The organism is Priestia sp. TSO9 (genome assembly GCF_021029645.1).
GTDB classification, from domain to species: domain Bacteria; phylum Bacillota; class Bacilli; order Bacillales; family Bacillaceae_H; genus Priestia; species Priestia megaterium_E.
Genome location: NZ_JAJEKD010000013.1, coordinates 115,126 through 172,796, shown reverse-complemented (window position 1 = coordinate 172,796; position 57,671 = coordinate 115,126). Strand labels below are relative to the sequence as shown.

General features: G+C 35.1%; 59 protein-coding genes and 3 pseudogenes (1 of these 62 running past the window's edge). 23 read left to right on the top strand and 39 right to left on the bottom strand.

Features of this window, described 5'->3' with window-relative positions; genetic code table 11:
* Positions 1–50 precede the first annotated feature (50 nt).
* Positions 51–290 (top strand): hypothetical protein, encoded by a 240-nt coding sequence (locus LJC66_RS09175; RefSeq protein WP_195694773.1) that lies wholly within the window; start codon positions 51–53, stop codon positions 288–290.
* A 452-nt stretch (positions 291–742) separates the two neighbouring features.
* On the opposite strand, the gene dhaK is transcribed toward LJC66_RS09175, so the two are convergent.
* Together dhaK and gldA are read right to left on the bottom strand one after the other, a co-directional pair.
* Entirely contained in the window at positions 743–2,512 is a 1,770-nt protein-coding gene (gene dhaK, locus LJC66_RS09170) for a dihydroxyacetone kinase subunit DhaK (RefSeq protein ID WP_230932378.1), read from the bottom strand.
* 1 nt (position 2,513) lies between these two features.
* Positions 2,514–2,732: pseudogene (gene gldA, locus LJC66_RS09165) on the bottom strand (glycerol dehydrogenase); the annotation flags it as partial.
* Here gldA and LJC66_RS09160 point away from each other — a divergent pair.
* Positions 2,732–2,896, top strand: a pseudogene (locus tag LJC66_RS09160) (helix-turn-helix domain-containing protein); the annotation flags it as partial. The pseudogenes gldA and LJC66_RS09160 sit on opposite strands and share 1 nt — an antisense overlap.
* Before the next feature lie 124 nt (positions 2,897–3,020).
* Here LJC66_RS09160 and LJC66_RS09155 read toward each other — a convergent pair.
* The gene (locus tag LJC66_RS09155; RefSeq protein ID WP_230932377.1) at positions 3,021–3,827 is read right to left on the bottom strand and encodes a carbon-nitrogen family hydrolase; all 807 of its coding nucleotides are present in this window, start codon (positions 3,825–3,827) and stop codon (positions 3,021–3,023) included.
* 11 nt (positions 3,828–3,838) lie between these two features.
* On the bottom strand, positions 3,839–4,498 hold the full coding sequence (locus LJC66_RS09150) for an MBL fold metallo-hydrolase (RefSeq protein ID WP_195694777.1): 660 nt from the start codon (positions 4,496–4,498) through the stop codon (positions 3,839–3,841).
* Positions 4,499–4,600: 102 nt separating this feature from the next.
* On the opposite strand from LJC66_RS09150, the gene LJC66_RS09145 reads away from it, so the two are divergent.
* On the top strand, positions 4,601–4,978 hold the full coding sequence (locus tag LJC66_RS09145) for a winged helix-turn-helix transcriptional regulator (RefSeq protein WP_195694778.1): 378 nt from the start codon (positions 4,601–4,603) through the stop codon (positions 4,976–4,978).
* A gap of 174 nt (positions 4,979–5,152) precedes the next feature.
* Here LJC66_RS09145 and LJC66_RS09140 read toward each other — a convergent pair whose 3' ends face one another.
* Positions 5,153–5,551 (bottom strand): IDEAL domain-containing protein, encoded by a 399-nt coding sequence (locus LJC66_RS09140; RefSeq protein WP_195694779.1) that lies wholly within the window; start codon positions 5,549–5,551, stop codon positions 5,153–5,155.
* 488 nt (positions 5,552–6,039) lie between these two features.
* On the opposite strand from LJC66_RS09140, the gene LJC66_RS09135 reads away from it, so the two are divergent.
* On the top strand, positions 6,040–6,969 hold the full coding sequence (locus tag LJC66_RS09135; RefSeq protein WP_230932376.1) for a DMT family transporter: 930 nt from the start codon (positions 6,040–6,042) through the stop codon (positions 6,967–6,969).
* 51 nt (positions 6,970–7,020) lie between these two features.
* Positions 7,021–7,581 carry a cysteine dioxygenase gene (locus tag LJC66_RS09130; RefSeq protein WP_195694781.1) on the top strand — a complete coding sequence of 187 codons (561 nt, stop codon included), beginning with the start codon at positions 7,021–7,023 and terminating at the stop codon, positions 7,579–7,581.
* 198 nt (positions 7,582–7,779) lie between these two features.
* On the opposite strand, the gene LJC66_RS09125 is transcribed toward LJC66_RS09130, so the two are convergent.
* Together LJC66_RS09125 and LJC66_RS09120 are read right to left on the bottom strand one after the other, a co-directional pair.
* Positions 7,780–8,214, bottom strand: coding sequence for an ArsI/CadI family heavy metal resistance metalloenzyme (locus LJC66_RS09125; protein WP_195694782.1), 435 nt, complete (start codon positions 8,212–8,214; stop codon positions 7,780–7,782).
* Positions 8,215–8,250: 36 nt separating this feature from the next.
* A complete protein-coding gene (locus tag LJC66_RS09120; RefSeq protein ID WP_230932375.1) occupies positions 8,251–8,580 on the bottom strand; it encodes an ArsR/SmtB family transcription factor in 330 nt (109 codons plus the stop codon).
* 404 nt (positions 8,581–8,984) lie between these two features.
* On the opposite strand from LJC66_RS09120, the gene LJC66_RS09115 reads away from it, so the two are divergent.
* The 5 genes from LJC66_RS09115 (at position 8,985) to speG (ending at position 13,589) form a co-directional block, all read left to right on the top strand.
* Positions 8,985–9,332 (top strand): ArsR/SmtB family transcription factor, encoded by a 348-nt coding sequence (locus tag LJC66_RS09115; RefSeq protein ID WP_153254006.1) that lies wholly within the window; start codon positions 8,985–8,987, stop codon positions 9,330–9,332.
* Between the two features lie 18 nt (positions 9,333–9,350).
* The gene (locus tag LJC66_RS09110) at positions 9,351–10,649 is read left to right on the top strand and encodes an arsenic transporter (RefSeq protein WP_230932374.1); all 1,299 of its coding nucleotides are present in this window, start codon (positions 9,351–9,353) and stop codon (positions 10,647–10,649) included.
* A gap of 24 nt (positions 10,650–10,673) precedes the next feature.
* A complete protein-coding gene (gene arsC, locus LJC66_RS09105) occupies positions 10,674–11,096 on the top strand; it encodes an arsenate reductase (thioredoxin) (RefSeq protein WP_230932373.1) in 423 nt (140 codons plus the stop codon).
* 443 nt (positions 11,097–11,539) lie between these two features.
* Positions 11,540–12,577, top strand: coding sequence for a recombinase RecA (gene recA / locus LJC66_RS09100; RefSeq protein ID WP_230932372.1), 1,038 nt, complete (start codon positions 11,540–11,542; stop codon positions 12,575–12,577).
* Positions 12,578–13,064: 487 nt separating this feature from the next.
* Positions 13,065–13,589, top strand: coding sequence for a spermidine N1-acetyltransferase (speG, locus tag LJC66_RS09095; RefSeq protein ID WP_013056444.1), 525 nt, complete (start codon positions 13,065–13,067; stop codon positions 13,587–13,589).
* Between the two features lie 611 nt (positions 13,590–14,200).
* Here speG and LJC66_RS09090 read toward each other — a convergent pair.
* The 4 genes from LJC66_RS09090 to LJC66_RS09075 all read right to left on the bottom strand — a co-directional run bounded on the left by LJC66_RS09090 (position 14,201) and on the right by LJC66_RS09075 (position 17,922).
* Entirely contained in the window at positions 14,201–14,962 is a 762-nt protein-coding gene (locus tag LJC66_RS09090; protein ID WP_230932371.1) for a class I SAM-dependent methyltransferase, read from the bottom strand.
* A gap of 226 nt (positions 14,963–15,188) precedes the next feature.
* Positions 15,189–16,016 (bottom strand): mechanosensitive ion channel family protein, encoded by an 828-nt coding sequence (locus LJC66_RS09085; RefSeq protein ID WP_230932370.1) that lies wholly within the window; start codon positions 16,014–16,016, stop codon positions 15,189–15,191.
* A 220-nt stretch (positions 16,017–16,236) separates the two neighbouring features.
* The gene (locus LJC66_RS09080) at positions 16,237–17,265 is read right to left on the bottom strand and encodes a serine hydrolase domain-containing protein (RefSeq protein ID WP_230932369.1); all 1,029 of its coding nucleotides are present in this window, start codon (positions 17,263–17,265) and stop codon (positions 16,237–16,239) included.
* Positions 17,266–17,352: 87 nt separating this feature from the next.
* Positions 17,353–17,922, bottom strand: coding sequence for a MarR family winged helix-turn-helix transcriptional regulator (locus LJC66_RS09075; protein WP_230932368.1), 570 nt, complete (start codon positions 17,920–17,922; stop codon positions 17,353–17,355).
* A 260-nt stretch (positions 17,923–18,182) separates the two neighbouring features.
* Here LJC66_RS09075 and lgt point away from each other — a divergent pair, with 260 nt between their 5' ends.
* The 3 genes and pseudogenes from lgt (at position 18,183) to LJC66_RS09060 (ending at position 21,721) form a co-directional block, all read left to right on the top strand.
* Positions 18,183–18,998: a prolipoprotein diacylglyceryl transferase gene (gene lgt, locus LJC66_RS09070; RefSeq protein ID WP_230932367.1), complete on the top strand. Its 816-nt coding sequence runs from the start codon at positions 18,183–18,185 to the stop codon at positions 18,996–18,998.
* A gap of 245 nt (positions 18,999–19,243) precedes the next feature.
* A pseudogene (locus LJC66_RS09065) lies at positions 19,244–20,289 on the top strand (YeiH family protein).
* A gap of 472 nt (positions 20,290–20,761) precedes the next feature.
* On the top strand, positions 20,762–21,721 hold the full coding sequence (locus LJC66_RS09060) for an aldolase catalytic domain-containing protein (RefSeq protein ID WP_195694793.1): 960 nt from the start codon (positions 20,762–20,764) through the stop codon (positions 21,719–21,721).
* Between the two features lie 146 nt (positions 21,722–21,867).
* On the opposite strand, the gene LJC66_RS09055 is transcribed toward LJC66_RS09060, so the two are convergent.
* From LJC66_RS09055 to gltC, 15 genes are all read right to left on the bottom strand, one after another.
* Positions 21,868–22,203, bottom strand: a complete 336-nt coding sequence (locus tag LJC66_RS09055) for a L,D-transpeptidase (protein ID WP_230932366.1) — start codon at positions 22,201–22,203, stop codon at positions 21,868–21,870.
* 73 nt (positions 22,204–22,276) lie between these two features.
* Positions 22,277–23,539, bottom strand: a complete 1,263-nt coding sequence (locus LJC66_RS09050) for a glycoside hydrolase family 18 protein (RefSeq protein WP_230932365.1) — start codon at positions 23,537–23,539, stop codon at positions 22,277–22,279.
* 498 nt (positions 23,540–24,037) lie between these two features.
* Positions 24,038–25,366, bottom strand: a complete 1,329-nt coding sequence (locus tag LJC66_RS09045; protein ID WP_230932364.1) for an MFS transporter — start codon at positions 25,364–25,366, stop codon at positions 24,038–24,040.
* 112 nt (positions 25,367–25,478) lie between these two features.
* Positions 25,479–26,867 carry an aminotransferase-like domain-containing protein gene (locus LJC66_RS09040; RefSeq protein ID WP_230932363.1) on the bottom strand — a complete coding sequence of 463 codons (1,389 nt, stop codon included), beginning with the start codon at positions 26,865–26,867 and terminating at the stop codon, positions 25,479–25,481.
* Positions 26,868–27,377: 510 nt separating this feature from the next.
* Positions 27,378–27,809 carry an ATP-binding protein gene (locus LJC66_RS09035; protein WP_230932362.1) on the bottom strand — a complete coding sequence of 144 codons (432 nt, stop codon included), beginning with the start codon at positions 27,807–27,809 and terminating at the stop codon, positions 27,378–27,380.
* A gap of 117 nt (positions 27,810–27,926) precedes the next feature.
* A complete protein-coding gene (locus LJC66_RS09030) occupies positions 27,927–28,616 on the bottom strand; it encodes a Na-translocating system protein MpsC family protein (protein WP_230932361.1) in 690 nt (229 codons plus the stop codon).
* Positions 28,617–28,754: 138 nt separating this feature from the next.
* Positions 28,755–28,970 (bottom strand): hypothetical protein, encoded by a 216-nt coding sequence (locus LJC66_RS09025; RefSeq protein WP_195694798.1) that lies wholly within the window; start codon positions 28,968–28,970, stop codon positions 28,755–28,757.
* A 177-nt stretch (positions 28,971–29,147) separates the two neighbouring features.
* Entirely contained in the window at positions 29,148–29,843 is a 696-nt protein-coding gene (locus LJC66_RS09020) for a Na-translocating system protein MpsC family protein (protein WP_043981826.1), read from the bottom strand.
* Between the two features lie 614 nt (positions 29,844–30,457).
* A complete protein-coding gene (locus LJC66_RS09015; protein ID WP_230932360.1) occupies positions 30,458–31,765 on the bottom strand; it encodes an MATE family efflux transporter in 1,308 nt (435 codons plus the stop codon).
* A 101-nt stretch (positions 31,766–31,866) separates the two neighbouring features.
* Positions 31,867–32,688, bottom strand: a complete 822-nt coding sequence (nikE, locus tag LJC66_RS09010; RefSeq protein WP_230932359.1) for a nickel import ATP-binding protein NikE — start codon at positions 32,686–32,688, stop codon at positions 31,867–31,869.
* A gap of 32 nt (positions 32,689–32,720) precedes the next feature.
* The gene (gene nikD, locus LJC66_RS09005; RefSeq protein WP_195694801.1) at positions 32,721–33,548 is read right to left on the bottom strand and encodes a nickel import ATP-binding protein NikD; all 828 of its coding nucleotides are present in this window, start codon (positions 33,546–33,548) and stop codon (positions 32,721–32,723) included.
* A gap of 16 nt (positions 33,549–33,564) precedes the next feature.
* Positions 33,565–34,398, bottom strand: coding sequence for a nickel ABC transporter permease subunit NikC (nikC, locus tag LJC66_RS09000; protein ID WP_230932358.1), 834 nt, complete (start codon positions 34,396–34,398; stop codon positions 33,565–33,567).
* On the bottom strand, positions 34,395–35,339 hold the full coding sequence (gene nikB / locus LJC66_RS08995; RefSeq protein ID WP_230932357.1) for a nickel ABC transporter permease subunit NikB: 945 nt from the start codon (positions 35,337–35,339) through the stop codon (positions 34,395–34,397). Before nikB ends, nikC begins: the two co-directional genes overlap by 4 nt.
* Before the next feature lie 16 nt (positions 35,340–35,355).
* The gene (gene nikA, locus LJC66_RS08990) at positions 35,356–36,981 is read right to left on the bottom strand and encodes a nickel ABC transporter substrate-binding protein (RefSeq protein WP_195694803.1); all 1,626 of its coding nucleotides are present in this window, start codon (positions 36,979–36,981) and stop codon (positions 35,356–35,358) included.
* A gap of 272 nt (positions 36,982–37,253) precedes the next feature.
* On the bottom strand, positions 37,254–38,159 hold the full coding sequence (gltC, locus tag LJC66_RS08985) for a glutamate biosynthesis transcriptional regulator GltC (protein WP_195694804.1): 906 nt from the start codon (positions 38,157–38,159) through the stop codon (positions 37,254–37,256).
* A 169-nt stretch (positions 38,160–38,328) separates the two neighbouring features.
* Here gltC and gdhA point away from each other — a divergent pair, with 169 nt between their 5' ends.
* The 3 genes from gdhA to LJC66_RS08970 all read left to right on the top strand — a co-directional run bounded on the left by gdhA (position 38,329) and on the right by LJC66_RS08970 (position 41,087).
* Positions 38,329–39,711: an NADP-specific glutamate dehydrogenase gene (gene gdhA, locus LJC66_RS08980; protein WP_230932356.1), complete on the top strand. Its 1,383-nt coding sequence runs from the start codon at positions 38,329–38,331 to the stop codon at positions 39,709–39,711.
* 56 nt (positions 39,712–39,767) lie between these two features.
* A complete protein-coding gene (locus tag LJC66_RS08975; RefSeq protein WP_043981817.1) occupies positions 39,768–40,049 on the top strand; it encodes a YesK family protein in 282 nt (93 codons plus the stop codon).
* Positions 40,050–40,436: 387 nt separating this feature from the next.
* A complete protein-coding gene (locus LJC66_RS08970) occupies positions 40,437–41,087 on the top strand; it encodes a DUF421 domain-containing protein (RefSeq protein ID WP_195694806.1) in 651 nt (216 codons plus the stop codon).
* A gap of 191 nt (positions 41,088–41,278) precedes the next feature.
* On the opposite strand, the gene LJC66_RS08965 is transcribed toward LJC66_RS08970, so the two are convergent.
* The 3 genes from LJC66_RS08965 to LJC66_RS08960 all read right to left on the bottom strand — a co-directional run bounded on the left by LJC66_RS08965 (position 41,279) and on the right by LJC66_RS08960 (position 43,122).
* Complete coding sequence (locus LJC66_RS08965; protein ID WP_195694807.1) at positions 41,279–41,704, bottom strand: CBS domain-containing protein; 426 nt, start codon at positions 41,702–41,704, stop codon at positions 41,279–41,281.
* Between the two features lie 282 nt (positions 41,705–41,986).
* Positions 41,987–42,115, bottom strand: coding sequence for a hypothetical protein (locus LJC66_RS27705; RefSeq protein WP_269067573.1), 129 nt, complete (start codon positions 42,113–42,115; stop codon positions 41,987–41,989).
* Positions 42,116–42,747: 632 nt separating this feature from the next.
* Entirely contained in the window at positions 42,748–43,122 is a 375-nt protein-coding gene (locus tag LJC66_RS08960) for a cupredoxin domain-containing protein (RefSeq protein ID WP_195694808.1), read from the bottom strand.
* A gap of 315 nt (positions 43,123–43,437) precedes the next feature.
* On the opposite strand from LJC66_RS08960, the gene LJC66_RS08955 reads away from it, so the two are divergent.
* Together LJC66_RS08955 and LJC66_RS08950 are read left to right on the top strand one after the other, a co-directional pair.
* Positions 43,438–44,868, top strand: a complete 1,431-nt coding sequence (locus tag LJC66_RS08955; RefSeq protein ID WP_230932355.1) for a PQQ-dependent sugar dehydrogenase — start codon at positions 43,438–43,440, stop codon at positions 44,866–44,868.
* Positions 44,869–45,202: 334 nt separating this feature from the next.
* The gene (locus tag LJC66_RS08950; RefSeq protein WP_230932354.1) at positions 45,203–45,763 is read left to right on the top strand and encodes a hypothetical protein; all 561 of its coding nucleotides are present in this window, start codon (positions 45,203–45,205) and stop codon (positions 45,761–45,763) included.
* A gap of 60 nt (positions 45,764–45,823) precedes the next feature.
* Here the strand turns inward: LJC66_RS08950 and LJC66_RS08945 are convergent, their stop codons facing one another.
* Entirely contained in the window at positions 45,824–47,419 is a 1,596-nt protein-coding gene (locus tag LJC66_RS08945; protein ID WP_230932353.1) for an acetolactate synthase large subunit, read from the bottom strand.
* A gap of 455 nt (positions 47,420–47,874) precedes the next feature.
* On the opposite strand from LJC66_RS08945, the gene LJC66_RS08940 reads away from it, so the two are divergent.
* Both LJC66_RS08940 and LJC66_RS08935 read left to right on the top strand, forming a co-directional pair.
* Complete coding sequence (locus tag LJC66_RS08940) at positions 47,875–48,519, top strand: glycosyltransferase (RefSeq protein ID WP_230932352.1); 645 nt, start codon at positions 47,875–47,877, stop codon at positions 48,517–48,519.
* Between the two features lie 713 nt (positions 48,520–49,232).
* Complete coding sequence (locus LJC66_RS08935) at positions 49,233–49,433, top strand: cold-shock protein (RefSeq protein ID WP_016766383.1); 201 nt, start codon at positions 49,233–49,235, stop codon at positions 49,431–49,433.
* 84 nt (positions 49,434–49,517) lie between these two features.
* Here the strand turns inward: LJC66_RS08935 and LJC66_RS08930 are convergent, their stop codons facing one another.
* Entirely contained in the window at positions 49,518–49,691 is a 174-nt protein-coding gene (locus LJC66_RS08930; RefSeq protein WP_169305175.1) for a hypothetical protein, read from the bottom strand.
* 37 nt (positions 49,692–49,728) lie between these two features.
* On the bottom strand, positions 49,729–51,129 hold the full coding sequence (cshA, locus tag LJC66_RS08925) for a degradosome RNA helicase CshA (protein WP_230932351.1): 1,401 nt from the start codon (positions 51,127–51,129) through the stop codon (positions 49,729–49,731).
* Positions 51,130–51,413: 284 nt separating this feature from the next.
* Here cshA and LJC66_RS08920 point away from each other — a divergent pair, with 284 nt between their 5' ends.
* Positions 51,414–51,617, top strand: a complete 204-nt coding sequence (locus tag LJC66_RS08920) for a cold-shock protein (RefSeq protein ID WP_195694814.1) — start codon at positions 51,414–51,416, stop codon at positions 51,615–51,617.
* 282 nt (positions 51,618–51,899) lie between these two features.
* Here LJC66_RS08920 and LJC66_RS08915 read toward each other — a convergent pair whose 3' ends face one another.
* Positions 51,900–52,103 (bottom strand): cold-shock protein, encoded by a 204-nt coding sequence (locus LJC66_RS08915; protein ID WP_013056405.1) that lies wholly within the window; start codon positions 52,101–52,103, stop codon positions 51,900–51,902.
* A gap of 400 nt (positions 52,104–52,503) precedes the next feature.
* On the opposite strand from LJC66_RS08915, the gene LJC66_RS08910 reads away from it, so the two are divergent.
* Positions 52,504–52,695 (top strand): hypothetical protein, encoded by a 192-nt coding sequence (locus LJC66_RS08910; RefSeq protein ID WP_028410030.1) that lies wholly within the window; start codon positions 52,504–52,506, stop codon positions 52,693–52,695.
* A gap of 354 nt (positions 52,696–53,049) precedes the next feature.
* Positions 53,050–53,196: a BH0509 family protein gene (locus LJC66_RS08905; protein WP_013056404.1), complete on the top strand. Its 147-nt coding sequence runs from the start codon at positions 53,050–53,052 to the stop codon at positions 53,194–53,196.
* A gap of 81 nt (positions 53,197–53,277) precedes the next feature.
* On the opposite strand, the gene LJC66_RS08900 is transcribed toward LJC66_RS08905, so the two are convergent.
* The 6 genes from LJC66_RS08900 to LJC66_RS08875 all read right to left on the bottom strand — a co-directional run.
* On the bottom strand, positions 53,278–53,796 hold the full coding sequence (locus LJC66_RS08900; protein ID WP_195694815.1) for a hypothetical protein: 519 nt from the start codon (positions 53,794–53,796) through the stop codon (positions 53,278–53,280).
* A 66-nt stretch (positions 53,797–53,862) separates the two neighbouring features.
* Complete coding sequence (locus tag LJC66_RS08895) at positions 53,863–54,489, bottom strand: hypothetical protein (protein ID WP_230932350.1); 627 nt, start codon at positions 54,487–54,489, stop codon at positions 53,863–53,865.
* A gap of 1,464 nt (positions 54,490–55,953) precedes the next feature.
* Positions 55,954–56,109, bottom strand: coding sequence for a DUF5412 family protein (locus LJC66_RS08890; RefSeq protein ID WP_195694929.1), 156 nt, complete (start codon positions 56,107–56,109; stop codon positions 55,954–55,956).
* A 4-nt stretch (positions 56,110–56,113) separates the two neighbouring features.
* On the bottom strand, positions 56,114–56,599 hold the full coding sequence (locus LJC66_RS08885) for a hypothetical protein (protein WP_230932349.1): 486 nt from the start codon (positions 56,597–56,599) through the stop codon (positions 56,114–56,116).
* 165 nt (positions 56,600–56,764) lie between these two features.
* Positions 56,765–57,154: a hypothetical protein gene (locus tag LJC66_RS08880; RefSeq protein ID WP_230932348.1), complete on the bottom strand. Its 390-nt coding sequence runs from the start codon at positions 57,152–57,154 to the stop codon at positions 56,765–56,767.
* A gap of 128 nt (positions 57,155–57,282) precedes the next feature.
* Positions 57,283–57,671 carry the 3' end of a LysR family transcriptional regulator gene (locus LJC66_RS08875; RefSeq protein WP_230932347.1) on the bottom strand. The gene runs 499 nt beyond the window's last position, so 389 of the gene's 888 nt are visible here — the last part of the coding sequence; its start codon lies off the right edge, out of view — the gene reads right to left on this strand; its stop codon occupies positions 57,283–57,285.

Sequence of the window (57,671 nt, the reverse complement as noted above, 5' to 3'; positions counted from 1 at the left end):
ATTTATGTTAGAGTGTACATAGAAACATGTATGAGTTTGGAGGCAAGATCATGAAACGTACAATAGGGATCTTTCTTATTGCTCAGGCTTTATTAACGTACTTAACTATTAAGATGATTTATACTCCGTTTATCGTTAGAACATTAGATAGAGATATTGGAGTTATGACAGTTTCATATAGTCTCCCTTTAACGTACTGGTTAATTTTTATAGCTTCGGGTATCATGCTTATAGTGGGAACGTATTTAGTTTTTTTTATTTCTGCCGATAATACGTTTTATGATAACTAGATAACCATTGAAAAGAATAAATATACTCTGCTTTTCCATACTAATCACTTCCCTTTTTCAGAGTACTAATATCAGCATGTTTAAGTTTTAGAGATTGCTTACAAGTGAATTCAAGATTTTCCGCCAGAACCTTATCAGTATCTTATTATTCGTTCAATTGTGACTCTAGTTCTACAGATTCTATCTTAGATACCCCTAGAATAACAATACCGCGCCAACCCAAGGGTATTGAGATATGTTAAAGGATAGTGGTTATTGTACTTTCTTACCTATGCTTTTAACAGACTAGAGCTAGATATCTGTGCTCTGACTTAACTTCCACTAATTTTATATTAAACTAGTTAGAGCCTATCCTTTTTAAACCATAAAAAATCCTCTTCCAAATATAATGCAACACCCATTTTTAAAGAGTGCTTTTCTTACACTATATTTGAAGAGGATCCTATTAAAGTTTATTTATCTTCTTGCATTACTTGAGCCACTTCAGTAAAGATTACGCCTAAACCATGTGCACCTGCGTCTGGATAACCAAGACTTCTTTCTCCAACCGTACCAGCACGCCCCATACGTGCAACAATCTGTTCAGTTGATTTTGCTCCTTCAACAGCAGCTTCTGCTGCTTTGACAAGAGCATATTTCAAGCTTTCCCCTTCAACAGCACTTGATGTTAACGTATCTGCATAAGGTACTAAAGCATCGATTAAAGTTTTATCTCCCACAACAGCTCCACGTCCAAAAGAACGTTCTCCTGTTGCTTGAATTCCTTTTACAGACGCTTGTATCATTTCAGCAAATTCTGTTAAAGTCAGTTCGGTTTTAGATTCGGCGTTCTTTCCAGCCGCACGAAATGCTGATCCCCAAATAGGGCCTGATGCTCCGCCACAATGCTCCATGATAACGATGGAACAAGCCTCTAAGAAGTTTCCAATATCATTTGATTTATTTTCTAGAATTTCGTGCCATTCAGCTTTCAACTGTTTGAACCCTTTAGCAACACTCATACCAAAGTCTCCGTCACCAGCATGGGAATCTAATTCACAGAACGGTATTTCATTTCTAATAATACATTCGCTCATTTGGTCAACCATAAAAATAATATTATTCAACGTCAGTCGATTTTCCGTTACTACGGAATATTCTTGGTTGGTTTGCACCTCATAAGACACTTTCGGTGCCTCCACCGTACCAATGATTTCATCATAAGTAACAGCTGGTACTTCACCTTTGATTTTTAGCGCAGGAGTATCGCATTCTTCAGATAGGAGACTCTTTAAGTTCTCATCTAATTTCATAATTGAAATAGAAGCACCGGCCATATCGATGGCTGTCATGTAGTTTCCGATAAACGTTCTTGCAATCGTTACGTTTCTACGTGACAATTCACGAATGACAGAATGATTTAATAAATATAGTTCTTGAAGAGGTGTGCTTCCAAATCCATTAATTAGGACAGCCACTTCTCCTTTTCCATTTCCATCTTCTATTCCTACTTCTTTTAATAATGAAGTTACCGTACGCTCTGCAAGTTCGTCCGCTGAAATAATTTTTTCACGACGGATACCAGGTTCTCCATGAATACCAACGCCAAATTCCATCTCATCTTCTGCAATCTCAAAAGTAGGAGTTCCTTTAGCAGGAACTGTACAAGAAGTTAATCCAATACCAATGCTTTTAACATTCGCAATAGCGCTTTCTGCTGCCTCTTTCACTTTTGATAGATCATATCCGCGTTCTGCTGCTGCACCTGCTATTTTATGAACAAGAACAGTACCAGCTACTCCGCGTCTTCCAACTGTATATAAACTGTCCTGTACAGCAATATCATCATCTACTTTTACATAATCCACTTGAATGCCATCTTCTTCTGCAAGATAAGCAGCATTCTTAAAATTCATCATGTCACCACTGTAGTTCTTAATCACTAGTAAAGTTCCCTTATCGCTAGCTGTTTCTTTAATGGCTTGATAAATCTGTATTTGAGAAGGTGAAGCAAATACATCACCACAAACTGCTGCATCTAACATGCCTTTCCCGACATATCCAGCGTGAGCAGGTTCATGTCCGCTTCCGCCCCCACTAATTATACTTACTTTACTTTTATTAATTTGGTCTTTTTTAATGACTTTATATTTTTCAATTAAATTCAGTTCAGGATGTGCTAGAACCATCCCTTTACACATCTCAAGTACAACATCTTCCGGTTTATTAATAATTTTTTTCATTTTATATCAACCTCTTCTTATAATCATTTCCAATTTGATCTGCTGCAAGAATAGCTGCAGCTACTGACTCTGGATTAACAGGGAATGGCATAGAATAGATAGATTCCTCTGGAATACAAGCTTTATTAGCTACTTCCATTAACTCTTCTTGCGTAATTTGTTCCACTCCAATATCAGCGAGACAAACTGGAAGTCCTACTGCTAAACAGAAATCTAACAAAAATAGAGTGGTCCAAACAATTATTAGAAAAAACGGATTTGTCTATTGCACAGATTAGTGATGAATTAGGTTTTAATGACCCTGGATATTACATCAAGACATTTAAAAAATTCGAAAATATAACTCCTAACGTCTATCGGAAATATTATCAAGAAAAGATGTAAAGTTTTCAGTCCTGACGTAAGAAACATATAGCTTTTCCATACTGAAAAAGGGTGCTTTTCAGTATGGAAAAGCAATGAGACCCAGTCATGTGCTGCCTTTACGCTACAAATAATATATAAATCTCTATTTGGCATGCTTATAAACATCCGGTCTCAGGTTTTTAAATATTGGGATGTTTTTTTGTTGTTCTGTAACTTTCTGTAGATGAATTTCTGCTGTTATGATTTCTTCTTGGTCTCTCCCCTCTTCTATAATGTTTCCATTTGGATCGATGACTATTGAATGTCCAGCATATGTGTTGCCGGCATGATTTTTATGATTCACATTCCCCACGCTGTTACATGCAATGACGTATACACCATTTTCTATAGCTCTTGCCTTCAATAGTGTTCTCCAATGGTCTATATTTTTGGTAGTCCATTGTGCAACGTAGAATATGACGTTTGCACCTTGAGAAGCTGGGTAACGTGTAATTTCTGGAAAACGCAAATCGTAGCATATAATTTGACTAGCTTTAATATCGTTAATCTCAAAGACATCTGGGACTTCATCTCCACCTGTTAAATAATGATGTTCATCTAACATCGGCACGAGATGTATCTTATCTTTTTGATAGAGTAGCTCCCCTGTTTTTGATACCGCAAAGGCTGTATTATAAATGTTGTTATGCCTTTTATTCGAAACTGAACCTGCAATGATATTCACCTGATATTTAGTTGCTAAACTTTGGATAAAAGGAAAAGTTCTCTTTAAATCAATATCTGCTTTTTCTGCTACATTTTTTAAATCATAACCAGTATTCCACATTTCTGGTATCACCACAATCTCCGTATCTATATTCAGCTTCTCTTCAAATAAGGACTTAATACGGCTTTCATTTTGCTTAACTTCTCCTTCTACAATCTCCATTTGAAATAATTGTACTTTCATGTTTCTCCCTCTTATTCATATATAAATTTATAGACAGAATATAAATCATTATTATATTTGACATCTTCACCATGTGAAGATGAAATTATAGACGGTTTAATTTCATCTATAATTCGTCCACTATTAATGTTTTCGGTCATATCAACTGTGAACTTTCGAATTGGTGGATGTAAGGATTCAGCATTAGAAAAGAATAAGTCTCCAGTTAGCAGCACATTGTCACTTTTATGATGGTATATCACATGTCCCGGCGTATGGCCAGGTGTTAAATATACATCTAAAGGTAGCGTTTTAATGATGTTATCACTTAAACCTTCAACTTGATGTTTCACACCTGTTGTTTCCTTTTCTGCCTTGTTTGGGTACGGCTTCTCACCGTTAATAAACGGAATTTCAGCTTCGTGAGCATAAATAGGAATATTCAAATTATTCTTTAAATACTTGGCGCCGTTAATGTGATCTAGATGACCGTGTGTCAATAGAATGCTTTTGGGCGCTCCTAAAAATTTCGCCACATTCAGCTGCGTATGTGCATAGTCTTCCATTCCGGTATCAATGAGATAAACATCCTCACCATCCACTACGTACCATGTATTAATCTTAATCGGAATACCGACGACAGTTTCATAAGTGAGCCTATAAATATGCTCAGAGATTTGAATAAATTCCAATTCATACACCTTCTTCTGATTTATTTGATATCATAAGTGTAAACAGAAAAAATAGGAGTAACAAGAAGGCACAAATTTGTTACTACCGATTGAGGTGAGAAAATGTCAGACTTTAAAAGTGATCAATATGGTCCTTGTACGTTAACTGTAAAGCAAGCCTGTCCAATTGAATTAGCAATGCATATTATGGGCGGTAAATGGAAAGGCATTATTTTATCTTTGTTATCAAAGTCACCTATGTATTATAATGCAATGCGCCGTGAAATACCGGGTATTACTCAGCGCATTCTTACACTCCAGCTTAGGGATATGGAAAAAGACGGATTAATAAAAAGAGAAGAAACCAATGATAACCCTAAAAGAGTCTTATATTATTTAACAGAACTTGGAGAAAGTTTTCTCCCAATACTTAAATCTTTAGAACAATGGGGGAATGCTTATATAAGCAAGCAGGAAGAAGGAATAAAAGAGTCTCAATAATTAAGGAGAATCCCTCACTTTATTCCTTTAATATTTAACATACAATCAAACCTATTGTTCATATTCTACCATAACCAAGTTTTGGCATAGGAATAAGTTCTGACTATAAGCAAGAAAATATATATCAAGTGAATACTATAATAAATGAACATTAGAGGTCTCTATTCAAGTTGCTTAAAAAATCTGCCCCTCAGCGTTGGGAATTTTATTTTTTACCCGTTGTGCATGTTGTAATTTAGTAGAAAGAGAAAGAAACGCTTCTTTATTCTGTGCATCAAGTGCTTCGTTTATTTTGAAGTTCAAATAATTAATCTTTAGGTCCAAATCTGAAATAGAGCAAATACTGCCCTTAGTATGTAATTCGTGAATATCGTCTACATAGATAAAGAACTGAAATTCGTTATTAATATCGATTAAACAATGCCATCCTAAGCAATCGACGTACTTGCGGTTGTTTGTAATTGTCCAAACGTCTCCTTCACGGAAGTTAATCATATGCTGGTGCTGCTGTTCTGGACAGCAGCATCCTACTTCATGACAAAATGGTTCCATTATGACAAAGTGTTTATCCATACCACATTCTCCTCTATTTCCTTCTATTTTTTAAAAATTCCTTTTTATTATAAATACAAATACCACTATAATTGATACTGATAATCATTATCATTTTATATGATATTTATGATCGATGTCAATTGTGTTTTAGGCACTCTCACCTGTTCTTGTACAAAAGAATTATGACTTACAATTAATACATATGAATAGAAAATACTGTGCACCTTTTAAAAGTCTGAAAGTTCCTTATGAAAGTTGGCATGATTACTTTTGGTAACGAACTCTTCAGGATTTAGCCTATATATGACTATAAACTTCCAAATTTAGTTTTCTACAAATGACAACTATAGTTACTTTAGTTAAGAGATAGTGATAGTGATAACGATACAAATACTAAAGTTTCTACTAATTTTTTTAGAATGGCATGATTTTTTTCATTTTCCTTTCGAAAAGACATATGTTAGTTAATAAAAGATATCTTTATTGTTGAAAGAAAAATTGAGCCTATGATTGCGTCCAGGGTTAAATTTGCTGCCTCGTTCTATGCAATAATGTCTATTAGTTTTTGGGGAATTTCCTTTGTCTCTACCAAAGCGGTTTTAGATAAACTAGATCCATACACACTCCTTGTTCTTCGTTTTGGAATTGGGGCACTTTTTTTATTGGTATTATTAGTGCTCAAACGCTATCCATTAAACATTCCACTTAAGTATATTCCTCACTTAATTGTGTTAGGGATCCTTGGAGTGTTTATTCATCAGGTTATTCAGGCAACAGCACTTCTCACAATAAATGCTTCGGCAGCCGGATGGATCATTTCGTTTTCTCCTGTATTTACAGTCATTCTCTCCGTATTTTTTTTGCATGAAAAGATGACGTTATTAAAAGCATCAGGGATTATTGTAGCTATTATTGGCGTTCTGCTGGTGACCACTTCTAGCAATCAGCATTCCCTTCAGCTTCCGGTTAATATCGGTTACCTGTTAATGGTTTTAAGTACATTAAACTGGGCAATCTATTCTGTCCTATTAAAAAAGCTGGATATCCAACTTCCCTCTCTTGTTGTTACGTTTTATATGTGTTTAATAGGATTTACTCTAACAACTCCCTTTCTTGTAAGAAATAAAGGATGGGAGATCATGCCTTTTTTAACGAGCGTGGAGTGGGCTCATTTACTATTTCTCGGTGTATTCGTTTCAGGTGTTGCCTATTGGTACTGGGCAAAGGCTTTAGAGGTTTTAGAGGCGTCACAGGTATCTGTGTTTCTTTATTTAGAACCAGTAGCGACGCTTATAACAGCTGTTTTACTGTTACGAGAAAAGATTATTCCCGTCAGCATATTAGGAGGAGTCATAATTATAGTGGGAGTAATTGTAGCTAATGGAAGACTACTAACTTTTTTAAGGTACTTGCCATGGAGAAACAAAAAATTGTAGCTATGCAGAAAACCTAAAAATTTGTGCTACTGATAAGGAGGTAATGCGTGTATGAGCTTAATTGAACAGGTAAAGCATATTTTAGATAACTTGGACTCCCCTACCAAATTGGAACTAAGAGAGGCTCTTTTGGCTTTAGATATAAACTTTAATGATTTAAAACCACTATTGCAGTCAGCAAAAGACAAGCCATACTATAGAAAGCTTCTCTATCAAAATGATGAAGTAGAATTACTTGTTATGAATTGGTCAGCAATAGAGTGTGCTCCTCACGATCACGGTCATTCGCATGGATGGATTCAAGTAGTAAATGGTACAACTATAAATACGGTTTACGAAGTTAAAGAAAACCAAATGCCAGAAGAACTGTTTTCTCAGCATCAGGGAAAAGGTAAGCTTTTTTTTGCTCCCAAGAAAGGTGTGCACAAGATGAAGAGTGCTGAAGGCGCGGGTCTAGTTACTCTTCATCTCTACTCTCCCCCAATCAAGGAGATGATGGTTTACGATTTCAAAGTATGCGCTGCTTGCATTGTATCCGATGATTGTGGCGCGTGGTGGCCAGATCATCTTCGTCAAAAGGTAAGAGAGATTCAATTAAAGAAGACAGAATGATGTTTGTTAACCCTTGGGATATTTCTCATACAGAAACAAAATAACTGCTTAGTCGAGTTAAAGGACGTGCATCACGAGGTTTTCTTGCTTACAGTTAGCTGTCTTAGCAAGAAAACTCCGCTAAACATCATTAATTCTATGCTAAATAAAAAAGACAGAAAGAGTCTACTTCTTCCTGTCTTTTTAGTCAATTAATCATTAACAACATGAGTTGTTTGCAGATGACTTTTCATTCACTCCAACGCTATCCTCAGTCGTATGAATCTTACTATCAGATTTCGTATAAAAGAATTCCCATTCGTTTCCGTCCGGATCTGTTACCCAAAACTTATCTTGCACAGCATAGCAGCAAGTTGTATCCATTTCTTCACGGGCAAAGAAGCCCTCTTTTTCTAATCGTGATTTGTGGGAATGGATTTCTTCAGGAGTTTCTACTTGGAAGCCGAAATGATTCACTTGATTACCCTTTACTTCGTCTCGTACGTTTAAAGTGAAATTTAATCTTGGCTCATCTACTAAGAATTTAGCGTAATCTACTTTCGTTTTCACAGGTTGAACGCCAAATACTTTTTGATAAAACTCCATGGACGCCTCTAGATTCGTGACATTAATTCCTACGTGAACATATTTCATTTATACTTCCTCCTTCGCATTATAAACAATATTATTTTAAGAGCATGAGCCGCTTTTACTTGTATCTTTTCTAAACAAGCAGCAAAGCTCCTCAGATAACAGGTGATTTACCTCTTTATTATTTAAATCATAATAGCTCCATGTCCCTTTCGTTTCTTTTGTGATAAGGTTTGCTTCTAATAAAATCTTTAAATGATAGGAAAGTTTAGATTGAGACATTCCAAAGCATTCAGTTAGATCACATACGCATGTCTGTCCTGGCTGGCAGAGCTCATACATAATTTCTAATCTCTTTTGATCAGCAAGGGCTTTGAATTTTTGTTCGTACTGTTTAAATGGGTGCTTTCCTTCCTTAACTGTTTCCATTGTCATTCTCCTTCATCAACTTTTTTTGATTTAAAGTTCGAAGTTTTCGGCAGCTTTTTTAAAGTTACGATATGTAGTTTCCCCTCTTAGCATAGGATCTTGATGAAAAAAACGCTGAAAGATTAGGTTTTGTGCTTCCTTATGGTCCATCCCTTGGGTGTTCATAACTAAATGAAAATAGGCTCGAAAGTAAGTAACAGATAAGTTGCCAGAGTTATTGACTCTCACTGCGTTCACCCTCACTTTTATAAATCGATTTTTTTTGATGTATTCATCATATCTGGAAAATTTAGATAAATCAAGGTATTAATCAATTTTTTTTGATTAATCATAGCGTATATTTTTATTGAATATATAATAAAATAGTTATATAATTATATCCGAAAACAAGGAGGTGAGTTAGATTGGATGTACAAACGCAAATAGAAATGGAAAAAGCAGCACAGATACTGAAGCTGCTTGGCGATAAAACAAGGTTATCTATGATGAAACTGCTCCAAAATAACGAATGCTGTGTTTGTGAGCTAGTTGAAATCTATAAGGCAAGTCAACCGGCTATTAGTCAACATTTACGTAAATTGAGAGACATCGAACTTGTAAAGGAAAGACGAAAAGGACATTGGATCTTCTATTCATTAAATAAAGAAAACAGCTATTATCAGTTTGTCCTTAATGTACTTGAATCTTTACCAAGCGAAGATGAACGATTAAAAGAATTAGAAAAGCAAGGATTACGTATTAATTGTTGCTAATAGTAGGAGGTTTGTAAAGTGGTATCAGTTATAGTAGCCTCCCTCATTTTCTTAGTGACATTGATTTTTGTCATTTGGCAGCCAAAGAACTTGTCTATTGGCTGGTCAGCATGTGGAGGCGTAGTACTAGCTCTTTTAGCAGGTGTGGTTGATTTCCATGACGTGCTAAACGTAACTCAAATTGTATGGAATGCAACATTAACGTTTATTGCAGTTATTATTATTTCCTTAATTTTAGATGAAATTGGATTTTTTGAGTGGGCAGCTTTACATATGGCACGAGCTGCGGGAGGCAATGGCGTTCGCATGTTTGTGTATGTATCCCTACTTGGAGCTGTAGTAGCCGCATTATTCGCAAATGATGGAGCAGCCTTAATTCTAACACCTATTGTACTTGCCATGGTACGGGCACTGAAATTTGAAGATAAAATGGTCTTTCCTTTTATTATCGCCAGTGGATTCATTGCAGATACAACGTCGTTGCCTCTTGTAGTAAGTAACTTGGTCAACATTGTATCAGCTGATTTCTTTGGTATTCGCTTTTCTGAATTTGCATCACGTATGATTGTGCCAGATCTGTTCTCACTTTCGGCAAGTATTGTTGTCTTATATTTGTACTTTCGTAAAAGCATCCCTAAGAAATACAACTTAGATGACTTACAGAAACCGGCTGAGGCTATTAAAGATGAAAAAATGTTCCGTTTATCAGGAATCGTTTTATTCATTTTAGTTCTTGGTTACTTTATTGTTGAGTTTTTCGATGTTCCCGTTTCAATTATTGCAGGAATTATTGCCATTTTATTCTTAGGAATAGCGAGAAAGAGTCCTGCTGTTCACACTAAAAAAGTGTTAGCAGGAGCTCCATGGGCAATTGTTTTCTTTTCCATTGGTATGTATGTGGTTGTCTACGGATTACGTAATGTAGGGCTAACTGAAGTATTAGCAAGCCTTATTCAAACAGCGGCTGACCATGGATTGTTTGCAGCAACTATTGGCATGGGATTCATTGCAGCCATTCTTTCATCGATCATGAACAACATGCCAACCGTAATGATTGATGCTTTGGCCATTGATGCAACTTCTGCAACAGGTACAATTAAAGAAGCCTTGATTTATGCAAATGTCATTGGTTCGGACTTAGGACCAAAAATTACACCTATTGGCTCTCTAGCCACTCTCTTATGGCTCCACGTTCTTTCGACAAAAGGAGTTAAGATTTCTTGGGGAACCTATTTTAAAACAGGTATCATCTTAACCATCCCAACATTGTTTATTACGCTTGTTGGTTTATATATTTGGTTATCAATTATTTCTTAACACATTATAAAGGAGATTTTACACATGTCTAAAAAAACACTTTATTTCTTATGTACAGGTAACTCTTGCCGTAGCCAAATGGCTGAAGGATGGGCAAAAAAACATCTAAATAATGATGAATGGGATGTACGCAGTGCAGGATTAGAAGCTCATGGATTAAATCCCAATGCTGTAAAAGCAATGAAAGAAGCTGGTGTTGATATTTCAAATCAAACATCTGATGTCATTGATCCTGAAATTTTAAATAATGCGGATTTGGTCGTTACATTATGTGGCCATGCAGCAGATCACTGCCCAGTAACGCCTCCCCATGTGAAGCGTGAACACTGGGGATTTGATGACCCAGCAAAAGCTGAAGGAACAGAAGAAGAAAAATGGGCGTTTTTCCAGCGTGTACGTGATGAAATCGCTGAACGTATTCAGCGTTTTGCTGAAACAGGTAAATAATTAATCAAGAAGCAGTCTATTTGTATAGACTGCTTTATTTCTTCCTGAAATCTGTTTTATAGTAACTAGGAATATGAGGAATACGTCATTAGTCTAATCAGATTGGTAGATTCATGTACATAAAAATTTAAAAATGGTTCTTATTTAATTTAACTTATATGAAAGCATAAACTTACTTTTTATAAATATAAGATATTCTTTTAGCTAGTTTGTAGAAAAACTTTCACCTTTACAATTAGATGCATTTATTGTATGATTACACAACAGGAACATTTGTTCGATACTAAGGGTTTAGAGATGAATAAAGGAACACCAGAACAAACTAAGACAGTTAAACACAAAATTTTCTCGCACGGAGCAAAAACATTTGAGCCAACTCTTATTCTTTATCGAAATACCTTGGCGTTTATTGTAAACGTAATAACAATCGGAGGTTTCAAATTATGAATGATAAAAAAGCAGCACTAGATATGGCTCTAAAACAAATTGAAAAACAATTCGGTACAGGATCAATTATTAAAATGGGAGAAGGCACACATACAAAAGTTGAGGCATCTAGCTCAGGCTCATTAGCTTTAGATATAGCTCTTGGAATTAATGGTTATCCCAAAGGAAGAATTATGGAAGTTTACGGGCCGGAAAGTTCAGGTAAAACAACCGTTTCCTTACACGCAATTGCAGAAGTACAAAAAAATGGAGGTCGAGCTGCCTTTATTGATGCTGAACACGCACTTGATCCAGTTTATGCAAGAAAACTAGGCGTAGATATTGATGAGTTACTGTTATCTCAACCAGATACTGGTGAACAGGCACTTGAAATTGCTGAAGCATTAGTTAGAAGTGGTGCTGTAGATATTATTGTTGTTGACTCAGTAGCAGCATTAGTTCCGCAAAAAGAAATTGAAGGAGAAATGGGAGATTCTCACGTAGGTTTACAAGCTCGTTTGATGTCTCAAGCTCTTCGTAAACTATCTGGAGCAATCAATAAGTCTAAAACCATTGCCATCTTCATCAACCAAATCAGGGAGAAAGTAGGCGTTATGTTTGGAAATCCAGAAACAACGCCAGGTGGAAGAGCACTAAAATTCTATTCTTCCGTTCGTCTTGAGGTTCGCCGCGCTGAACAACTTAAACTAGGAAATGACATAGTTGGTAATAAAACAAGAATTAAAGTAGTCAAAAATAAAATGGCACCTCCTTTCCGCATTGCTGAAGTAGATATTATGTATGGAGAAGGTATCTCAAAAGAAGGAGAAATCTTAGATATCGGTTCTGAAGTAGACATTGTTCAAAAGTCTGGATCTTGGTTTTCATATAATGAGGAGCGTTTAGGACAAGGACGAGAAAACGCTAAGATTTTCTTAAAAGAAAACCCTGAAATTAGAGAAGAAATTAGAAAAAGAATTATTGATTTCAAATATAGTGATAATGTTAATAACAATAACAATAACGATAACGATAGCGAAAAAGAAAACCAATAAAAGTATAAAACACCTTTGCCACGGCTTGAACTGCCCCCCATTATTAGATAAAAAAACTCTAATGATTGGGGGGTTTTTATGTCAAGACTATTGATTTGCAACTAAGTAAAGAATATCTTATCGAAAACATCCCCATTTAGAGTCAGCGCTTCACTAAAACCTAAGGTCAGGTTTTCAAGTAGGTTTCGCGATATTTCAATGTTTTGTAATGAACGCGGAGCTTTGGATCCATAAAAAGCTATTGTATGAGCGTTTCCATTTTTATGTGCAGCCTTAATACCGAAAATATGATTATTAATAATTCGAAGGTTCTTTCCACTTCCCTCTACTAAAATACCACATGGTGTATTTTGTTCCTTAGAAGTAGAAAAATGACCTATATTCAAACCTTGAATTGTTATGTAGCTCTTATTTTTTAAAACTACAGCAATTTTTACATTTAAAACGGAAAGTGCTAAAGTAATGCTAGAATGTGGAGGTTTGAGAAATGAATAAGGAACTTAAGTTACGTCCTTTGGAAAGAGAAGATTTAAAATTTGTCCATGAACTCAATAATGATGCAAATATTATGTCTTATTGGTTTGAAGAGCCTTATGAAGCTTTTGTAGAGCTACAGGATTTATATGATAAACATATTCACGATCAAGGTGAGCGTCGTTTCATACTTGAAAAGGACGGGGATATGCTTGGATTAGTGGAATTAGTCGAAATTGATTATATTCATCGTAGAGCAGAGTTTCAAATTATCATTGACCCTACGTATCAAGGTCATGGTTACGCCATGGTTGCCACAAATCTAGCAATGAATTATGCCTTCTCGGTATTGAATATGCATAAACTTTACTTAATTGTAGACAAAGAAAATGAAAAAGCAATTCATATCTATAAGAAGGTTGGTTTTTCTATTGAAGGCGAGTTAAAAGATGAATTTTTTGTTGATGGAAGCTATCATAACGCTATAAGAATGTGTATGTTTCAAAAAGAATATTTACAAACAAAAAATAAAAACTAAGGTTGAACTAGTATAAGAGTGCTGGTCACTAAAAAAGTAATAAGTAATAAGTAATAAGTAACAAGAAGCACCTGCTATCAAAATAGTAGGTGCTTTTTAATAGTAGATAAGATATACAATCTTAATTACCATAATTAGAGCTGTCGGCATCCTTAAAAAATAAGGACTTTGAATTATAATTTAAAGCCCCTATTTTTAATAAGAAGATACATAATACCATTTTTTATGTACTTTTTTTATTTGTTTAAAGTCCCCGTTAAAATCGCTTTTTGAAGGCTTATTATCGTTTAGGTTATATACAAATCCCGAAAAGTTGTCTAGCATCCCACGATATGTAAAGAAACGAATTAATTTAGCTTTTCCTTTTGTTTCGACTGCGATGTCGCCTCCCGCCTTTAAACACTTGAGTATACTCTTTAGGTCATTGAATAAGTGACGGACTATCAGATACATTAGGTTTAATAACACCATTTTCTATTTTAGTTGCAACCTCTTCCCTCTTATCTTGATGGATTCTAAAGTTGAGATCTAAGTTGACTTGATTGAAATGTATTTTCTAATTTATTCGATTGAAAAAGTTGAGATAGCTCATTCAACATGATAACGAACTATTATTTAATGGATTTAGTTGCAATATAACAAGGCATATATTTGGTGATTTCCCCCTTATGGTGATGATCTTCATAAAGAGCTTGTAAGGTGAATCCGGCTTTTAGCTGTCCGCCCATTTGAGTTTCTAATGAATGGCTGAACTGTACACCGCCATTTTTTATAAGTTCTTCATCATTTTCCACCGTGTCTTTAGTTCCATCATAAGGTAATTTATTAACCACTTGTAATGCTTTCTCATCTTCTCCAAATAAATAAAGAGCAGGGTTTGCAAAGCCAGATAGCAGAACACCACCTTTTTTAAGAACTCTAAAACATTCTTGCCAAACGTGTTCAACATCTTGAATATAGCAGTTTGATACAGGATTAAAAATCATATCGAACGTCTCATCTTCAAAAGGAAATACCTTGCTCATATCTCCTTTAACTAAATCAATGGAATAGCCTTCTCTAGTGGACACCATTTTTTCTAATTCTAATTGCTTATCAGAATAGTCAAAAACCGTAACTTCCGCATGTTGTGCTGCAAAGACTGGGCACTGCTGTCCTCCTCCGCTAGCAAGTCCCAATATTTTTGCTTCCTTAAATGGAATAAACCAGTTATGCGGAACAGGCTTACAAGGTGTTAAGTAGATATCAAAATTACCTTGAGTTGCATCTACAAAATCTTGATGATTAATAGCTAATGACCATTCTCCTCCAGCTGAAGCCCATTCATCCCACATTTTTGAGTTGATTTTTGCATAATTAGATTTTTGCGCCATAGTTAATCCCCCTTTACCTTTTGAATGTTTTGTTTAATTTTACCATGTTGCTAGAAGAATAATTTAGATGTACTAAATAATTTTTTCTGTTTCAGATAATTAATCTGTACTGGAGAAGTACTTAATAGATATTTTTTAAAATAAAAAACACCCTTTTGAAAAATCACAAGGGTGTTTGTATCTTACATATAAAAGCTTGTATATAAACAAGGTACGAGTTTTATTTTTAATGGCTTGTCTCGAAGCTTTCAGCCATCATTAGGTCATTTTTGTAGGCAGCCATTGCGAGTTCATATCGCACCTTTTGACCCGCATCTACAAAATCAGCTTCCTTCACAAGGCCTGATAATGAATATTGGTGACCTTTAAAACCTACGTTCAGTTCAGTAATTTGATTAAATTGAAAACTTTCTATAGGAATTCCATTCACATCTTTCAGCAAATAGTGGCCATATTTCTCGTTACATATTTGTGCTACCTGCTCCATTACTTTGAAAGCATCGTCCGGGTTTTGTCTATAGTTGAGAATAAGACTTTCATTTACCCGGCGTCTTCCTCGGGTTCCGTTCTGAAGTTCTGTAATGTTGCTATATGAGACGGTATAGAGGTAGCCGTCATACTGGCGAATCTTTAAGTAGCGCATCGTAATTTCTTCTATTTTCCCTTGACGGTTTCCGTTGAGAATAACATAATCTCCGTGGTGGATCTGGCGTTCAAACAAGTAAGTCAGTCCCATTATATAATCACGGATAATATGCTGGAGGATTATTGCCAGGGCACTGGCCAACACTACCGAACTAGTGAGAATCTTTCCGAAGTCAAAGAAATGGCTAAGCACATAAATAAAGAAAAAAGCCAGCCCCAATACTCTTGTGACCTGATTAGAAAAGTGCATGAGCGTCTCTTCTCGTTTTTCATCTAAAAAGCTCGTTTTATCAAAGAAAAGCTTAATGAATTTGCGAATAAAATAAACGATAAGTACGATCAGCAGCCCTACCGTTAAAACCTTTACGGGAAACTGCTGGAAAAATTCAGTAAAAACCAACTTACCCACTCCTTATTTCTAACACTATACCAAAAGAATGTACGTAAAGACAAAAATCTTCTGTTCTTCACAAACCTTAATGATAATAGCACGGTTTTATCAAAAAAAGAAGTGGTATCTATGCTTCTTGAGGGTCGGTATATTGGTAATAACCTCTCAATTAATTGAAATTAAAGGGTTAAGGTGAACTGTAATAGACTAATTTTCTTCGTTTTTTTGTAGACTATTCTTATATATCTTTTGACTTCCGTAGACTTTCCAATAAAGCCATTCCTATATTCTCGTCATCATTTCTGCCTAGTTTATAATTAGCTAAAACGACGGACGCAACTTTCTTTTCCTTATCAATTCCTAAAAAGGAGCTGAAGCACCCTGTTCCACCGCCGTGCAACACTACATTATTGTTTTTCTTTAAAAGCAACCATCCAAGACCCATATCAAACTTCTTTGTTCCATTACCGTGTTTTTTATGACATAAAGACAGATATGGTTTATCTTCGTACATATTTATTTTTGCGTATTTCAGTAAATCGTCAGCGGTTGAGGATACCGCCCCTGAAGGTGATATAAAATTTCCTTTGTCCCAATGCCAGTTACCGCAATCATTATTTTTGCGGTCATAACCCTGTAAATGATTATTTGAGCTGCCTAAACAAGTATCCTTTAGTCCAAGCTCATCGTGAAGAAAGTCATCCATAGTATCCCAATATCCTTTTCCCGATACCATTCCCAACACATACCCAATAAGTGAGATGCCGAAATTGGAATATCTCCATGAATAATCTACTTCTTTCAATTTTTTTCTTTCGATTAGCATCTTCATTTTGTTAAAATCCATATGCAACGGATTATTTTTGTTCAAATCACTTCCGCCAAAAATCAAACCTAAAATTATTTTAAAATATTCCCTTTTATTTAAAGGTAAGCTTCCTGAATATCCAGAAGAGTGAGTAGCGAGACGGAGCAATGTAGGATAATACATGTCTTCTTTAAGTTCTTTTATGTATTTTTGTATAGAGTCGTTTAACGACACCTTGTTTTCAAATATGCATTTTGATAACAGCGATACAGTAAAAGTTTTCGTAATAGAACCAATTTCATAATGATATTTTTTTGACGAGTCAATTTCACCGCTTTCATTATAGACTTTTATAATAGACTGATTGTCCGTTAAGTAGCCAACGGTTAGTTTCAAGTGCTTTTTTCCTTTACAGGTTTTATTAATTAATCGTAATGTTTCATCGCTGATTTCAAACATAATGATTGCTCTCCTTTATCCTTTATTTTTAAAATTTTAAAAAGATTAATCGATATGCTTTAAATTAGATTAGCCTCTCGAGTTTTTTTATATATTCTTTCTCATATTATCAATTGCTTGAACTCTTCGACTTTCAAGCTCTCTTATTACTCTCAACTGTAATTCAGTGTGATCTTCATCCATTTCTACGTTACTTTCTTCTTCAAACCCATCATGTTCTTCCCCATCAAAGCTATAAAGTTTCTTTAAAAGCTTCCACATTATTTCCAATTCTTCGGTTGAAAACTTGTTAAAAAGGTCTTCCAAAAAAAAAATTCCTTTTTCTGAAACAACAAGCAGTGCCTCTTTTCCCGCTTTTGTGATTTTCACGTTAACTGCACGCTTATCTTTACTGCTAGGAATTACGTCCACATAACCTTTCTTTTCCATAATAGTAATTAACTGTTTGACGCTTTGTTTTGTAGTTCCTAATTTTCTAGCAATATTATTCAATGTTGTTTCATCTTTAGGTAAATGAGCAATTGCCACCATCGCCATATGCTGTCTTGAAGTTAAAAGTTCAAGAGATTTATCACCCTTTACCTGGATTTTATTTGCCAGAGAAAATAAAGTAGCGTAAGTTTGCTGCATTAGAAAAAGCTCTTTATAAATATCCATATTCACCCTCCATTTTAGACAGTATATTGTCTAAAATAAGAATAGTATATTTTGGTAATTAAGTCAATGTACTGTCTATTTTAATGTTGACAATTCTAAGGAGGCTATTCTGTTACACTAAAGTAGGCAAAGAAATCATGATCGTTCGTAAGCAAAAGTTGTCCTTTCTTTATCCAATTAGATATACTAAAAAGGCACTCTAATTTAATACTACTCTTAAAAAATGTAAGAAAACCGATATGAAGTAAAGGAGAAAAGACATGAACCAATACACACAACCTTTAAGCCCTATCGCCTTCCATCTTGGTCCACTTGAAGTCCATTGGTATGGAATTATCATAGGAATAGGAGCTTTCTTAGGCTTCTTGTTAGCCTCGAAAGAAGGAAAGAAACGAGGGATTTCTTCAGAAACCATCTCTGATTTACTTCTGATAGCACTACCGATTGCTATCATTACTGCTCGAATTTACTACGTACTTTTTGAATGGAGTTATTATAAAGACCACCCAGGCGAAATTATAGCAATTTGGCATGGAGGCATAGCTATTCACGGTGGAATTATTGGCTCTGTATTAACAGCTATATGGTTTTGCAGAAAAAAGAATCTTTCTTTTTGGAAAATGGCTGATGTTTTAGCTCCTAGCTTATTATTAGGCCAAGCTATTGGCCGGTGGGGAAACTTCATGAATCAAGAAGCACATGGCGGACCTGTTACACGTCAGTTTTTAGAAACTTTGCATTTACCTGATTTTATTATTAACCAAATGTATATCCATGGAACCTACTATCATCCTACGTTTCTCTATGAATCAATTTGGAACATAATAGGTGTTCTTGTCCTAATCGTATTAAGAAAATCCTTGTTAAAAAGAGGCGAAGTCTTTCTTACTTACCTACTATGGTATTCCATAGGAAGATTTTTTGTAGAGGGATTGCGTACAGATAGCTTAATGCTAACTTCTCATATTAGAATAGCTCAGCTAGTTTCTTTCCTTTGCGTATTAGGCAGTTTGATCCTGCTATGGTATAGACGTAAAAAAGACTTAGCAACTAGCAAGGCTGTCTCTCTCTCATAAGCACATATATTTTTGTATGGATTATTTTTTAAAGAATTAAAGGATAAAAACGTACAAAAGGAGCAAGTTGATTTTCAGTAACTCTGAAGATCAACTTGCTCTTTTTTTGTTTAATTTATTAATATTTTTAATCATAATCATGATTTATATATATTTTACTAATGATAAAGTGTCTTTTATAGTTAAATCATACACTTCTTGTGTGAAGCCGCGCTTGATAAGAATTCATATTGGAGATGAAATGTATGATAAATATAAATAAAGCCCAAAAGTGGACTCTATTCTTACGAACAAATGCCCGGACGTCATCTAATATTTCTTTATGGGCTGGAGGAATTGCTTTTACTTTTCTTTTTGCTTTACTTGCTTATGCTTAGCGAAAGTCCCGGGGTTTAATCAGATCGGTCCACTAGCCTGTTCAATTATAATGGCAGTAATCTATCGTCAAATTTGGGGATACCCCGAAAAAATAAGATCTGGAATTCAATTTTCTTCTAAAAAGCTGTTGCGTTATGCAATTATTTTATATGGATTAAAGCTAAATATTGATGTTGTTATTCATCACGGACTAGGATTGTTATTTCGCGATGTGGGAACAGCTGTATTTGCGGTTGTTTTAACAATTTTTCTAGCCAAATGGATGAAGGCTGATCGTGGTCTATCCCTTCTTTTAGGGATAGGAACAGGAATGTGCGGTGCGGCAGCTATCGCAGCTGTTTCTCCCATTATAAAAGCAAAAGAAGAAGATACAGCTATCGGAGCTGGTGTTATCGCTTTAGTGGGAACTCTATTTGCAGTTGGATATACAATTTTAAGACCTTATATACATTTCACAAATATGCAATATGGAATTTGGTCAGGCGTAGGTCTCCATGAAATTGCCCATGTAGCTCTAGCTGCAGCACCGGCTGGACGCGACGCCCTAGCTATTGGACTGTTGGCTAAGTTAGGTAGAGTGCTTTTACTTGTACCATTAAGCTTTATCTTAATGTATTGGATGAAGCGAACAGGAAAAATTGAATCTGGTACGAAGATTGAATTCCCTTGGTTTTTAATAGGGTTTATAACTATGAGTGTCTTTGGGAGTTATGTCGTAGGCAAGCACCTTATCATACCCAAAACGATCATGGCTGATATTTCAACTCTAACCACGTTTCTTTTAACAATGGCTATGGTCGGCTTAGGGTTAAATGTAAGTATGAAGGCTCTTCGAACAAAAGCATTAAAGTCGTTGATTGCGATGTTTATTACTTCTATACTCTTATCATTTCTTACGTTTTGGACGATGTAAAGACAAGTAAATTAAAATGATTAAGTAACAACTAATACTTCCTATACAACTGTTAATGTGAAAAAGTTTCTTATTTTTCATGTTTTAAATCTCTTCTCAAATTTATGGATTAATTATAGAGCAATCTAAACCTATAACGTAGATACTAATGGCAGTTCCCTCCCTAATAAACAGTTTCACTTAAAAAACAACCTTTATTGCAGGAAGTAGTGATGTAAGATGCGCTGTGTTTGTATATACTAGGGGTTGTACTGCTGAACTTGATGTTGTTTTAAGAGCATCAAGCGGATGAAAAGCCAAAGCATCTCCTACCCATGGAATACAGTAAAGCAGAGACACATTTGGAAAATACATTGACGCCTCTGAATCAGTCATGGTATAAACACAATAGGAGAGTTTAGTGCTTAAAAGCATAAAAGCAATAAAGTTTAGAATAATACATAAATAGACTACATAGGAGGAAATAAATACCATGGAACATAATAGCAAAATTATAGACTGTACCATTCGTGACGGAGGTTTAATTAATAATTGGGATTTTAGCGTTGAATTTGTGCAAGACTTATATAACGGCCTAAGCGCAGCCGGCGTTGAATATATGGAGATTGGTTATAAAAATTCACCTAAGCTTCTTCAAGCAACTGAGCCCAATCCATGGAGATTTCTTGACGATAACTTTCTCAAAGAAATTATCCCTGAGAAAAAATTCACGAAGCTATCTGCCTTAGTAGATATTGGGCGTGTAGATCCAGATGACATCCTGCCGCGTGAACAAAGTATGTTAGATATGATTCGAGTGGCATGCTATATTCGCGAAGTAGATAAAGGCTTAGAGCTTATAAAAATGTTTCACGATTTAGGCTATGAGACTTCACTTAACATTATGGCACTATCTAGCGTACCGGAAAATCAGCTTATTGAAGCATTTGAAATGGTAAAGAAAAGCCCCGTAGATGTTGTATATATTGTTGACTCCTTTGGGAGCCTAGACCCTGCGGATATTGAGCATCAAGTGAAAAAATTCCAAGCCATGATTCCTAGCAAACAGCTTGGGATCCATACACATAACAACATGCAGCTAGCTTTTGCTAATACATTAACTGCGATGCGTAATGGAGTTACATTCCTTGATTCATCTGTTTATGGTATGGGCCGTGCAGCTGGTAACTGTAACACAGAGCTGCTTGTTAGCTACATACCAAAACCAAGCTATGAGATGAAGCCGATTCTTGGCGTAATTGAAAAGCATATGCTTGAAATGCGTCAAAAGTGGGAATGGGGCTATATCATTCCTTACATGATTTCTGGTGTACTGAATGAACATCCACGTGTTGCTATGGCTTACCGTGATAGCGAGGATCGTGACAAATTCGTAGATTTTTATGACAAAGTAACGTCTCCAGAAGTTACTACGTCTCCAGCATCAAAATAAGTTAAAATGCTAAAAGTACCTCTGTTAATCGGGGTACTTTTTTGTTTTCGTACAAAAGCCCATGATTGTATAGCATATACTTAAACTTTGATACCCTCGATCCCGACAATTAGCTAAATGTAAGCAGTCGTGCTCTTCTTAAACTATTATTTATGTATATAAACCGGCGTTCCAATGGGAACTGCAGAGGAAAGTTCTAGAATATCTTCATTGTCCATTCTGACACATCCATGTGACATATCTCTGCCAATAGAAGCTGGATCATTAGTCCCGTGTATTCCATATGTAGGTTTTGACAGTCCCATCCATAAGGGGCCAAATACAGCTGGAGGAGTAGTATCTTTATTAATAATTTTAAATTTTCCAGTTGGAGTTGGAGTGATCATTTTCCCTACAGCAATAGGATATGTCTTTACTAATTTAGCTCCATCATATAGTTTTAATTGATGCTGCTTTATTGAGACATCTATCTTTTTTGCCATGGCAGTACCTCCAACTTCTTATAAGTTACTATACATGAAATTTTCTAGATTAATCCATAATAACTAATACTATTTATACCGTTCTAATAGTAAAAAATTTCTTTAAAAGCCAAGGCCCTGGAGTAAATCCAAGCGTTAATTGCCAAGCTCCTATTGCTTGCAAGCCGAATTGATGAACTAACACCATTTTTTCACTCATGCTTCTGACATCTTCAAACCATACTTCATGCATCTGCCCCGCTTGATCTTTGTACCGAAAAAACGGAGATTTGTACTCTTTTGAATATTGAATGGGAGACTGATATCTCATCGCTGTTTTGATTGCATTTTGATTGGATATAGCAGATGCTACTGTGCCAGACTTGTAAGGAATTGACCAGTTATATCCATACAAAGGGACTCCAATGATAAGTTTTCTTCGCGGAACGCTTTTTATTGCAAATTCTATTGTTCTTTTTACTTCAGTAATAGGTGCAACAGGCCCTGGTTCGCTGCCTGCATGATGCCAATCATATGCCATAATGAACATATAGTTAACAACGGCACCTATTCCCCCGTAATCATACCCTTTTAACCAAGGAATATCTTCGCTTGTCTTCGCTGGAACCGCTATGGTCAACACGTACCCTGCAGGTTTTAAACGTTCACCCAGCTGACGTAAAAATCCTGTAAAAAGATCTCTATCCTCGGCCTTTACACGCTCGAAATCAATATTCACCCCGCCGTATCCTTTTCTAGATACTAAATAAAAAATATTATTAACAAGATTGTTTCTGGCCTGAGGATTATTTAAAACTTGATGGGCAAGATCAGAACTAAATCCTTCAGAGGTTAGATTAGTAATCGTAACTAACGGTGTAACTCGGTTTTTCCAAGTCGTTTCAATCGCTACTAAATCGTTTAAATCGTTCATAATATCTCCATTGCTGCCAAAATGATATTCAAAGATAGAAATGGACGAGGAATAAGTTGCAAAATCAGTAATTAAATCGCGATCTAATTCTGGATTTCGAACCGCATAATACTCCAGTGTACCTGCAATATAGTCGGATATATTAGGGATTTTCATTTTCATTCCCACCTGCAAATAATTATAATGGACTGAAGGATTAGCTCTTTTTAATTGTTCTAAGGATACATAAGCTTTTTTAGCAATACTCCTCATCGTATCACCAGGTTGAACTGTGTATACATAAGAAGCTATAAGTAAGGCTTGACCTGGAACAATATTTGTTTCTTCTAACCCATTTACCCTCCTAAGCTGCGCAATGGGATAATCATATCTACTGCTTATTGAAGACAGGGTATCACCCCGTTGAACTATATGAACAAACATGTTTTCTCCTCCCATGTACTCTTTATTGAATTATGTTTTATTTCGTGACAAGTTTAAAGAAGCCATTCAATAAATGTATATGAGTATTGTTTGTATATATAACTGAGTTAAGTGAGGGGGAGTCTCTTTACACACTCCCTCCTCTATTGCGCCCCTCATACGGGTAGAAATGTTCCAAAGATTACATCAAAATCTATATATCATAAATGTATGCTTTTAGCATGCTTGAAAAAGGATGATTATTTGTCGGGTAGGATTAAGTTAAGAAATAAAACTATTTTAAACAATATAAACAACGCGGCGATTAATATTAGTCTTAATGAATAATTAAAATCGAAAAACCTTCTCCTCTGTTAGGTAGAAGGTCATTCGTGTAATTGAAATGTCAATGTAGTCTCTGTAAAAAAGAATTCAATTCTTTAAACGGAAGTAGAAGAATACAAGTAAATTTGAGTGACATGATTTATTTCAGAACCGGGCTTCCATACCACAGATAAATTAAAGTCCTTGACCTACTTTAACTTTATTTTCACCTGTACTCCTATAAGCCCATATGATAACCGGAATTAATATCAAAGATAGAATTCCTCCACTTAATGATAAAACGGCATAACTTGATTGAGCCACAACCATTCCGGATAAAGCTCCTCCGGAAGCTCCCGCTAAAGCAATTAAAACGTCTATAGTACCTTGTGTTTTCGCACGTGTTAATGGTTCTGTAGCATCCACTATTTGAGCTGTCCCGCTAATTAAACCTAAGTTCCATCCTAATCCAAGTAATGATAGAGCAACCACTAGAAGAACCATTGAATCACTCGGTGCCATAGCTGCTACCAGCCCAGCTAAAAGAAGGATAACTCCTGAAGCAATTGTCATTGCCGTTCGTCCAATTTTATCAATTAAGACCCCTGTAAATAATGAAGGAAGATACATAGAACCAATATGAAAGCCAATTACAACTCCTACTTCAGTTAGCCCGTGGCCATGATGTTTCATGTGCACAGGTGTCATCGTCATTATAGCGACCATTACAATTTGAGTAAGGACCATAACTGTGGCGCCAACAGCCACTCCTTTTTTGTTCGTTGATTGCTTAGCATTCGTTGAATTTTTTTGAGCGTTACGTTCTTGTTTATTCGCTTCTATTGTTCTTGCAATCAGTAACGGATCCGGACGCAGCATACCATAAAATACAAGACCAGCTACTATATATGCAACTGCTGCTAAAATGAAAGGCCCTGCAAGTGCTGGGACACCAATAGAAAGAGCAAAATTCCCCATCACATCAACTAAATTCGGACCTGCAACGGCTCCAAATGTAGTGAAAACCATGGCCACACTAACAGCGGTCCCTCGTTGTTTTGCTTTGGCTAAATCTGTTCCTGCATAACGCGCTTGTAGATTAGTAGCTGTTCCTGACCCATAAACGAGGAGCGAAAGAAAAAGAAGAAAAACACTATTAAGAATGGCAGAAAAAATAACACCAATTGCTCCAACTCCCCCTAGAATAAAACCCGTCGTAAGTCCTGCACGACGCCCTTTTTTTTGAGAAAGCTTTCCTACTAACCAAGCAGCTCCTGCAGATCCTAAAGTAAATAGAGCCGTCGGTACTCCTGCATAGGCATCTGTACCAAGCATTTCTTGTGCAATAAGTGCACCGACAGTAACTCCTGCTGCCAATCCTGCACCGCCAAAGATTTGAGAAACACTTACAACAAATAAGGTTCGTTTATATAAAGCTTTTTGTTTCTCTGGTGAATTAACATATTCTTGTAAACAAGTTGATTGGGTGTCTGAAGCTTTTACATGATCCTCGTTTACCATCATAACCTTCCTTTCAGAAAACTCATTCTATTTTTAAAAATATTATTACTAGATTTGGATTATCATAACACGCATAAAAAAACCATACAATATTATAATTGTATGGCAAACAATATTATAAATGGTCGTTAAGTAAACGTTTAAGGATAATCAATCCTTGCTCAAGCTCTCCAATTGTTTTCGGTGCACAGACAGCGATCCTTACAGCTCTGTCTGGACAACTGTTTCCCACTACAAAGCGTTCTGCTGCATACACTTGTACGCCCTGCTGCTCAGCTAATGTTTCAAATTCAGCGCCTGTAATCTTTTCTGGTAATAGTAACCAACGAAATATACCAGTTTCCATACCTAAACACGTGTAATTTTCTAAATGTTGATTTGCAATTCGATTTCTGAGAATAGCTTGTTGACGATGATTCTCTACTAAGGGTTCAAATTGATTTGACACAATAATACGTGCTGTTAGCTCTGCTAATAATGGTGAAACTGATATATTTAAATTATAAAGTGCTTTTGAAATAGGCTCTTTAAATCGACTAGGCGCTGCTACATATGCTAGTCGTAACCCTGGTGCTATTGATTTTGATAAACTCGCAATATAGATGACTTGTTCTGGTGCATATGATGCCACTGCTGGCATTGGTTGCTCATGATGGAGATGATACGTTGCATCTTCAATAATAAATTGGTTATATTTTTTTGCAATGACGGCAAGCCTTTCTCGGTTTTCAACAGACATACAGCAAGCAGTGGGATTATGGTAGTCTGGTATCAAGTAAATGCCTTTAATATTATCATTTTTACATGCATATTCAAAAGCAGTTGGACTCATTTCATAATTCTTTGATTTTATCGGTACTAATTGTACACTAAGCATAGCTGCAACCGTTTTTAAACCTGGATAAGTGTGATGATCAACCCCGATGCGATCTCCAGGCTGACAAAGACTCGCTAGTGTTGCAGCAATTGCATTTTGTCCTCCATTTGCAAATAAAATGTGATCAACTGTTGTTTTGAATCCGCCTCTTCTCATCAGCTTTACAGCTGCATCTTTTTGCCAAAGACTTTCACCTGGCCTCCCATAACTAAACCACTTTTCGTAATCAGTCTCTTGTAGCATATCTTTTAGTTGAAGGAGAAGCGGCTCGTATGAATCATTGTCTGGCAGTGTCGCTCCCATTTCAATTAAGTGGCTAGGCTTTATATCTTCGAGTAAATACGCATTCGATAACGCATCATACGATACGAATGTACCACTTCCAACAGTAGCACTTAATAAACCCTTTAGCTCACACACTTTAAATGCTTTTGAAATCGTACTCAAATTTAAATCTAAATAATCGGCTAGCTCTCTCTGTGGAGGAAGTTTTGTTCCTGGTAATAAAACTCCCTTGATAATATCCTCTTCCAATTGGCCTGCAATAGCTTGGTAAATAGGCTTTCTTGTTTTATCAACAGATGGTTTCCAGCTCATCGGATAATTTTCAAACGAATTAATTGGCATAGTATCCATCCTTTTTTCACACAATTATATACTTGTACTGTTTATATCACAATTATCATTATTAATAATTTTCGAGAATCTATGGTTTTTGAGACTTGATTATGATCAATTATTTTAACGATTAAATCCAATTGCTCATAATTTTCTACACCTTTTTCTCATGTTTCTAAGCCTCTTGTGATTACTGCGGAGAAAAATTTTTGTCCTACTGCTAGGAGTTAATAGAGGAGAAGCACATGCTGGAGGTACCAACTCAAGCATGTGAAATATCTTAACCGTACCCTAGACCTAGAGCAGGATCATCAGGGGATGATATTTTTAGAAGCTATCTCCTATTCAATAAAGGAGCCTTTTGTAAAGAGGAAGTCAGTTCTTTCTTAAACTTTTTAAAATTTTTTGACCCTAAGGGGGCTTAAAAAAAATCTATTTTTCAGTCTAACTACTGATGAATTTATACAAATCTTTAACTACTGTTGTAAATAAACGTTTCCATTTTAACTTGTGTTTCTTTTATTTATTTCTTTTTTTCCATTTTATAACCTCGATGTTAACACCATGGTCTTCTTGAGATGATATGGTGAATTCGTCCATTAATTTTTTTACCCCTGATAAACCAACGCCTAACCCTCCTGACGTTGTATAGCCACTTTCCATCGCTTTTTGAATATTTTTAATGCCTGGTCCTTTATCTATAGCAATTATTTTTAGTCCTATTTCAAGTTGATTCTCTATTATTTCCATTATAATTTTTCCCGTAGTGGCATATTTATATATATTTCTGGACAATTCTGAAATAGTCGTAATAATTCGGGCTTGATCGAGTGTGCTGAAGCCTAAGCAGTTAGAAAACATTCGCCCTTTCTGACGCGCTTCTACTATATCCACTTCAGTGTGTATCTCAACAGTTAAAGGTTCCTTTCCTTCATCCGATTGAAATAGCATAAGTATCACCACTTTCTTTATTTTAATAGTAGTAAAAAAATAATAGGCCAAAAAGAAAGGTTATATAACCTTTCTTTTTGGCCTACATCTAGTTCAGTGCCTAGCTTATCAGTGCCGTTATGAAGTTGGGTTTAAAATCAGAAGAATTGTACTTTTATCTTTATGAAAGTCCCATGCTACTAGTATATCTGTTACCTTTGAATCTAAAATTACTTCTAACGATTGACTATGTTCATAAAGTAGCCTTTTTTCGAGATTTCTTTTAGCCAATGTAAGGTTTTCTTCAAATCCTAGTTGAACTAATTCTTTCTCTATAGTTACCATAATACCTTCCCTGATTATAAGAAGTGTTCTCTGATCTAATAGATAAGAAGAAACATTGTGAGGGAACTTTTCTGCTTTTTGAGTTACTTCCTCAACTTCTTTATGCAGCAATTTCTGATTTTTATAGGAATGATTAGCTATGTTTTCTTTATTAGAATGGATCATGATAAACATCCCAGACTGCAGCTCTAAATTCCAATCATAATAAAATTCTTCAATATCTAAATGTATATTTAATTGTATATATCCTTTTATCTCTTCAATTAAAGTCTCCATTAACAAATCACGTGTTTTTTGAACATAGATAACTTGTCCCTTGTCTAACAAAGCCTTTTCTAAAGGTAATAAAAAGGTTTTAAAATAAACGGTTATAAAAGGAGGAGAAATGACGGTGAACACACCTCCAGGACCTCTTCCAAAGTTTTCACGAAGTAACCTTCCCATATAGCTACTTAATTCTTTTTCCAGTTTCGTTTTATCCATAGATGGTGCACCTAGTTTCTAGTTTCATAAGGTATACTATTCGTGATGTTTTATGAAAAATCCTTCTTCATCATAAGATCATTTTCGGTAAGAAGATTCACTTTTCACAAATTGCAAATGAGGCATACTAGTATATCTTTAATAGATTGGTTTCTGTTTACCTTTGTATTTTTTGTGTTTAAAGATTCTTCTTTTATTTGAAATTCCAATTTTATTTCCATAGATAATAGTACTTAAAAGTAGTATATCCTTGCTAATTTCTTCTTTGTATAATTCATTGTCATACTTTTGGTAATCCTGCAACAATTGACGAAGCTCTTTTATAAACAATACGATCTCATGATTATCAGCCATCCCGACCAAATCCTTTCTGTTGGCACATCCTATTTTTAGGTGCTGTTTTAGGGAATTATTCCGTTACAAAAGGACTTACTCTTTTTAGACAACAAAAATAAGCCGAAAAAGAAAAGGTATGAGCTTTTCTTCCTCGGCTTATGTTTGGCACAGTGTGTCCAATTCATTACTGCCTCATTACTTTTTTGGTTTTAAAATAAGCGTAATAATACTATTATCCTTTTCAAAATCCCAATCCACAAAAATATCAAGAATGTCGGCATTTAATATCTCATCATAGTCATCGTTTTGTCGTAAGATTCCTTTTTCCAAAGGACGTTTAGAGATGCGTAAGGTGTCATCAAAACCCAACGAAATTAGCTGTTTTTCAATAGCCACCAGTATTCCTTCTCTTACGATGACCAATGTACGATCACTTAATTTATATGAAGAAATTTTTTCAGGCCCTTTTTGTGCAATCTCACTCATCTTTATAATGCGATCATGAATTGCTTGTTTTCCTGGGTAAGGGTCGCCCTCAGTCAAATCGGCTTTCAAATCGTCTAAACAAACTCCCACAAAAATTCCGGAGTGATGATCTAAATTCCAATCATAATATAAGTGCTGAATGTCAAGGTCTGTAATCCCTTTAATTTGCCCGGTAATTTGAGGTTCAAGAGTTTTTACCAACAGCTCTCTTGTAGTCATCACTTGAAGTTCTTCATTCTGATTTAACAGTACTTGTTCCATCGGCGATACAAAGCCACTGACATAAATAACAACATAAGGTTCATATATCGTAACATGAACAGCCTCGGGACCTTTTCCAAAGTTATCTCGTAACAATTTGCCCAAATTATTCGCCAGCTTTGTTTGCTGAGCTTTAATATCCATATTTTTTCATCCTTTATTAAGAAAGAAGCATCATATCCTCTTTCCATCATTTTATTGTACCATTACGAACGAATAATTTAAATATGCAGAATAAACAAAAAATAATTATTACAATATGTTTAACCTAATTATAGACGTTCAAAACCTCTTCTTTCTATTGCTTAGGAAGTATTTTGAATGTCACCGGAAAATACGAATCCATTAGATTCGTATGGCTGTTTTCAATAAAGAAATTTATTATGCGATGATGAATGGAATTTTTTTATTCAGTCGGGACAGATAACGAATTTTTTAATTTCTTAGCAGAAATCTATATATTTTTAGAGCGAGGACAATTGTTTGTAAAAGAGAATTAAGCTTTGGAAACGTGCAAAAAAGCCAAAGCTTTCTTAAAAAAGCGCTTGGCTGCTTACTTATTTCTTGCTTTACTTAAATAAAAACCTACTAATCATTTAACAGACCTTTATTAAGAAAGAAAGCCGTCCTCCCTGGCTGCTTTCTTTCTTAATAACCCTATCTATTTAAGAGAGTAGCAGCACCGTTAGTATATCCGCTTTTGAAGGATTCCCTCATGAATGAACCGGAGCTATCTTGTTATAATTTTTTCAGCCTTCTCACTTTAGCTGTAACAATTTTTTATTTAATTGAGGAGTGTACATAACTAGGAACCCTGATCGCCCGATAGTATAGATGATGAAAGCCAGCCATAGGCCATGATTATGCCAGATAGGAGTTGCTGTAATCTGTATAATGATATAGACAATCATCGCGTAAATCATAGAATTTCGAACGGGAGCAATTTCAGTTGCTCCTGTAAAAACCCCATAAAGGACAAGGCCAAAACAAGCAACAAAGGGATAGATGATAAGCCATACTCCATACGTAAGTGAAAGTTCAATCACATCAGGCAAATTTGTAAATAGCCCAATAACCTGCTCTTGAAAAAGTGCATATAAACTGGCTATAGTAACTGCTGTTATTACCGACCACTGTCTAGATAAAGTAAGTATTTTTTTATATAGCTCTTTATCATTTGAACCTACTGCTTTACCAACAAGAATACTGGAAGCATTAGCAAATCCATCAAAGAAATAAGCCATTATGTAGTGGATTTGAAATAATACAGCATTTGCAGCTAGAAATTCTGTACCAAACGAAGCACCTTTTGCTGTGAACATATTAATAACGACCAGTAAACAAATAGTACGAATAAACAAATCCTTGTTAACATTAAACATCCTCTTCATAGAATTTGTATTCATAAGTGCCTGAATCGATGGCATTTTCCATTTAAACGGAGATGCTTTCAAAATGATGAATACTCCTAATATGAAGGCCGTAACTTCAGCAATCAAGGTTGCTGTAGCAACTCCTTGTACATCAAAAGAAAAAACATGGACAAAAAGAATAGCTAAAAACATATTCAAAACATTTGTAATTATCTGCAAACATAGAGATTCTTTAATCTTAGCCATTCCCATTAACCAACCAAGAATCACATAGTTCATCAGTGTAAAAGGTGCTCCCCATATTCTAATCCTAAAATATTCTACTGCAAACCTACTTACATCAGCATCAGGAGAAATTACTAGGAGAGCCGCATGTTCAATCGGCCATTGTAAAAGAATAAAAAGCAGCCCTACTATTACAGCTAATAAAAATGGCCGGGATAAAGCAAGTACTCCCTGATCTGGATCACTGGCCCCATTTGCTTGTGCGGCAAAGGCGGATGTACTAACTCTTAAAAAGCCAAACACCCAATATAACGTATTAAAAATAAGAGTTCCTACCGCAACTCCTCCAATATAAGCTGGAGCTGGAAGTTGCCCTACAACAGCAGTATCAACCGCACCTAATAAAGGCGTAGTCATCGTTGAGATTGTCAGGGGAATCGCCAAAGTAAGATACGTACGATGATTCATCCAACCGGCCTCCTTCTATCATTTTGAGTTAAACACAAAAGCAATAGCCTCGATTACGTGGATGAAATCGAGGCCTTTAAATACATGGGTATACTTTTAAATTAGATATGATTATTTCTTGCTCTAATTGAACGAAAACGCGGATGCTCTGCAAGTATAGAACTTCTCATCTCTTTTACCACAGGATTGTTTGAAGTAAAGAACTGATTTTTCGAATTATAGTATTCGATTAATTCTCCTTTTTCTAATACACCTAATGTATCGCTAATCATATGAGCAGCTTTGATATCATGTGTAATAAAAAAATACGACAGACCAAAGTCTTCTTTTAACTCCTTTAATAGTTCTAAAATGAGAGTTTGCGTAACCATGTCTAGACTGCTTACAGATTCGTCTAAAACAATGAGCTTTGGCTTAAGAGAGACTGCCCTTGCAATATTGATCCTTTGCAGCTGACCGCCGCTAAATTGATGCGGATATTTTTTTAAGTCTTTTTCATCAAGCCCTACTCTTTCTAATAACTCAATCACGGTTCGTTTTTGTTCAGCCAATGTTAATTTTTCATAGTTTTCTAACGGTTCTGCAATAATACGTTCAGCCGTCATTCGGGGATTAACTGCTGAGTACGAATCTTGAAAAACAACTTGAAGATCACGCCGAATTTTTTGGCGAGTATATTTATCTACAGTATAGATGTCATGTCCTTGAAAAAGAACCTGTCCATGCTGTGGCTTTTCCAAGCCGAGAATTACTTTTCCTAAAGTACTTTTACCGGCTCCACTCGTACCAAGCATTCCTAAGCATGTCCCTTCTTTAATAGAGAAGGAGATATCAGAAAGTACTTTCTTAGAACGATTTTGCCATTTGAAAAACGTTCGGTTTCCGTAGCTATGAGTGACTTCATTTACTTGTAATAAACTCACTTGTTCACCTCTTATAAAATGCTTTTTACATATCAAATTAAGTTGATCACAGGTTCTTCTAAATATAATGCTGGTCTTGCATTTAGCAGTTTCTTTGTATACTCATGCGTTGGTGAATCAAATAGCTGAAATACACCTGCTTTTTCTACTATTTTCCCATGTTGCATAACGGCTACTTCATCTGCCATTTCAGAGATAACTCCTAGGTCGTGGGAGATTAATAAAATTGCTGAACCATATTCAGAACGAATTTTATCTAAATGATGTAGTACATTCTTCTGATTGTTTACATCTAACGCGGTTGTCGGTTCATCTGCAATAATAATAGCTGGATGCAGGCTTGCGGCAATAGCAATCATTAATCGTTGAAGCATACCTCCACTCAGTTGAAAAGGATAGTATTTCAAAAGCTTGTCAGGGTCAGGTAAATTCACTTGTTTCATTGACTCAACGGCAAGCTCTTTTGCCTGTTTTTTATTCCAATGCGTATGAGAGCGAATAGTCTCAATAAATTGGTGTCCAATAGTAAAAACTGGCGTAAAAGCATTCATCGGGTTTTGCATAATAAAGGCTATATCCTTTCCACGAATCTTACGCATTTCTTTCTCAGCTAAACCATTTAATTCTTGGCCTTTTAGCGTTATGCTCCCTTCAATTGTTGTTTCCTTACGATTGAGGAGCTGGAGAATGGACATGCTTGTAACGGTTTTACCACAACCGCTTTCACCAATAAGACCAAGAATTTCCCCAGGCTTCAGTTCAAAATTTATATCTTGAACAAGAGTTGCAACACCATTTTTTGTTTTTATTTGAACACGTAAATCTCTAACTTGTAAGACTTTTGACTCTTCTGTTCCCAACTTTCTTCATTCCTTTTCAAAATCGACGTTTGACACCGTAACGTTCTGATAACGATTCGCCTAATAGATTGAATGTAACAATAACAAGCATAATAGACAAACCTGGATAAAGCATCAGTTCTGGATTCGTCCGAATATATGATTTTCCTTCGTGAATCATTGCTCCCCATTCAGGTGTAGGAGACTGGACGCCCAATCCCAGAAAAGACATAGCAGATATATCCATGATAGCCCATCCCATTTCCAACGTACCCATTACAACAAGCGGAGGTAACACATTGGGGATAATATGATTTTTAATGATCTTCCATTGAGAAGAACCGCTGATCTTCGCAGCGGAGATGAAGTTCTGTTCTTTCAAACTAAGGACCATTCCTCGGAACATTCTCGCGTAATAAACCCATTGTACAAGCATCAGCGCTAAGATTACTTGTGACAGTCCAGGCCCAAATATACCAACCAATCCTAATACAAGAATAAGGCTTGGAAAAGCCATAACACCATCGCAAAATCTCATTAAAACATGATCAATCCAACCGCCTTTATAACCTGAAAACGTTCCAATAATTAAACCAATTGCTAACGATGAAATGAAAATAAGTATAGCAAAACCTAATGAGATGCGTGCTCCATATAAAATACGTGACAAGTTACATCTTCCTAAATGATCAGTTCCTAATGGAAAATCCCAGCTTGGAGGCTGCAATTTATAAGCTAAATTGACGGCAATGGGATCATTTGGTGTAATCCAAGGGGCCAATATGGCGATGATAAAAAGAATACCTAATATTGTTGAACATATGGGAATTACTTTTTGACTTTTAAATATCGTACGTATACTTGTTATCATCGATGCTGTCCTTCTTTCCTGGAAATACGCGGGTCTATATACATTTGAACTATATCTACAATTAAATTACTCAAAATAAACAAACTGGCTGCTATTAGCACGTAGCATTGTATAACAGGTATATCACGATTAAAAATAGCTTCAATGAAATAACGCCCAAATCCAGGCCAAGAAAAAACCGATTCAACGATAATTGTGCCCGTAAGCAATTTTCCAAGATTCATTCCAAGCCCAGTTATCATTGGGGTAATAGCAATTCTCAGCACATGTTTTGTCATAATCGTTTTTTCTTTAAGTCCTCTAGTTCGAGCAAATAGCACATATGGTTGTTGCAAGTTTTCAAGAACACTCGCACGTAACAATCTTGTATACATTGCTATTAAAGGAAGAGCTAGCGTAATGGAAGGCAGTACAAGATGCTGCCATGTCCCAATTCCCTCAACTGGAAAAAGGTTAAGCTTAACAGAAAAGAAAAAAACCAATATATAGCCCAGCCAAAAAGTTGGAATAGATGCACCAAAAAAGGAAATTAAACGACTAAAATGATCAATAGCGCTGCCCTTCTTTACTCCCGCTAGGAATCCAAGAGGCACGCTGACGAACACGGCTATTAATATACTCGCTATAGCTAGTTGGATGGTCGCTGGTATTCGATATATAACTTCATCCCAAACGGGCATATTCGAAACATAAGATATGCCAAAATCAAGTTGGCATATCTTCATAATAGAGTTTGCATATTGAATAAAGAATGGCTGGTCTAAACCAAACTCATGTCTTTTTTGAGCTAAAATCTCATCAGTCGGTTGGATATGTGCTGCTGTTAAATAAGCTTCAGCTGGATCCACCGATGAAAGGTGAACCATTCCAGTCGTGAGAAGTGCGGCCAAAAGAAACACTGGAATGATGGACATAATTCGTTTCAGTATATAATTGCCCATGAAAACCTCCTGCTAGTTACTGTTTGATGCTAATTCCTGTGAATGGATTCTCGTCACGATTAGCAGGGAAATTAAAATTCGTTACATTCTTTTGATAAATGGCTGTTTTCTTCATATATGAAATAGGAATAATAGCTCCTTGGTCTTGTATTGACTTTAAAATAGACGAATAAAGCTGTTGGCGCTCTTTTTCATCTGTTGTTTGAGGAACCTTCGCCATTTGTTTAATTAATTCATCTTTATTTGGGTATGCTGAAATAGCTTCATTAAATCCATACCCTTTTGATGAGACAATGTTTAAAAATGTATGAGGATCATAAGGTGCACCAAAATTACTATAGAAATTAATATCAAATTTATTATCTTTAAATCTTTGAACTTGGTCTGGTAGTTCAACTCCCTCAATGTTTAATTTCACACCAATTGCCGCCCATTCAGATTGAAGAGTTTCGGCCATTGCCTTTTGAATTGATTCTGCTGAATCATACATTAGGTCAATTTCAAGTAACTTTCCATCCTTTTCACGAACTGTTTTTCCTTTAGGGAGTTTCCATCCTGCTTTGTTTAGTAAGGCCTTTGCTTTTTCTACATTATACTTTACCAACTTCGCATCAATATCTTTCGTGTAAGGTAAATTTGTAGGTAAGATATGGTCTGCTTTTTCTTCTAAACCTGAAGTCACTCCTTTAACCAACGCTTCTTTGTTAAAACCATAATGCAGGGCTTGCCTTACACGTTCATCTGAAAGCTGTTCTGTTTTTGTATTCATAACAAGCTGTCTTGTGGCAATTGGTTCAGAAACCCTAGTTTCATATTTTCCAGTAGACTTTAATTGCTTAAACGTGTCTAGACTGACAACTCCTTCTCCATAAATCATATCCAAATCACCTTTTTCAAATGCGAGTACTCTCGTTTCCGCATCTGGAATAACTTTCACTTTGATTTTTTCTACTTTTGGAAGCTCTCCCCAATAATTTTCATTGCGTTTATAAATAGCATATTCGTCTGCTTTGTACTTTTCTAAAATCCATGGACCTGTACCTACGGGTTTAACGATACCTTTTGAAGTATCACCATCTTTAGGAAAACCAGCTTCCCCCAAGAAACGAACTGGTCGAACCACAGCTAGCTCTTGAATTGTTGGGTAATATGGTTCAGTCAATGTTAATTTAAAAGTATTTTTATCCACTACTTCTGTCTGAGCTATTTTTGTAATGAAACCCAACCAACTATGTAATTCTTTATTATTCAAAATAGTGTCAAAATTCTTTTTAACAATTTCTGCATTAAAATCTGTTCCATCGGAAAATTTTACACCTTCACGCAAATGAAACGTGTATACTTTACCGTCCTCAGAGATTTCCCATGACTTAGCTAGACTTGGTTTTATCTTACCGCCAGCTTGATAGCTTACTAACGGTTCATACACCATAGATTGAGCAAATAATTGTGAAGGGTTGTAGACATGTGGATTCATTTCCCCTACATCTCTCGGCCAAGCAATCGTAAGCATATTATCATGACTGCCTTTCGCTGTTGATTCTCCATTATTATTATTTGAACAACCAACTAATAATGTTGACAAAATTAAAATAAACACAAATGTTAACTTAATTTTCAGACTAATTTTCCCCTTAGACATAACGGTGTCTCCTCCTACTTGATGTTGATAATCGTTTTCAATTGTAAGCAGGATTTGTATTCTTGTCAATGTAATATTGAAAACTTTATTTTCAATATTGTTATCTATCTGTGAAAGTAACTTTTCCGGACGGAATGCTTGCCCTTTTTAAAGAAAAACCCCTTGAGATTTAAGAAAAAATCAAAAGACTTGAGTATTTAAAAATTGTTATACAAACCAAAGTAATGTAATTACTTTTCTCTGCTAATCACGTGCTTTTTCTTGAGTGTAAATCAACTCTTAAAATCATCTAATCTAGTGAAAAATTCCTGAAGGAAATCATAGAATAACTTTTCTGTTGGAAGTAGTGCTCGCTCCTTTGGGGTAATAACGCCTACAGTCCTTGTTACGTTTGGTTCCACCAATGGTATTTTAACTGTTGAGCGCGGCAAGCTATCGACTAGCGTGACTTCTGGCATGAGTGTTACACCTAAACCAGCAGAAACTAACCCTTTCAACGCATCGATGTCATCCCCCTCAAAGGCAACATTTGGTGTGAAGCCAAGATTTTGACAAGCATTCACAACGATATCTCGAAAGACAAAACCCTCAGGTAATAAAACAAACGGTTCGTCTACTAGTTCTTGAAGTTTTACGGAGGATTCTTTTGCAAGGCGGTGGTGAATTGGCAAAAGAGCCACAATATTTTCCGTAAATAAAATTTTTTGTTCAAGTTTTTTTTCTTTGAGAGGAAGTGGACCTATCAGACCAAGATTAAAATCTCCTTTAATCACACCTTCAATTAATTCCTGGTAAAGCGCTTGTTTTAACTGAAATTTTGCTTCCGGATAGCGCAATCTAAATGCATAGATTACAGTTGGTAATGTATACGCTGCTAAACTTATCGGAAAAGTAATGCGTATTATTCCTTTTTCAGGATCTAAATATTCCTTAACCTCACGTCTCGCATCGTCTATCACATTCATGGCATGTTTCATTCGTTCAAAAAATATTTTTCCAATTGGCGTTAAATGTACCCTCCTTCCTTCTCTGATAAACAAATCAACTTCTAATTCATTTTCTAAATTTACAATTTGCCGACTTACCGAGGATTGTGCTACATGTAAAGAATGGGCGGCTTCAGTTACGTGTTCGCGTGTAGCAACCTCCATAAAATAACGGATTTGTCTAAAGTCCATTTTATATCCTCCTTATTAGTTAATGCATAAAACGCATTGATATTATCGTTTCTTTATATTGATTCGATCATTATTTCAATTATAAAATATTTTATAATAACAACCCTAAAAAATTGCGACGAATTTTTTAAATTTTCATTATAAATCAATAAATAGGAGAAGGATAAGTATGATAACAATTGAAAAAAATCAATCGGCGAATACAGAAAGCGTGCAGAATTATGTTAATCAAGTATTTGAAACAGTAAAAAAACGAAATCCAAGTGAAAGTGAGTTTCATCAGGCAGTCAAAGAAGTATTCGATTCTTTAATACCTGTTCTTATTAAAAACCCTCAGTATATTAACCAAGCTATTCTGGAGAGAATCGTTGAACCTGAGAGAGTCATCTCTTTTCGTGTACCTTGGGTCGATGATATCGGAAATGTTAGAGTTAATCGAGGGTTTCGCATCCAATATAGTAGCGCAATTGGTCCATATAAAGGCGGATTAAGATTTCACCCATCTGTCAACGCAAGTATTATTAAATTTTTAGGATTTGAGCAAATTTTTAAAAACTCTTTAACTGGTCAACCAATTGGCGGCGGTAAAGGTGGTGCTGATTTTGATCCTAAAGGAAAATCAGATGGAGAAATAATGCGTTTTTGTCAAAGCTTTATGCTAGAACTTAGCAAATATATCGGACCTGATACGGATGTTCCTGCAGGTGACATTGGTGTAGGAAGTAAAGAAATTGGCTTTTTGTTTGGGCAATATAAAAAAATGCGTAGCACCTTTGAAGCAGGCGTTCTAACAGGAAAAGGCCTTAGTTATGGTGGAAGTTTGGCTCGTAAAGAAGCAACTGGATATGGAACAGTTTACTTTGTTGAAGAAATGTTAAAAGATAATAATCTCAGCTTTAAAGGCAGTACAGTTGTTGTGTCAGGGTCAGGAAATGTCTCAATTTATGCAATTGAAAAAGCGATACAGTTAGGGGCTAAAGTGGTTGCGTGCAGCGATTCAAATGGTTATATCTATGACAAAGATGGTCTTAACTTAGAGACAGTTAAACGTATTAAGGAAGTAGAAAAGAAACGCATAAGTACTTATGTAACTGATCATCCCGAAGCGGTTTACGTGGAAAGTTGTAATGGGATTTGGACAGTACCATGTGATATTGCTTTACCATGTGCTACTCAAAATGAAATCGATCAAAACTCTGCAGAATTATTAGTTTCCAATGGAGTAAAAGCAATTGGTGAAGGTGCAAATATGCCATCTGCATTAGAAGCTGTCGAGATTTTCTTAGAGAACAATATTTTATTTGCCCCTGCTAAAGCAGCAAATGCTGGTGGTGTTTCTGTATCAGCATTAGAAATGGCTCAAAATAGCACTAGGCTTTCTTGGACTTTTGAAGAAGTCGATAGCAAATTACATGCGATTATGAAAAGCATATACCAAAATAGCAAGAAAGCTGCTCAAGAATACAACGCTCCTGGTAATCTTGTCGTAGGTGCAAACATTGCGGGATTTATAAAAGTTGCTGATGCTATGATTGAGCAAGGTGTTATTTGATACTTCATTGGGAGAATATACTAGTATGGATATCTTGAATTTAAAGGCTGTTAATAATGGGTGACTTACAGATAGTTTCTACAATTATAATTGCTGGTTTAATTGCACTTTCATATGCACTCAGCAGAAAAAAACCTACTATTAAATATATAACACCTCTAATTGTAGGAGTGGTTAGTGTTGGCGTTGTTATCGTAAGTTTCCTTATCGGAGGCTGGATTGGTATGAGAGTAGGAACAATTAGCTTTACTGCTTTTATCTCATCACTTATCTCCCTACTAATTATATCTATAGCTGAATCTGTGAAAAGAAAATTCAGTAAAAACATTCACCACTAAAGTATGTATAGCACATACAAAGTCAGTTTATATAATGCGGATGATATGAGAGTATAAATATGACTGCGGTATTAAACAGCTAAATGTATAAATACTAATACCTTGAGCAAACTATTCAAGATGCCTAAACGGCATCTTTTTTAATGCATATGATATACAAAACAAAGTTAACATAATGAAGATTCTCCCCAGTTAATTGTTTATATAATGCTTCTGTTAAAAATCTAATGCCATGGATGACACATTAAACACTTTGTACGTTATTCATTTAATTTTCACCATAAAGCAATACAAGTTCTTAGAGAATCAGCTGAGTTTATAAATCTATATATTACATTCATCCCTGTTCCAAGAGAGAAAAAGATTCTAATGAAAGGAGAGCGTAAAGTGGAAATCATCGAAGTAAGCTGGCGTACAATATTATTATATGTTGTTATTATTATTATTTTTCGTTTTATCGGCCAACGAGGCATAAATCAGCTAAATGTCATTGACCTTGTTGTTGTGCTTATGATAAGTGAACTTGGAGTTGTTGCAATTGAGGATACGGGAGGTTCTTTACTTTATCAGCTTGTACCTATTCTTATATTAACAGTTATCCAAATAGCTCTTACATATATCCAATTAAAAAGTCAAAAGTTACGCAGAGTACTAGATGGGCAACCTATTATTGTAATAAGGCAAGGAAAGATTGACGAAAAGCAAATGAGGAAATCACGTTATAATTTGGACGACTTGCTTTTACAACTGCGGGATAAAAATATAGGAGATATCCGTGAGGTGGATTATGCGATATTAGAGCCTTCGGGTACATTATCTGTATTTAAAAAATCAGAAAGCAAAGATAAATCAGGATCTGTATTTTTACTTCCCCTTGTTATTGATGGAATCATCCAAGAAAAGCATTTAAATCTAATAAATAAAAATTCTTCTTGGCTTTTCCACGAATTGAAACAAAGAGGATACAAAGACGTAAAACGTATTTTATATTGTAGTTTTTTAAACGGGCAACTTTTTGTGGATATAAAAAATGAATGATAAAAAAATTCAGGACGAAAATGGGTTTAAACTTGGCTAATTCTATAGAAAGCCCTAAACTGCTGGAGCTATTGAAAACAAAATCTTTAACAGCTGTAATAGCCATTAGTGTTGTTATGTATAAACTAAGAGCAAGCTAATTTTTACTGGCTTGCTCTTATCTATAAGATGAAGTACAAAAAGGGCTTTTTTTATTTATTAAGCTCAGCAGGAGCTGAGATATTCTCAAGAACTTTTCCTGTTTCTTTATTTGAAGTATTGCTTACCGCTAAATCTCCCAGAGAAACCATTCCAATGAGTTTTCCGTTTTCTACAATAGGAAGTCTGCGTATTTGATGCTGAGACATGAGATGTGAAGCCTGCTCTACAGACATGTATTTTGTACCGGTAATGACATCAGTGGTGATCATTTCAGATATTTGTGTATTCGTATTAAAATTATTAGCTAATCCCTTGACGACTAAATCACGATCCGTTATTAGGCCTATTAGCTTATCATTTTCACAAATTGGAATAACTCCTACATCTACATTCTTCATCATATTAGCTACCTCACCACATGAACTTTTAAGGTTACCTGTCTCAATATTAGAAGTCATCACTTCTGTTATATTCATAGCAATTCCTCCTTTATTTAATCATTGTCTTACTTCACTTGATTCCCGCACCTCATCTTCTAAAACGTCCATTTGAGTTTTAGGATACAAAGCTTTAGGTTTTAATGAGAAGAAAATGGTGAATGGATTTGAAAAATTCATCGCATTTTATTGGAGAGTAAAAAGGTGTAAGAATTATAGGAAACGAGGTTTTAATAAAAGAGCACAATCCGTTGGTTCGTAATAAATTTATACTTCTCATCTTTATACTTTTACAAAAGAGTTATCCGAAGCTATTTTTCATTAAATTGAAATATTAAAACTATTATATAATTCGTTAAAACTAGAAAGGATGTTGTCTTTCTTCTCTTGACTCATTTCATTTAGTTTATCCTCTACTTTATTTTCAACGGTTTCAGTATTATTGTTCATTTTTCATTCTCCTTCCAATTAAGTATCAATGGTCTTATATGGTAAATCCCCCATTTACAAGTATATAAACATTTCGTAGCCTACTCATTAAGCAGAATAATAGTGAACATTGAATAAAACTCGATTATTTGTAATAAAGTTTAGTTAAAAACCTTTTTGATAACAGGAGGAACGGAGTGAATACAAATGAGTTTAGCTACTTATATAGGTTCGAACGTAGAATTACCTATTAATAATGATTTAGTTACTAATGGGGGTTGCTTTTCAGGTGAAAGAAATCGATTGAACATAAAGGAACATCAATTTACTATTCCTTATGTTTATGAAGTTGCAAGTGACTATGGAATTAAAATTACGGAATATATGAATAAGAGCAGGCGGAAAAAACATTAGTTAGAATTGAAAAACGAGTTCGTCCTATTATTAGGGTGAATTTCCCCTTACATGGTATACATAAAAAAGAAAAACTCCCCTAATGCCTTAAGAGAGTTTTTCTTTTTAGTTAAATATTAAGGGTGTAATTGCTTGTTACTTACATATCATTTAATATTTTGTAGATATTTATTATAACCTATCAAATGATTTCGGGAAAGTAAAAAATGAAAGCGATTACTTTTAATTAGCCCTGCTTGTTATTTGACTATCACTTTCCCCACCATTCCTTTACTAAAATGATACCTACATATCAGTTCATATGTACCGGGGTTTTGTGGCTTCACGGTAATCGTTTTTTCTTTTCCAGGCTGGACTTCAGCGTCAATTCCGAGCTTTTCTACTGTGAAGGTATGCTCTTTCTGACCTTCATTTTTCAATATCAATGTTGTCGTTTTTCCACTCCGGATAGTGATGGTTTCTGGATTGAAGTAATCATCGTTCAACTGAACCTCCATGGCTTTCTGTCTTACCGCGTCGGATTCAGCCAAAACGCTGGGTGAACCTGAAGTTATCACAACCATCATCATCGTAAACAAAACGACTAATCCCGCTAACCACTTTTTCATAGACATTTGCATTCACTCCTTTCATAAGCCATATTCTTTTCCAATTCATAAAATAATATCAATATTTTTGTTAATTAATCATTATTTTTCCCTTTTTTCCATTTATAGAAAGCGCAAATAGTTATGAACGTTGGGAGAATCATGGGTGCTAAGAGAAGAAAATAGCAGGCGTAATCAGGAATGGATAATTTTCGTAAAAAGAGCCTCTCACTTAGGTTTCTTAGTTAAATTACCTAACTTTATAAAATAGTATCGATACTAATAGAACAGTTACAATCATATTCTTATAAAAGAAACCATTAAAAAGGAGTGTCAAGTTAGTTGATAAAAGCTAAGGTTAGTTTACGGCCTATTGTTAGTAAGATAAATTTACCTACCATTTTGAAAACAGCTATACTTCCTGGTGACTCATTTGAAAGCTTATTTATTGCAACCCAAGTAGGAGAGATCTTTTACATAAGAGACGAAGCTATACAGACTTTTTTAGATATTCGCTCACGAATCATAAAATTAGGTACGTCTGAACCAGGTGTTTCCCGCGGAGGATATGATGAACGAGGATTGCTAGGGCTAGCGTTTCATCCAGAATTTTATTATAACGGTCTGTTTTATCTTCATTACTCAGTAGCTGGAACACAAGGCCCAGGTGCACTTTCCGAACATTATAGACCTAACCCGTGTGATCCTAAAACTTCAAACTTAAGGTGGATAAATAGAGAAACTAAATATGATCATATTGATACAGTGGAAGAATGGGTTTTCCAACCAAATGCTCAGCCTCAAAAAAGACGGACGTTACTTAACTTAAGAAGACCATTTTTTAATCATAATGGTGTCAACAGCTTAAACTTTTCACCTGAAACTGGAAAACTTATCTTTACAACTGGAGATGGTGGATCAGGCTATGACCCCTTTAACTTAAGTCAGAATGATATAGAAATTTACGGGAAAATAATTGAAATTGATGTAGGTAAGAATACATTTATCCATAATCCACCCGTAGTCACACGCTTTAGTGAACTCCCCTCACCTATTCAGGAAACTCTTACGCTCATTGCTAAGGGTGTTCGCAATATAACCGGCATTTCATTTCAAAAATTTTATAATCAGTACATCAAATATGTAGGAAATGTTGGACAAGACGTAGTAGAGTCGATTTTTTCATTCGTTCATTATAAGCCAATACCTGTTCCTCAACTTGTTCAAGCTTCTTTAATGAGAGCTAAACCCAGTCAAGAAGGATTTATTAACCTTGGCTGGCGGGGATGGGAAGGAGATTTTCCAACTTCGTTTATAAAAAGGTGTTCTGAAAATCCGGCCTTGGATGAGAAAATAATTGCTTATTACAATGAAGCGGTAAAAACTTCAGTGAGACGTCTTCAGCCTTTAACTAGTTATTTTCACAAAGATCCCCGCCCCAATAAATTTGGAGGGACCTCCCTTACAGGAGTTCAGCCATATATGGGGAATAAAATCCCTAGCTTAACAGGAAGCGTTATGTTTACGGATATTGCCCAGGTTAAAGAATCTCAATCTCCAGTTAAAGGAGTTTTAGCTTATACCAGAGCAGGTACAGATTGTAAGCTAAATGATTTTAGTGTTGTGGAAATTGATTATGATTTTGGTTCTCAATCAGCTTACTACGTTAGTTTGGGAACGAACCTGGATCAAACCAGGCTTTATTTAGGAGTGTATGGCTCTATGAAAGTGTCTGACTTTAATCAAGGTACTGTTTTTGAAATTGTTCCATGATTTATATTTATAAAATTCGACTGGATATCGATTTTCTTCCAAAAATCATAGCTTAATTTTTTCACCAGCTATTTTATAAGAATGAACAAATGAACTTTCTAGAAAATAAAAAAGCCTTTAATTAATAAAGCCCATAAAAGATTCATTTTATGGGCTACAGTACATACCTTTAGAAAGATAAAGAAATTTATCTTAACGGATATAACCTATTCCTGTAAAAGTAAATGCGACTTATTAGTCCTCTCTCTTAATTTCTTCATATATTCCATGTAAGAGTTGATATATCAGACAATGATCTAAAATAATGTAAAAACAGTTAACGGAGGTGAAATTCATGTACTTTTTAAAGTCTCTTTCAAATGAAGTAAAATCTGCGCAGCTTTTTGTTCATAGACTATCTAAAACTAAGCAGCTTGTATCAGGCGCTCTTTTCGCCAGCTTAGCAGCCCTTCTTCATTCAGCAGGAGGTTTCTTACCGGGAATAGGAATTTTTATTAGTCCCTTCTCTACTGCACCCATTCTTTTTTGTTTCACACTTTCGCTCCCTCTAGGATTTATTACCTATATACTAACAAATCTGCTTCTTCTGATTATCCAGCCAAGTGAACTTATTATTTTTCCTTTTACAACAGGAATATTGGGAATGGGCATAGGAGCTGCTTTTTACTTTTTTAAAAAAAGATTATACATTGTTGTAAGTGGTGCCACTCTATTAACTGTTGGGATTAGTACCTTATTGTACGGTTTCAAATTCCCCGTACTAGGTCCCGTGATTTCCAAAAATTTTTCTCTTTCTACTACTGGTTTAATTTTTGTATTTACTTTCCTTTATAGTTGGATTTGGGTTGAACTCAGCTTAGCTTATTTTAAAAAATTAAAAACATTTATTTCCTAGTGAATCTACAAATTAATCCCTTAACAGACATAACTCGGTAAAATAATGGAGAAATCGCAATCAGCTTTTTAGAAGAACGTCAATTAGGACAATCTCATCTGAATTTTTCAAAGCTCTTTTCATTATATTTTCAAATTCAACTAAACTATTTGCCTGTTCTCCTTTAATTCCAAAGCTTTTTGCCAGGTGAACAAAATTTGGGTTTGCAAAAGTTACTCCATACCTCTTACCAAACTTTTTGTTCATCATTTCCTGCTCTATTTTTAATGTAGAGTCGTTTAAAACAATAATGATGAATGAAAGCCCTAAGCGCTTTGCTGTCTCTATTTCAGCAAAATTCATTAAAGCTCCTCCATCTCCAGTAATACAAATAGCTGGATCATTAGGGCAGGCTAGCTTAGCTCCAATTGATCCTGGTAGAGCAATACCCATGGAAGCTAGACCATTTGATATAATGAACCTGTTAGGGTTTTTAGGTTGATAAGTTCGGGCTATAGATACTTTATGAGCTCCCACATCTGAAATCACAATTGTTTTCTCTGAAGAGAGCTTGTCAATAATATGCAAGGTATTCTCGATTGTTAAAGGCAGCAAATTGCTATCTATCTTTTTCTCTTCAATGTGATAAGATTGCTTAATTTGTTTCTGGAGATTACCAGAGGGAATCCACGATTTAGAAGGAATATCAAGCTGATTGAATACTCGTAAAGTCTGCTTTATATCTCCAACCAATTCGACTTCTATAGGGTAATATTCATCTACTTCTGCCGGTAAAGTATCTATATGTAAAATTGGTGTTTTTTCTGTGTTCCATTCTTTGGGTAACCTTTCGACAAGATCAACCCCAATTACAATAAGTAGATCAGCTTCCTTTAAGCCTGCGAGCACTTCATCTTTTTCATTAAATCCAAACGTAAAGAAATTTTGTGGATGATCTTTAGACAATACACCTTTAGCCATATAACTATGGGTAACCGGTGATTGAAGGCGTTCAATAAATGGCTGAAGCTCATCCACGGCTCCCTGTCTGACAACGCCGTTACCGATAATAACAAAAGGTCTCTCATACTGTTTAATAAGAGTATTGGCAGCCTGAATGGACTCCAATATAGGTATGCTTACGGGTGTAGATGTAGGTAAAATAGGTTTAATGGGAACGATTTGAGTTGCTAAGTCTTCTGGCAATTCTACTACTATGGGTCCTGGCTTTTCCATTTGTGCAATTTTAAATGCTTTTCGAATAATCTCAGGAAGCGTTTTTGCATCTTTTATCTGAACACCCCATTTCGTTGCCGGTTCTACCATTTTGATAATGTCCATATACTGGTGCGAATCTTTATGCTGCCTTCCCAAAGCAGCCTGCCCTGTTAAAGCAACAACAGGAGAATGGTCTAGCTTTGCACTAGATATACCTGTCAATAAATTAGTAGCTCCAGGGCCTAATGTTGATAAACATACCCCTACTTTGTTTGTTAACCTTCCGTATACATCTGCCATAAAAGCAGCTCCTTGCTCATGCCTCACATTCACGAATTGAATCTGTTTAGAGTTGGATAAGGAATCAATAAAATCCAAGGTCTCTTTACCGGGTATTCCGAAAATATATTCAACTCCCTCATTTTCTAAACATTGAACAAGTGTATCCGTCACTTTCATATTGTTCGACCTCTCTCTAGATAGTATTCTGACAAGCTTATGTGAAAGGAACAGCTCATTAATCTTTATCACATTTTTTAGTTTCAACTCGCAAAAATCCCAAACATATGCAAGAAAATCTTATTCACTAACTATTGTTTATAGTGTTGCCATTAGGTTCTTATGTTAAATATATTTTTTAGAGAATGTATAAATAATTGAATGAGTCAAAAAAATCGAAATGAAATTAGACCTCAATAACGGTTTCTTTGTTAGCGAACAAAAAAAGGCTTTATTTTCTCTACTATAACCTTACAGAAAGGTATCTTCTGTAACCCTTCCTCTATGTGGGCTGATTGAAAGTGTGGAGATACCCTATAAAAATTTCTATTAGAATGTAACATTTTGAGGAATGTAAAAAATCCCATATACAAATAATAAGGCGCATACTCGTTTAAATTGGAGGGAGCGTTTTTATGAAAAGATTATTAATGGTGGGATTTTTGTTGTTATTCTCACTAAACATGCTGGTTGAACCAAGTAGTGCTCGTGCTGAAGCACAAGAATATCGTGTTAGTCAATCTCAGGTAACGTTTGAAAATGAATTCAGAAGACTTTGGATGGATCATGTATTATGGACAAGTAATTATATTACAAGTGCAACAACAGCAGGATCAGAAGATCAAAAACAGGTGTTGGCAAGGTTATTAAAAAATCAAGAAGATATCGGGAATGCTGTTAAGCCGATATACGGAGAGAAAGCTGGGAATAGACTTACGGATTTGCTTAAGGAACATATTGTGATTGCTGGGAAGATTGTAGATGCAGCTAAAGCGGGAAAGAAAGCCTTGGTGAATCAATTAAACAAAGAATGGTATGGAAATGCTGATGATATAGCAGCGTTCCTTAGCCAGGCCAACCCTTATTTGAAAAATGAAGATTTAAAAAAATTACTGTATATGCATCTAAAATTAGTGACAAATGATTTATCTGCAAGCTTAGAAAAAGATTGGGAGGCAAGAATCGTTGCAATTGATGAAGGAGTATCACATATTATCTTAATGGCAGATACTATATCTGCGGGAGTTGTGAAGCAGTTTCCAAAGAAATTTAATAAATAATTTTGATAATATCCAGTATTATTTGAAATTTCTTCATAAAACACTGCATCTGTAAGGGCTCTTTTGCTCGATGACTCTAAGAAACCTTAGGTTCACTAAAAAGGTACACGTAGATATTTTGCATAAAGCATCATAACCAAAGGTTTATTAAATTTAAACACTGGGTATTATCAAATCAAGACGATGTGTTAAGAGTACCGCCCGTGCATAGGGTGTGTCCTTCTCTATTCTATAAAAAATGGCGCCTAAAACGGCGTCATTTTTTATGTGGAAACAAGTTTACGGATTCTAGTGCGAAGGTTGTATTTATATGAAAAAGGTATATAGATTTCTATCTAATCGAATGTATTTTTACGCCACTATTCAAAAGTTTTTTGAGTGAACTTCCCTTTCTTTTGGACAGACGGCTCCCATTATGCTCTCGCATCTAATTTAGGTTCATATTTATGAATTCAATACCCTTAATGATTGTGTGAACAGTGGCTAATACTCGACTTCTATCATTTCCATGTTTATTTGAAGTTTTTGCACGAGAACCTCACAATGATGTTATAGTCATACCTTGTTACATTTTAATGGAAGGAGTGATGATAAAGAAAGTTAAAAAGATCAAATTAATTTAAGTTTAAGATGTCTCCATTGGGATAATATATAAATAAGCTAGATTTAATGATAATCTGGTTTATTTTCTACATTTTAGGAGGCAACAAAAAATGGAACACGGTAAAGTGAAATGGTTTAATGCTGACAAAGGTTTTGGATTTATTGAGCGCGAAGGTGGAGAAGATGTATTTGTTCACTTCTCAGCTATTCAAGGTGAAGGCTTTAAATCCTTGGATGAAGGGCAAGAAGTGACTTTTGATATCGAAGAGGGACAACGTGGACCACAAGCGACAAACGTAAATAAAGCATAAGAAACCATACTAAAAAACAGACTCTATTTTCAGAGTCTGTTTTTACTTAAAAAGATTTTTATATCAACACTTATTCATCAATAATTATAGTTCGTGTTTTTTTAACTCTTCTTCAAAGAAAAAGGTACTTGGGTATTTATCGACTGTATAAGAGTATCTTTTCATGTTTTTTACATAATGACTTTTTAAGATTGTCACTAATTCATTCGATACTCTTATCGTTACTACTTCTCCATTACTAAATATTTTCTCACTCATAGCCATTATCCTTTCTCGCATCAAAAATAATCAGGGATTATTTTCTATATGTTTTTTTACGGCCTACTGTTTCTTTTCTCCCTCTATTTCTCTTACGTTCTGTTTTTGCCTTTTTATTACGAAGTGGTGCCACTTCAGTCAATTGGACAGAGGTCATATTTGATTCTTTTGTTAAGAGCTTTAAAGTGGCTGACAGTAAAGAAACAGAATCCACTTCTTCTAATAACTTTTCCGCCATTGGCTTGTATTCCACAAACTCCCCCTTGTCGATAGCGGCCAAAACCTGGTGAATGATTGCTTCTTGATGCCCTGCCATTACCTCACTAGAAGTAGGAGGTGATTGTCTAGACATTTTGGTTTTCGTGACATCTTCGATCACTTTTAAGTGATTACGTTCTCTTGGAGTTATAAAGGTAACTGCCAATCCCTTAGTACCTGCCCGTCCTGTTCGGCCAATACGATGAACATAGCTTTCAGGGTCCTGAGGAATATCAAAATTGTAGACATGGCTAACACCTGTAATATCAAGTCCTCTTGCTGCAACGTCGGTTGCAACCATAATCTCAATCGTATGATTCTTGAATTGACGAATTACATCGGCACGTTTGGATTGCGTAAGATCTCCATGAATGCCTTCTGCTGCATACCCACGCTTTTTTAGTCCTTCAGCAAGTTCATCCACACGTTTTTTTGTGCGTCCAAACACAATAGCAAGGTCTGGTGATTGAAGGTCTACGAGATTACAAAGAACATCAAATTTTCGATTCTCTGGAATTTCCATATATTGCTGCTCGATGTTTTTTACCGTTAACTCCTTCGCTTTTACTTTTACGAGTTCAGGATCGTTCATAAATTTCTGGGCTAGACTTTGTACTTGCTTCGACATGGTTGCTGAAAATAGTAAGGTTTGATGGGGAGAAGAGATGCCGCCAAGAATCGTTTGGATATCTTCAATAAAGCCCATATTTAACATCTCATCTGCTTCATCCAGAACAGCTGTACGAATATGATTTAAACGAATGGTTCTTCTTTTCATATGGTCCTTAAGGCGCCCTGGGGTTGCCGAGATAATATGCGGTCTGTTTTTAAGGGCTTTGATCTGACGATTAATATCCTGACCTCCATAAATGGGCAGCGTTTTAACTCCTTTTACCTGTCCAATTCGATTTAACTCCTCTGCTACTTGTATAGCCAGTTCACGTGTCGGTGCTAAGACTATTCCCTGAATCCCTTCTTCACCAAGCTCAACCCGCTCTATAAGAGGAATGCCAAAAGCTGTTGTCTTTCCAGTACCGGTTTGAGCTTGTCCAATTAGATCTTTACCAGTCATAGCTATCGGAATAGCTTCAGCCTGAATCGGCGTAGCCTCTTCAAAACCCAAGTTATGAACTGCCTTTTCAATGTCCTTGCTTAAATTAAAATCAGAAAATTTTTTCATTTTCCCGTGCTCCTTCTCTTACTTAAATTCAGAAATGAGAAAAGTACTCTTTAACGAGAGATATTATTTATTCATTTCTGCGTATTGGAAATCAGTGTTATTATTCACGAACATCTTATTTTAGCGTATCTATACAAGGCGAATTCATGCCTTATTTTATCCGTGCTTACGTGTATTTATAAATTTTTATAGGGGCTATAAAGTGTGGTTTAATTTAGAAAGATATGGTTCTCACTAATTCTTTTTTAAAAGGTATACTATTTAGGAGGAGGGATGATGTAGTTATGTATTATAATCATAGGAAGAAAAATCAAGAGCCCTTACCTAAAGAAAGAATAGAGATTTGGGAATGTGAATCAGAAGAATGTAATGGTTGGATGAGAAAAAATTTCTCTTATCAAAAACAGCAAAAGTGTCCTTTATGTGGCCATAAAATGAGAACAGGAGAACGGCTTTTAGATGCGTCTCCTAATCCCCATCAAAAATAATTTATATCCGTCTGTTGTATAAATCTATAAAAAACTTACGGCACTTCTTTAACTGAAAGTAAACTTCTTACCAAACAAACATGCCATATTTGATTTGTATTTCTAGTGTATGGTTAACTAGTCCATACCTTGTACCTTCGTATTATCCAAAAATCAGCCTTAAAACGCTGGTTTTTCTATTATAACGAGATTTTAAAATAAGATATAATATATCTTTTGCGAGCTACTGAAATCAAAAGTAAAAAAAAGACTCCTAGGTGGAGTCTTTTTTACTCATTTTAATTATGCTACTTTATGAACGTTAGCAGCTTGTGCTCCACGTTGGCCTTGTTCGATGTCAAACGTTACTTTTTGACCTTCTTCTAATGATTTAAAGCCTTCACCTTGAATAGAGCTGAAATGTACGAATACGTCGTCTCCGCCTTCAATTTCGATAAAACCGAAGCCTTTGTCTGCATTAAACCATTTTACTGTACCTTGTTCCATAATATTGCCTCCTAGTGTGGAATCTCCACACTTGTATTACTACCCTTGTCCAACCATACTATCTTAAGATGAAAATTTCTATGGAAGAGATTTCTCTTCTCTCAATCCTACACCGAACAAAAATAATTAACCTAAGCGTAACACACAGAACGGAAGATAGCAAATACAGAAAAATAGATAAAATCCAAGGTGGAAATATATGTATCTTATTAAGAGCTAATTTAAGGTTTACTAGCAGTACGTAAATTCAATGGACTTTCACCATTTTTGCACCTCTGTAGATTACTTACAAAATAATAAGCGCATTAAGAAACCTGCTGTTTTTGGGTATATGAAATTTTTCATAAAATTGATATCTTGGGCATAATACAGGATAGACACTTGGTAGAGGGGGGATTGTGTGAGACTGAAGGATGGAAACTTTTATACAGACAGTAGAACGAATAAGGTATATAGATTAAATGAAGATAACAAAGGAAGCTGGTACCTGAGTACTCATGATGATGAAGATAATAATCAAATGTCAAGAACTTCAGGGCGTAACATGATGAAAATGTTAAAGAGCTTTTATAACAAAGTGAACGACAGTTGAAAATGTACAGCTCTGGAAAACAGCATAAAAAATATAAAGCTAGCTGTGTTAAGCTAGCTTTATTTCTAATTTATAGAGCTAGTTATCATAATGTTTTTTAGGGATTAAGCAACAATACTAACAAAAAAATTTTAGCCTTGCCATTGGGAATCACCCATTATTTAATTTCGATTGCAGAAGCCTTGTTGTCCCAATCCGACGCCATAATACCATTTCTATATTGTTTTTTGAAAAATCATCTATAATTGATATTGTTTTAATCTCATATTGAGATATATAATAAAAATAAGAAAAAGAAAACGCTTTCTATATTTAAGTGCATTGTTACTTCTCAAACTATAAGGAGGATTTAAAATGAGCCAAGTGGAAAGAAATTCTAAAGTGCAGAAATTAGTTGAGTATCAAAAATTCAATGAAGAAGAAGTTTCGAAGATGACAGATCCGCAGGTTGAATATTATCACTGGCTCTATTTTGATGATTCCGCTTATGATTATATGTAACTCAATTATAAAATAAGAAAAAAGCACAAAAACGTTTGATTCCAACGGGTTTGTGCTTTTTTCGTTTCTTTAATTATGCGATTACTGGTTTTTAGTCCCATTTCCTGTGACAACAAAGTGAGGGCTGTCTTCCTTCCGGTTGAAAAGTCTCCAGAACTCACTATATTCATCGTCTTCTGACGTATCCGGAAATACCTCTAATAAATAACCTTGAGATAAAAAGATCTTTAGCCCTCCTACTTCGTCCGATTCAACTCTTTCTACAATCGTTTGTTCGTTTATATCTTCTATAATCGATTCAATTCGTTCATCGAATCGATTATTTCCTTGGACATCCCATTCAAAGTGCTCATTTTCACTCTTCAACCCTGTTCGTGGAGAATAGAAATCCCGAGAACCTACTACAATTTTATTACCTTTGGCAATACGCCAAGAACATTGAATATGTAAAGCGTATTCAGCTACCTCTTCCGTTTTCCCCCTTCTAGTTACTAAAATCTTTTTTCCAAATCCAAGCCAAAACAAATTTGAGGTTCTCCCTGCGTATCTTAGATTTAAACCCACTAATTTGTCTACTTTTGATTTAATTGCTTGTCTCATACTTTTCTCTTTTTATTTGCAGTTAAAGCTTTCTTGGTAAGTAGCTAAGTAAATAAATAGAATGTATTAATTGTTTATGGCATTAAGGTTATAGCGACTTATTTCTTTTTTATTTTTAATAACTACTAAAACACCTTTCAAAGCATTTTCTTTAAGCATTTTTATTTTTTCTTTATTAGGAGCCACTGGCAGCCCTCCGGATTTAGTGGTGAATCCTAAGTCATAACTTACATTTATTTTACCAGTTCTATTTCTATTAAAATCTCCATATCCTGATCCCCTTCCTAATCCATCAAGACCGTTCTCGTCATCAAAAATATTAACTCCTACAGCATCCTTAGAGGCCTTTATTAGCTCTTTATCGGGTAAAATTTTAAAATCTAAATCGTCTTTATCAAAATTAATAAGGTTTTTATCACTGTAGTGCTTAATTTTCATATCGTAGTAAAGAGCAAGAGGGACAATTTCTTTCTCTTTTCCGTTCTCTTCTATTATTGTAGATCCTACCAAACCTTTGTCATTAACTACTTTTACTTTAACGTTAGTAATTTTAAAAGGTTTTTTCTGATTATCTTGTTGATATTCTTTTGACACTTTTTTATTTTTTTCTACATCTGAGCTTCCTTGGTTTGAACAGGCTCCGCCTATTAACAACGAAACAGCCATAATAGTTACACCAATTAATTTTTTCATTATTCTATTCTCCCCTGTCTTAAATGACCCAAGCCTTGTGGTAAATTTGTGAAACTTAAACCTTTGTATAACGCAATTGTATCGCTTTCAATTGTTATTATGTTTTATTTATATTTAGTATGTAATTGTACAGGCTTTAAGTCGTATAAATACTCTTGAAGCAAATGAGTTAAGTTTATCGAAATAGAAATAGAGAAAAAGTATGAACATGGAGGTTTAGACTAACCTTCTGCTAAAGGATCCTTGTTATCAAATATTTTCTTAGTCAGTTTATAAAAACGGAACTAGGAAACATATTGTATCAATAAGTGTTTTTAGTTTATTTTGTAATTCCAATGAGACCATCATCAATACCTATTATTTTTTCTTTACTAAATGTATTAAGTAATACATTTGTGCAATTAAAAATGAAAGAAATACAATGAGGGTAAATCCAAAGGTATTAATGGCCTCCTCTGCTGCATTATCACCATTGATTAAAAGAGAAGCTAATACGAAATATAGTATAATCCCTATAAAAAGGTTCAAAAAGAAAATACCTATATATTTAGACAATAAGAAATCTCCTTTCTTTAAATAATTTCGTATACAAAACTATTTCCGATAAGTTTTTTCTATTTATTTCCTATTAGTCTACCAAATACGTCCGTAAAAGTGTATGGTTTTTAGAAGACAAATGTTATAAGAGTTATACAAAGCATTTCTAGTTTATAAATAAATAGCTAATTAAAGTATGTTATTATGGATAAATAAGTAAGTAATGTTGAGTACTACTTTGAAGGAGTTATTAATGAGACAGTTAAAAGGAAATTATTTTTGGGTTCTAACTATACTAATATTATCCAGTACAGTCTTCAATCTGATTTGGAGAGATAAAAGTTGGCCAGGGTATTACACTTTATCCATATTTTTAGTTTTGATTGTACTAAATATTATTTGGAACAGATATGGAAAGAATGAAAGTACAAAAAAGTAATGCACCACTTCATAGTTGCATTACTTTTTTAATAACCGTTCGCTAATACCTTGCTGTTAAATTTCAGGTAGTGAAACTTGTGAAAATAAAAGGCTACTATGATCTTATTGATTAGAAAGGAGAATTCAAAATTAAATTAATGATTCAAGGGAAAATTAAAGAACTATTTATTATTCTTCTAACCTTATTACTCGTAATCTCTGTTTTAGTAAATTGCTCTGCTTATTTTAATAGCAAAGAAATACAAATCTTTAGTTCACAATGTTACGACCAAGGAGGAGAAGTCATACTTAAAATACATAATCCAATTACCAATGCTTATTCTTTTACATGTAAATAATGTCTACTCTACTGTTTTCTAGACCAACGCTAGGAAACGATTTCAACAACAGTAAATAAGTACAGCTTGATGCTTCAGCTGTGCTTGTTTATTTAACCCGTTTTTAAATAATTAATACCAAGAGCTCTTAATTGTTTAAAAATAGAATTTAGTTACTCCGGTCATTAGCATTAAATGTATCTTGTTTAACGTTTAATGTATGGTCACTGATTTTAACTGTTTCGTCATTTATCCATTTAACCGTGGCTGTTTCCTGAGGATAGTTCTGATAGATGTTTTTTCTTTTATAGTATATATAAGTCATAAGACTACTCCTTATTGTACTCCTCTAGGTCTTTCCATTTTGCAAACTTGTTTCTAAAATTCCTAGATATTTCTTCGTCCTTGCTCAAAAGTATAATTAAAGATGAGTCCCAAAAAGCTAATTCTATAATTGCTTTAGGGTGCTGAATTGTTGGTGTTTCAATCCAAAAATCAGGATTACCATCAGCATAAGGCTCTTCTTTAAGCATATCTAAATTTATAGTTTCTTTCTTATCAAAGGCAGAAAAAACTCCCCATATAAAATAGATGTCCTCTTTATTAGCAAGCTCCGTGAGCTTTTCACCTGTAATCCAGTACGTATTGCCGTTTATTCCATTGTTGTAAATTCTGTATTCAGTAAAGTAAGTAAGGTACTTTTCTGGAAAAGATCCATCTAAATCACTCAACAACCAATTGTACTTCTCATGGAGATTATTAAAAGAACTTACTATTTCCTTTAAATCATAAAAGCTCTCTAAGATAGTATTCATGCATGTTTCCTCCATATGTTTTACCATTTCCCTAAGTGATTTTTTTGTACACTATATACAAGAATAGTTAACATAACGCTCATTCAAACTCACTAGGACACCAAATAGCTATGTCACCACCCGGAGTTGCAACTAAAAGCCAATCAACTCCTCCAAAAGGGTCTCCTAATTGCCAGCATTCGTAGTTAGGATCGTAGCATTCACAAATAGAACTCTCCCCGATTCTAGAGAAATGATAAGATGAGGCGATACAGTATCTAGCTGAACGTTTACTACTTTTTGTCTCTTAATATCCCAAATATGCTTAAAATGTTGCTCTTCTGTATTTAAAGGCACTTCACCCTCTGATGAGGGGTATGTATCACAGGGTTCAGGATATACAGTCCAATTTGTTTCGATGTTTAAAACAAAATCACCATCATCTTTTCTATTATAATTAGTAAAATACAATAGAGTTGTAGAACTATTAATCCCAAATTTTACGCCGTCTATTTGACTGCCAATAAGTAAGTGCTTCAGTACTCGTTCTGCAAATTTTCTGTCCTCTATTTTCACTGTGCTTGCTCCTTTAAAAGCATTTTTGATTTATGCCATATAAAAAGCTCACTTTTACCTTTCTAGTTAACACTTAGTGCATTCATACATAGGGTAAATAAAAACCTCTTTATGAAAAAACAGTCTCTTTATTTCTGCTTTTTTCCTTCTCTTATTTCGCTGATTGTCTTTATAAATTCACGCTCAGTTACTCCTAGATAGGAGTCGGAGCGACGAACATACACAATTCTGAGCTTTCTGTAAGGCTCAGGTATTGAAAAGAGTTGTACTAATCCTTCCCTCTCATATCTTTCCCCTAATGACCGGGCTATAAGTGTCACACCAAGACCAGAAACTACTGTCCCCATAATCGTTTCAAGTGTAGCAAATTCCATGATTTTTGGTGATACTATTTGTTCGTCTTGTAACCACTGCTGTAGTCTTTCTCTATATTGGCAGCCTTCATTAAATAAAATGAATGGTAAGTGCAGTAACTCTTTGGCAGACTGAATCTGCTTCTTACCTTTTTCATTTGCAC

Coding starts and splice junctions, on each gene's coding strand:
- dhaK (WP_230932378.1), bottom strand. CDS start 2,512: ATGAAAAAAATTATTAATAAACCGGAAGATGTTGTACTTGAGATGTGT.
- recA (WP_230932372.1), top strand. CDS start 11,540: ATGAATGATAAAAAAGCAGCACTAGATATGGCTCTAAAACAAATTGAA.
- LJC66_RS09130 (WP_195694781.1), top strand. CDS start 7,021: ATGAGCTTAATTGAACAGGTAAAGCATATTTTAGATAACTTGGACTCC.
- LJC66_RS09020 (WP_043981826.1), bottom strand. CDS start 29,843: ATGGATATTAAAGCTCAGCAAACAAAGCTGGCGAATAATTTGGGCAAA.
- LJC66_RS09175 (WP_195694773.1), top strand. CDS start 51: ATGAAACGTACAATAGGGATCTTTCTTATTGCTCAGGCTTTATTAACG.
- nikB (WP_230932357.1), bottom strand. CDS start 35,339: ATGGGCAATTATATACTGAAACGAATTATGTCCATCATTCCAGTGTTT.
- LJC66_RS09025 (WP_195694798.1), bottom strand. CDS start 28,970: ATGGCTGATAATCATGAGATCGTATTGTTTATAAAAGAGCTTCGTCAA.
- LJC66_RS09015 (WP_230932360.1), bottom strand. CDS start 31,765: ATGAATCATCGTACGTATCTTACTTTGGCGATTCCCCTGACAATCTCA.
- LJC66_RS08895 (WP_230932350.1), bottom strand. CDS start 54,489: ATGAAAAAATTAATTGGTGTAACTATTATGGCTGTTTCGTTGTTAATA.
- LJC66_RS08975 (WP_043981817.1), top strand. CDS start 39,768: ATGGGTGACTTACAGATAGTTTCTACAATTATAATTGCTGGTTTAATT.
- LJC66_RS08900 (WP_195694815.1), bottom strand. CDS start 53,796: ATGAGACAAGCAATTAAATCAAAAGTAGACAAATTAGTGGGTTTAAAT.
- LJC66_RS08920 (WP_195694814.1), top strand. CDS start 51,414: ATGTATTATAATCATAGGAAGAAAAATCAAGAGCCCTTACCTAAAGAA.
- LJC66_RS09080 (WP_230932369.1), bottom strand. CDS start 17,265: ATGTTTGAAATCAGCGATGAAACATTACGATTAATTAATAAAACCTGT.
- LJC66_RS09135 (WP_230932376.1), top strand. CDS start 6,040: ATGATTGCGTCCAGGGTTAAATTTGCTGCCTCGTTCTATGCAATAATG.
- cshA (WP_230932351.1), bottom strand. CDS start 51,129: ATGAAAAAATTTTCTGATTTTAATTTAAGCAAGGACATTGAAAAGGCA.
- gdhA (WP_230932356.1), top strand. CDS start 38,329: ATGATAACAATTGAAAAAAATCAATCGGCGAATACAGAAAGCGTGCAG.
- nikC (WP_230932358.1), bottom strand. CDS start 34,398: ATGATAACAAGTATACGTACGATATTTAAAAGTCAAAAAGTAATTCCC.
- gltC (WP_195694804.1), bottom strand. CDS start 38,159: ATGGACTTTAGACAAATCCGTTATTTTATGGAGGTTGCTACACGCGAA.
- LJC66_RS09090 (WP_230932371.1), bottom strand. CDS start 14,962: ATGGCGCAAAAATCTAATTATGCAAAAATCAACTCAAAAATGTGGGAT.
- LJC66_RS09040 (WP_230932363.1), bottom strand. CDS start 26,867: ATGCCAATTAATTCGTTTGAAAATTATCCGATGAGCTGGAAACCATCT.
- LJC66_RS09045 (WP_230932364.1), bottom strand. CDS start 25,366: ATGATGGTAAACGAGGATCATGTAAAAGCTTCAGACACCCAATCAACT.
- LJC66_RS27705 (WP_269067573.1), bottom strand. CDS start 42,115: ATGAACAATAATACTGAAACCGTTGAAAATAAAGTAGAGGATAAACTA.
- LJC66_RS08935 (WP_016766383.1), top strand. CDS start 49,233: ATGGAACACGGTAAAGTGAAATGGTTTAATGCTGACAAAGGTTTTGGA.
- LJC66_RS09120 (WP_230932375.1), bottom strand. CDS start 8,580: ATGGAAACAGTTAAGGAAGGAAAGCACCCATTTAAACAGTACGAACAA.
- LJC66_RS09030 (WP_230932361.1), bottom strand. CDS start 28,616: ATGGATAAAACGAAACTGGAAAAAGAATTAAGTAGCTATATGGGAAGG.
- LJC66_RS09140 (WP_195694779.1), bottom strand. CDS start 5,551: ATGGATAAACACTTTGTCATAATGGAACCATTTTGTCATGAAGTAGGA.
- LJC66_RS09075 (WP_230932368.1), bottom strand. CDS start 17,922: ATGGATATTTATAAAGAGCTTTTTCTAATGCAGCAAACTTACGCTACT.
- LJC66_RS09145 (WP_195694778.1), top strand. CDS start 4,601: ATGTCAGACTTTAAAAGTGATCAATATGGTCCTTGTACGTTAACTGTA.
- LJC66_RS08945 (WP_230932353.1), bottom strand. CDS start 47,419: ATGAAAGTGACGGATACACTTGTTCAATGTTTAGAAAATGAGGGAGTT.
- lgt (WP_230932367.1), top strand. CDS start 18,183: ATGAACCAATACACACAACCTTTAAGCCCTATCGCCTTCCATCTTGGT.
- LJC66_RS08915 (WP_013056405.1), bottom strand. CDS start 52,103: ATGGAACAAGGTACAGTAAAATGGTTTAATGCAGACAAAGGCTTCGGT.
- speG (WP_013056444.1), top strand. CDS start 13,065: ATGAATAAGGAACTTAAGTTACGTCCTTTGGAAAGAGAAGATTTAAAA.
- LJC66_RS09035 (WP_230932362.1), bottom strand. CDS start 27,809: ATGCTATTTCAATCGGATGAAGGAAAGGAACCTTTAACTGTTGAGATA.
- LJC66_RS09050 (WP_230932365.1), bottom strand. CDS start 23,539: ATGTTTGTTCATATAGTTCAACGGGGTGATACCCTGTCTTCAATAAGC.
- LJC66_RS08965 (WP_195694807.1), bottom strand. CDS start 41,704: ATGAATATAACAGAAGTGATGACTTCTAATATTGAGACAGGTAACCTT.
- LJC66_RS09125 (WP_195694782.1), bottom strand. CDS start 8,214: ATGAAATATGTTCACGTAGGAATTAATGTCACGAATCTAGAGGCGTCC.
- LJC66_RS08940 (WP_230932352.1), top strand. CDS start 47,875: ATGAAAAGATTATTAATGGTGGGATTTTTGTTGTTATTCTCACTAAAC.
- LJC66_RS09155 (WP_230932377.1), bottom strand. CDS start 3,827: ATGAAAGTACAATTATTTCAAATGGAGATTGTAGAAGGAGAAGTTAAG.
- LJC66_RS08905 (WP_013056404.1), top strand. CDS start 53,050: ATGAGCCAAGTGGAAAGAAATTCTAAAGTGCAGAAATTAGTTGAGTAT.
- LJC66_RS08950 (WP_230932354.1), top strand. CDS start 45,203: ATGTACTTTTTAAAGTCTCTTTCAAATGAAGTAAAATCTGCGCAGCTT.
- arsC (WP_230932373.1), top strand. CDS start 10,674: ATGTCTAAAAAAACACTTTATTTCTTATGTACAGGTAACTCTTGCCGT.
- LJC66_RS08885 (WP_230932349.1), bottom strand. CDS start 56,599: ATGAATACTATCTTAGAGAGCTTTTATGATTTAAAGGAAATAGTAAGT.
- LJC66_RS09055 (WP_230932366.1), bottom strand. CDS start 22,203: ATGGCAAAAAAGATAGATGTCTCAATAAAGCAGCATCAATTAAAACTA.
- LJC66_RS09060 (WP_195694793.1), top strand. CDS start 20,762: ATGGAACATAATAGCAAAATTATAGACTGTACCATTCGTGACGGAGGT.
- LJC66_RS08930 (WP_169305175.1), bottom strand. CDS start 49,691: ATGAGTGAGAAAATATTTAGTAATGGAGAAGTAGTAACGATAAGAGTA.
- nikA (WP_195694803.1), bottom strand. CDS start 36,981: ATGTCTAAGGGGAAAATTAGTCTGAAAATTAAGTTAACATTTGTGTTT.
- LJC66_RS08960 (WP_195694808.1), bottom strand. CDS start 43,122: ATGTCTATGAAAAAGTGGTTAGCGGGATTAGTCGTTTTGTTTACGATG.
- LJC66_RS08890 (WP_195694929.1), bottom strand. CDS start 56,109: ATGACTTATATATACTATAAAAGAAAAAACATCTATCAGAACTATCCT.